This window comes from Vibrio sp. MM46 (assembly GCF_027587135.1).
Taxonomy (GTDB): domain Bacteria; phylum Pseudomonadota; class Gammaproteobacteria; order Enterobacterales; family Vibrionaceae; genus Vibrio; species Vibrio harveyi.
The window spans coordinates 230,686-288,356 of the sequence record NZ_JAPPTO010000001.1 but is presented as its reverse complement, the minus strand read 5'-3'; the positions used below and the strand labels follow the sequence as shown (position 1 = coordinate 288,356).

Below are 57,671 nucleotides of genomic sequence, written 5' to 3'. Positions count from 1 at the left end.
TTGTCACTACAAATCACCACGCTGTTGCCTGCAATCAGAGCACAGGTGATCATTGCAAATGTGCTGTTCAGAGCGTTCTCGGTATTTGCTAGATTGTTTTCACAAACAACCAAAGCCACACCGCGACCCGCTGCGTACAGCTCGTTAGTTTCACCCGTAGGCCCCACTAACTGATGAGTTTCTGCTAACAGAGTAGACGCTTGCTGCAAGTGGTAAGACACCACTTTGCCAACCACGCTATGCTGCTCTTCAATCGCAGATTTAAATGCCAGCAAATGCTCACATTTGTAATCAAAATCGGTCAGATTCCACTGCTCCCACGCAGAGAATGCATCTTTAAAAAACGTGATCTGATGAACCATAATGCGACTCCTTACGCCTTCTCAGCTTGAACAAGATGTTGTTTAGTAAAGCGGTATAGGTAGTGAGGACCACCAGCCTTCGGACCTGTACCCGACAAACCTTGACCACCGAATGGCTGAACGCCAACCACCGCGCCAACCTGATCACGGTTGATGTAGCAGTTACCCACACGAGCGTGTTTTTCAATCCAACGGTAAGTGGTTTCGTTACGGCTGTGGATGCCCATTGTGAGACCAAAACCAGTTTGGTTAATTTGCTCAACCACGTTTGGCAACTCAGACGCTTTAAAGCGAACAATGTGTAAGATGGGACCGAATTGCTCTTCTTTCAGAACATCAATGCCCGAGATTTCGAATGCACTTGGCGACACAAAATCACCATGCTGACACGCTTCGTCCAATTGCAATTGAGCAACTTTGGTTTGCGTGCTTGTCATGTGCTCTAGGTGAGCAAGGAGTTTATTTTTCGCATTGCTGTCGATAACCGGACCCACATCCGTTTTGTGCAGGTAAGGAATACCAACATGCAGTTCATTCATCGCACCTTGTATAAGGTTGATGATGCGATCTGCAACGTCTTCTTGAACGAACAGAACGCGCAGAGCAGAACAACGTTGACCAGCAGAAGCGAAAGCGGAACGAATCACGTCACGCACAACTTGCTCTGGCAGTGCCGTACTATCCACAATCATGGCGTTTTGACCGCCAGTTTCAGCGATAAACGGGACTGGCTTCGCGCTACGCTCGGCAAGCGTAACGTTGATGCGCTGCGCTGTTGCTGTCGAACCAGTAAATGCCACACCTGCAATCGCATCGTGAGACGTTAGTGCATGACCAATTTCACCACCACGCCCTGGCAATAGCTGAATCACGCCCGCTGGGAAGCCGGCTTCTAACATCAATTCGATCGCACGCGCCGCAATTAAGCTAGTTTGCTCAGCTGGCTTAGCCACAACTGTGTTACCTGCAACCAATGCAGCAGTTACTTGACCAAGGAAAATCGCGAGTGGGAAGTTCCATGGGCTGATACAAACGAATACACCCAAACCTTCACGGCTTGAAATGCGCTTCACACCATCAAAACCTTCTAGTTCAAACGGCTGAAGATTTTGCGCTTGTTTCGCGTAGTAACGACAGAAGTCGACCGCTTCACGCACTTCATCAATACTGTCATGAATCGTCTTACCTGCTTCTTGGTGACAAATCGCCACCAGCTCAGCCAAGTTTTCTTCCATCAGATCCGCAAGCTTATCTAGGCACACTGCTTTTTGTTCAATCGCGGTGCCTTTCCACTCTGGGAATGCAGCATCAGCCGCTTCGATTGCAGCGGAAACATGATCAAGGCTTGCGAAAGCCACCTGACCCACTTCGATACGGCGATCGTAAGGGGTAGTAATGATCTCTGCGGAGTTTTCCTTGATCATGCTTTCGGCATGTTTTTCGCCGTTGATGATCGGACCCGCAGTCCACTTCTGATTCAGGAAGCTTTCAACCTGTGCTTCAAACGGCTTCGCTTCGCTGTCGATATCAACGTTGACACCATATGAGTTTTTACGCTCTGGGAAGATACCGGTTGGCATTGGGATTTGACCGTTGTGTAGCGTCTCAAAAGAGGTCAGCACATCAACAGGGTGATGCGTCAGCTCTGAAATTGGACAACGTGCGTCCACCAAACGGTGCACAAACGAACTGTTTGCGCCGTTTTCTAGTAAGCGACGAACCAAGTAAGGCAATAGATCCGCATGGCTACCGACTGGCGCGTAAATACGTACTGGCTGACCATAAGTGTCCATCACATGGTTATAAAGCGAATCGCCCATACCATGCAGACGTTGGAATTCGTAATCTTTGTGCTCTGCCATTACAGCAATCGCCGTAACAGTGTGCGCGTTGTGACTAGCAAACTGCGGGAAGATATTGCCACGAACGCCTTCACTTAGTAGGAAGCGAGCACACGCTAGGTAAGCAACATCCGTCGCTTCTTTGCGCGTGTAAACAGGGTAGTTCTCGTAACCTGCTTGTTGTGACCACTTGATTTCGCTGTCCCAGTACGCGCCTTTTACTAGACGCAGTGGGATCAGATCACCCTGCTCTTTCGCTAGACCGTTTAGCCATACGAGTACAGGTAGTGCACGTTTCGAGTAGGCTTGAACTACCAGACCAAACTTGCCCCAGCCTTTCACTAGGTCGCTGCGGTACAGCTTTTCAAACAGTTTGAGTGACAGCTCAAGACGGTCCGCTTCTTCTGCGTCAATCGTGATGGCAACATCCACCTCAATAGCGCGCTTAAGCAGTTGCGTTAAGGTGTCGTAAAGCTCTGTCATCACGCGTTCTTCATTCGCCACTTCGTAACGTGGGTGAAGTGCAGAAAGCTTGATAGAAACAGAAGGTGCAGGGCTTGTGTCACTGCCGTACGTTTCACGACCAACGGCTTCGATCGCCATTAGGTAGTCTTTGAAGTACTTGCTTGCGTCTGCTGTGGTCAGCGCCGCTTCACCCAACATATCAAATGAGTAAGTGAAACCTTTGTCGCGCATTGGGCGACCGTTCTTCTGCGCTTCTTCAATCGTACGACCACGTACAAACTGATGACCCATGATCTTCATTGCCTGATACATGGCTTTACGAATCACAGGTTCTGAGAATTTATTTACCAGACGGTTTACAGCCTGACCTGGGCTCTGGGTTTCCTGCTCACCAAGACCAATCACTTTACCTGTTAACATTAAGCCCCAAGTTGAAGCGTTAACGAAGACAGAATCAGAACTCTTAAGGTGAGATTTCCAGTCAGCAACGCTTAACTTATCTTTAATCAGTGCATCCGCCGTCGCTGAATCAGGAATACGCATCAATGCTTCTGCAAGACACATCAGTAAGATACCTTCATGAGTATCTAAGCTGTATTCCAGCAATAGCGCATCAATCATCTGAATTGACTTCTTATCCGCACGGATGGCTTCGATAAGCTGGGTTGTTTGGGTCGTGATTGCCGATTTTTCTTCCGCTGTCGGCGTTGCTAGTGGCAATAATTGCTCTAGCCATTGAGACTCGTCCACCATGTACAATGGCGAGATCAGTGACCACAACTTATCAAGCGGCTGCTCGATAAATTCCGGTGTTAACACGTTCGTTGCTGTAAACATGTGTTTTCCTCAATCTCTCTCCTCGAAAACCGCTTCGAGGATCATCAATGGCTGGCAGTGTATTTTGAGCCCGAGAAGAATACTTGTCAAAAACTCCGAGCTTTTTGCTAAAAACTCGCTTTTATAACAAAACATCTACATAGTCACACGCAAATACATAATATATTGTGTTGTAAAAATTCATCTTTGCATGTCATTTACAACAAAAGCAGGCGGGTTTTGAGCAATTTCTGTTTGAATAAGAAGGATTTAGATTGCGCTTTTGTGAGGAATGGACAAAAACATTGAAATTTTCCGGAGAATTACGCAAAAAAGTTCGACTTTCCTGTGCAAAACACAAGCACAAAAAAGCCGCGACTCATACGCGGCTTCGCTCAAATAAGCAACTTGATGAACAGTGTTAGCCAACCTGTTTCTTATACTGAGAAGGTGATAATCCTTGTAAACGAGTAAAGGTATGAGTGAAAGTACTTTGGCTTGAGAAACCGGTGAATTCGGCAATTTGCCCCAACGTTAGGTGACCTTGTTCAATCAAATCGCGCGCCATATCGATGCGTTTGCCGAGCACGTACTGATGCGGCGTAATGCCCATCTGATCTTTGAATAAGCTATGGAATTGGCTTTCACCCAAAAATACGCTGCCAGCCAATTGCGCCACGCTGATTTTGTGGCTCAAGTGCTGTTCGATGTAACGGTCAATCGCTTCCAGATCAAAGCGTGACTCTTTCCTTGAGGTTTCAAATGCTGATATATGACGCTGCATAAGAGCGATCACGGTGTCATTACACGCACGGCTAAGCAGTAAATCGTCTGGATGATTACGCATCTCTTGCACCAGCATTTGAATCAGCTTTTGAATCTGACCATCCAATTGGAAGTAAAGATGAGAGCGTTCTAGGTTATTGATTTTTTGCAACATCTCAGGATCATCGTTGGCAGGCTTTGGCATATTAAGCACCAAGATGTCTGATTGATGAATCACGCCACCGAAAGCATGATCAGAAGATGCCGTTACGATGCAACCTTGCCCCGGACCAACCAAATTGCCCTGACCACGAACTTCGAATTCTGCTTGTCCCTTTAAACCGATCACGATCTGTGTGTAAGCATGATCATGGCAATCCATATAAGACGGAAGCGTGATCAACTCTGCTGGTTTAGGCAGCATGATCTCTTTATATAGCGGGGCTTTCGGGTTATCTGAATCACTCATTTCAAACAGTCGTCTTTACACAGTCGGCTTATATCTTGGCATCATATACCTTCTCTGTTGGGTTGCAAATCTTCCCCAATCCAATCGCACAAGATCAAATCAACACGATCATTGCGCTCTACATGATCATAGTTCCGGAACGATGATCATGTAAGAGAAACTTACGGTCAATGTGCAACCAATTTTTTTAACAAAAACGGACAGATAGCCAAAATTACCAAAGATGAGACAAGCCAATAGCAAAGATCTTTGGGGTTGAAATGCACACCAATGTAAGCAACAAGGTAAAAACTACGATCGAAAGCGCACGAAATGCCTGAAAAACAGGGGGATAGAGGGATTTCCCCCCTTACTAATATGCTCACAATTCAATACATTAGACCTCGAGCTCTAGGATGCATACGACCCTGAGCTCATCGGTATCTACTTGATACCTCTAACTTACTTAGCAGACCCTCGCTATGTAATTTAGAACCTCTTCTACACGTCGACAAGATTATATCTTGTGTTGCCAGCCCGTCTTCAGGCTGGCTTTTTTTTGTCTCACGCCAATGAAAACAATGGCATAAGCTGATAATATATCGACCATCTCACCGTATCCTGACGTTAATCATCACGCTGAGTTATCCTGATCGACCTTCTCTCTTCCAGTTCCATCTGGCGCGATTCTCGAAAGCATGATCAAGGCAGTGTTGTAATAAAAACGCGGGATAAGCGAAGTGAGAATACTGACCTGCAATCAAGCAGGCGATATGTAGCAGTAGTGAGTCCCTTGTGAATATTCCAGTCAATACCATAGAACAGTCGCTCCTTCGACAGCTACCGGGTTGTTGGGGATGCAAAGATAAAGATTCGGTATTCCGCTATGTGAATCAGGAATACGCAGAATTGATAGGCTACGATTCACCTGAAGTCTGTATAGGCAAAACAGACTTTGAGGTCGCAAGCCCTACCATTGAATGTGCAAAAGAGTTTCAAGAACAAGATAGGCACGTAATTGAAACAGGCGAGTCGCTAAAGATCCTTGATATCCACCCTTATCCAGATGGTCATTGGCGAGCGCACATTTTTACTAAGACGCCTTGGCGAGACGACGACGGCAACATCATTGGCACCATATTTTATGGTCGCGAGCTTACTGATACCGCCGTCATCGAAGTGGGATATTGGGTATGCAGAGCCATCGGAGGCACGCCCAATCAGCAGTCCATCTTTCGTTTTTCTAACCTGAAGCCCGAGCCAGAAAAGCTGACCTGCCGTGAGCAAGAGACTCTGTTCTTGTTGCTGTATGGCAAAAAGCCGCAATTCATCTCACAGGTCATGGGGATTTCAACCAAGACCGTAGAAGGGCATGTTGCTCGTCTGCGCACTAAGTTTGAAGCCAACAGTAAGAACGAGCTTATCGACAAAGCCATGGAGGCAGGCTACGGATCGATTGTGCCGAAAACCCTGCTTAAACATCAGCTTTCTGTCGTGCTCAACGGTGAGCGTTGATTCGCCATTGGGTAAAAACAAAAACACCGCCTATTGAGGCGGTGTTTTTTATCTCTTTGTCAAAGCCATTACGGCGCAAGGCGATCGATGTCCCACTCGCCTTCTTGATTTGAGAACAAGAAACGGTCATGCAGACGATGTTCACCACCTTGCCAGAATTCAATGCTTTGCGGCTTGACGCGGAAACCACCCCAGAAGGACGGCATCGGGATTTCACCCTTGGCAAACTTCTGCTTCAACTCTAGGAATTTACCTTCCAATACACCACGTGCAGAAATACGGCTACTTTGTTTGCTCGCAATCGCAGCCAATTGGCTGTCTTTCGGACGAGAAGTGAAGTACTTCATGTTCTCCATCGGCGTTAGCTTTTCTGCCACACCTGTGATGTGAACTTGACGCTCAAGTGGATGCCATGGGAAATGCAGGCTGATGTTTCTGTTGTGCTCAAGCTGCTGCGCTTTACGGCTGCCCAAGTTGGTGTAGAACACAAAGCCATCTTTATCGACGTTTTTCAGCAGCACAATGCGTTGAAACGGCATGCCATTTTCGTCCACTGTCGCGACCGTCATTGCGGTTGGATCAGTCAACCCTGCTTGTACCGCTTGCTCTAACCATAGGTTAAATTGATCAATCGGATCTGCTTTTAAATCTTTACGACGCAGGCCACCTTTTGTGTACTCACGACGAATATCAGCAAGTTCCATCTTCACTCCTTCACTCGTTTTTGTCGATTGTGCGCCCGATGATAGGGAAATTCAAGGAAAGCAAGCGAGAACCCTGATTGCGGTTTTGTGTTATGTCACGTTGTCGCAGCAGCTCACAGCATCACTAAATGCCTTTTGATAACATGGCGTTAAAAACTAGTGAGCCAATCGTGAACCTACTTAACCCCAAAGCTCTGCGCCATTTTTTATTGGTCTTGCTCGCCATCGGTCTGGTCGGGCTGATGTTGACTCATAAATACGCAACCCAGCATCAACATGATCAGTGGCAAAATAAGCTGCAAACTCAAGCTTCGCAGGTTGCACAGGAAATCGATTATGAACTGGCAAAGTTTGAACAAATCCCGAACTTGCTCAGCCATGACCCAAGATTACTCGCAGCGGTCAAAGAGGGTAAACCGTCAGAATCCTTCAATTTATTGCTCGCTGATTGGTTAGCACAAAGCCTCGCTGACACTATTTACGTGCACAATAAAACCGGTTTGGTGATCGCATCGAGCAACTATCAACAAGACGACAGTTTCGTCGGTTCTAATTTTGCCTTTCGTCCTTACTTTCAACACGCATTAAATGGGGAGAAGGCTCAATACGTTGCCCTCGGGGTTCGCTCCAATAAGCGCGGATATTTCTTCTCATCGCCACTTTGGGTCGATGGCGAAGTCGCAGGCGTAATAACAGTTAAAGTCAATTTAGAGCAACTAGAACAGCGCTTGGCACAAGACGATGGCGATTTACTGGTTGCGGGTGTGCACGACGTGGTGTTCATGAGTAACTTGCCCGATTGGCGCTATCGTGCTCTGTTCCCATTATCTGAACAAGCAAAACAAGAGCTCAATCAAACTCAACAATACGGTGATACCCTTCCTCAATATCGTGGCGAGCTCACTGGGCAAAGCGGAGTCAATCAGTTTGAAAACAACCAACTCTTGGTGTCACCCAACTACCTTGCTTACGCGACCAATCTGTTTGACAAAGGTTTTCGCGTCATTGCACTGATTAGCCAACAAGAAGTCTTCACCGCTGTATTGCAAGCCGACATAGTTTATCTGCTGCTGTATGCGCTCGTGGGGTTAATTGCGTTGGCATGGTTCCAAATGCTGGTCAACAAAGCACGTCTTGCCAATGTCAATGCCAGCTTGGAAGAAAAGGTAACAGAGAGAACTTTCATCCTCAGCCAAGCCAACCACAAGTTACAACAAACCGTGCATCAATATGAGCAGAGCCAACAAGAACTGAAGCAAACGCAACAAGAGCTAACTCAAGCGGCAAAGTTAGCGCTACTTGGTGAACTGTCTGCAAGCATTAATCACGAAATCAATCAGCCATTGGCTGCGCTGCGGACTTACACCGAAAACTCGCAGCGTTTAATGACAATGGAGCGTTACCCAATGGTGGCGGACAATCTGGATAAGATGCTGTCGCTCAACGATACCATGGCCGAAGTCATTGCACGCTTAAAGGTCTTCACGCGTAAGACGGATGACAACCTACACAGTGAGGTATCGGTTCTACACGATGCGGTGCACAACGCGACACGTATTCTGAGCAGTAAGCTGATCAAACAGGGAGTGACGCTTAAAGTGCCAGCCATTGAATACGACGTAAAACTCGCGATTCACAGCGTCGAGCTTGAGCAAGTGCTGATCAATCTATTCCACAACGCAGCTCAAGCTATGGAAGGGTATTGCATCGACCCACAGATTTCGATTGCCGTGCAGTGTGACCAGAGTAACTGCGATATTTTGGTTTCTGACAACGGCCCCGGCATGTCAGAACACGCCTTAGCTAAGATTTTCGACCCGTTTTACACCACCAAGCCAGAGGGGCTCGGACTGGGTTTAACCATCTCAAAACGCATTTTGGAGAGCTATCAAGGCTCACTCAGCGCTTATAATCATGATGCTAATAGCCATGGTGCTGATAGCGATGCCGATTATACCCGTCACGCTCACAACCAAATGGATACACAATCTCAGCTATCAGGTGGGATGACTTTTGTCGTCAGCGTACCTCTCGTTTCACTTCATCCAGCAGAGGAAGACTCTCATGCATAACCCTGTTTTCTTTGTCGATGATGAGCCACATATTCGTGATGCGGTTACTCAAGCGTTATTGATTGAAGGAATTGACGTCACTTGCTTCCCAAATGCAGTTGAAGCGCTGCGCGTGATTGATCCCAATACGCCAGCACTGATCATCACCGATATCCACATGCCAGTGATGAATGGGTTAGAGTTCATGCGCACCCTGTTAGGCAAAAATAATCACTTTCAATTTATCGTATTAACTGGGCATGGTGATGTAAAAACCGCGGTCGAAGCGATGAAGAGCGGTGCGTATGACTTTCTTGAAAAGCCATTCTCTACCGAGCAACTATTAAAATCGCTCAACAATGCCGGCGATAAACTGGTCTTATTGCAAGAAAACGTCTGGCTAAAGAAAGAGCTCGACATGCAAACCCATGTCGGTCCAAAAATGATTGGTCACAGTCAAGCTATGGTCGACATTCGCCGTGCGCTGATAAGCGCCCCACTCCACCAGCCGCTCATTTTTGTCGGTGAAGATGGCACAGGGCGAAGACTCGCTGCTCAGTTTGCTCACGATATCCATGCGACCGCAGAAAGTGAGTTGATTGCCGCATCCGGTGAAGACTTATACGAGCTTTCACATGAAGCATTAGACAAAACCATACATCATCTTACAGACGGTAAAAGCCATTGCAGTTTGTACTTACACAGCGCCGAGCATATATCGGAAAAACAGTGGCAATGCTTGTTTAACCACCCGAAACTGCAACGCGTATTTGGTGCTGCAAACACCGTCGACAAAGGCATTGAAAGCTCAGTAAAGATGATTCGGATGCCGAATTTGAATGAACGCAAAGAAGACATCGGTCCCTTATACAAACACTTCGTGCGTCATGCAGCGAGTCGCTATCAGCTCCAACCCCCTCAGATTAGTCTGAATGAAGTGAAGCGGATTACGGAACTCGATTGGCCAGAAAACATCAAACAATTGAGGCAGTTTGCCGAATTAAGGGCATTGAAACCGGACGCGTTTCGTATGGAGGATTGGAACAGCGAAAAAAGCATTGAAATCCAAAGTATGACCCAACGCACAGAACACTTTGAATATTGCTTGTTGTTTGATGCCTTGCAACGACATAGAGGCAGACTCAAAGAGGTTCAACTAGAATTACAAGTGTCGCGCAAAACCTTGTACGACAAACTAAAAAAACATCAGTTGGACAAAACAAAGTTCAAGGCACAGTAAATGAGGGGGGACTTACCCCTTTCACACATTTTTATTAGCTGAGTATGCTGACATGCTCCGTTAATAATAATAAGATCAAAAAGATAAACCGTCTTTATAAAACAAGGAATGTGATGAGCCGAGACAACTACAACAAACTAAGCAGCGAAGAGCTGGATTTTGTTGACGACAAAACCGCTGCATTGCTTCTAAATACGCCAAATAGTGCCCGCTTAATGCTGTGGGTGATGGTGTTATTCTTTGTTGCGGCTATCGCTTGGGCGTCGTGGGCGCAAATCGATAAAGTAACCGTAGGGCAAGGTAAGGTTATCCCTTCCTCTCAAATCCAAGTCGTACAAAACCTCGAAGGTGGTTTGGTCAAAGAGATCTTGGTGAAGGAAGGTCAACGAGTCGAAAAAGGTCAGCAGTTGTTATTGATTGACGACACGCGTTTCCGCTCAGACTTCCGTGAACGTGAACAACAAGTTGCCAACTTGACGGCTTCCGTACTGCAACTTTCTGCGTCGATCAGTAGTGTCGAAGTCAATCGCGATTTCGATGACAGCAACTGGGAACAAAATGTCGTTCTTGACTACGGTAAACTGACATTCCCACCAACGCTTGAAGAAAATCAACCTCGCCTAACGCAACGCCAAAAAGCGGAATACCGAGAAGACCTAGATAATCTGCGTAACCAAATTTCAGTTATCGACCAACAAGTAAAGCAAAAGCAGCAAGACCTGGTTGAGATCCAAGCACGTGTGAGTAACTTGCGCCAGAGCTATCGTTTTGCCAAGAAAGAGTTAGACATTACCAAGCCGCTCGCAGATGAAGGCGTTGTGCCTAAAATCGAACTGTTGAAACTACAGCGTCAGGTGAACGACACACGCCGCGAAATGACATCCAGTGAACTGAAGATTCCCGTAATCAAATCTGGTATCCGCGAATCCATGCTTAATCGTATTGATGTTGCTCTGAAATTCCGTTCTGAACAACAAGAGAAGCTCAATAGCACCCAAGACCAACTTTCTGCGCTCGTGGAATCGGCTGTGGGCTTGGAAGACCGCGTAAATCGTACCGTTGTGGTTTCTCCAGTGACAGGCACTATCAAAACATTGAACGTCAACACCGTTGGCGGCGTTATTCAACCGGGTATGGACATCGTCGAAATCGTCCCAACTGAAGATACCCTTTTGGTTGAAGCCAAAATTGCACCGAAGGACATCGCATTCTTGCGCCCTGACCTTCATGCCATCGTGAAATTCACCGCGTACGATTTTACCAAGTACGGCGGTCTTGAAGGGGAACTGGAGCACATCAGTGCCGACACCACACAAGATGAGGAAGGCAACAGCTTCTATATCGTGCGTGTACGAACTGAGAAAACCAGTTTTGGACAGGATGCAGACTTGCCAATCATTCCAGGTATGACGGCTTCAGTCGATATCATCACAGGTAAGCGAACCGTTTTGGAATACTTGCTTAAACCAATTTTGAGCGCCAAAACCAACGCACTTAAGGAGTAAGTGTCAGCAAGGACTCTCCAATGTATATTTAAGTGTTGATAAGTGGTTAAATAAAAAGCACTTATTTCTCACTGTCGAGCCCATTGGAAGAGTACACTTGTGATGTGAGTCGAATATGCCACCCAGATTGAAGCGTAAAGTTACATTATTAATCAGCATTAGTTGTTTTTCGTTCCAAATTGGTGCCTTGAACAACAAAGAACAAAGATGGGTCGATACGGTCACTTCAGTCTATGGTGAACGCGCTGGAATGCGCGTGAAAACCTGGCGAGATAATATCGACTTTTTTAAAACATTGGAGACTCATGAAAAGCTGGCAGGCGTTAACGACTTTTTCAATCAACTTTACTTCGTTGACGACATAGACCTATGGGGCAAAAAAGACTACTGGGCAACACCACTCGAGTTTTTAGGCAGCAATGCCGGTGACTGTGAAGATTTCACTATTGCCAAATACTTCTCTTTACTCGAGCTTGGCGTACCGGATTCAAAGATGCGTTTGATCTACGTAAAAGCCATCGAATTGAATCAGTTTCACATGGTACTCGCCTATTACCCAACCCCAAGTTCAGAGCCGCTCATTCTCGACAACATCAATCCAGAAATTGTCCGAGCCTCCAAGCGTAGCGATTTGCTACCGATTTACAGTTTTAATGGTTCAAACCTATGGCTAATGAAGTCTTCTGCTAGCGTTGGAGAGCTAGCAGGAAAAGCCTCACGTTTGAGCCTTTGGAATGACTTACGCTCGCGCGAACGTAAGTTGCAGTTAAAAAAACCTAAAATTAACTATGACGAGTGAAAAACATGACCCTATATAAGAAGCTTGTAGTGGGAATGGTTACGGTCTTTATACTCTTGATGGCATCAGTATTCGTAATCCAGTTCAACACTACTCGAGACAGCTTAGAGCAGCAGCAACGTTCAGAGGTCAACAACACCATTAACACCGTTGGTTTGGCACTGGCACCTTATTTAAAAGACAAGGATAAGGTGGCGGTAGAATCCGTGATTAATGCGTTGTTCGATGGCAGTACTTATTCTGTCGTACGTCTCACCGCGTTAGATTCGGATTACCAAATCGTACGCTCGTACCCAGTCAAACCAAGCCATGTTCCACAATGGTTCATCGACTTGAACTTGTTCAAAGCGATTCATGATAAACGCGTGGTAACCAGTGGTTGGATGCAACTTGCAGAAGTTGAAATCATCAGCCACCCAGGAGCTGCTTACGAGCAACTTTGGCAAGGCTTTATTCGCTTACTTACGGCATTTGGCATTATCTTCCTAGTGGGTCTGATTGCGATTTCTTACATTCTACGTCGCTCATTAAAACCGCTGGCTGCGATCGTGAAGAAAATGCACGAGATCGCCAACAACCAGTTTGGTGACCCACTGGCGCGTCCAAAAACCAAGGACCTAATTGCAGTGGTTGATGGCGTCAACTCAATGTCGGCACAAATCGAACTGTCATTTAAAGAACAAGCCAAAGAAGCACAGCGTCTGCGTGCTCAAGCTTACCTAGACCCAATCTCCAAACTAGGTAACCGCTCGTTCTACATTAACCAAGTTGACCAATGGCTTGCAGAACAAACGCAAGGGGGTATCGCGCTACTCCATGCTGAATACATTGGCGATATTTACGAGACGAAAGACTATCAACGCGCTGATGCCCACGTGAAAGAGTTGTCTCAACGTCTGAAAAACACTATCGATGTACCAGGAGCGACCATTGCTCGTCTATCTAGCGACGAGTTCGGTCTATTATTCCCACACATGGATGAGAGCGAACTGCGCATTCTAGCTGACAGTATCGTTAACTGTGTAAATGGTCTGAATACCGATCCTACCGGTCTTGCGAAACCAAAAGCATCACTGGGTGTTGCACACAGTAAAGATCAGAAAACGCGCACTGAAGTGCTATCGATGGTGGATAACGCCTTGTCGAAAGCGAAAGCGCAACCAGACAAAGCGTACGGCTTCGTTGGTGGTGAAAATACTTCTAACCTTATGGGTAAACAGCAATGGAAAGCGTTGGTTGAAGAAGCGATTCACAGCGATTGGATTAAATTCCGCTTCCAGTCTGCGAAAAATACTTGGGGTAAAGTGTTCCACAACGAGGTGTTCTCAAGCATCGAAAAAGATGGCGAGACTTACCGTGCAAACCAATACCTGTTTGCTCTTGAGCAGCTAGACGCAACCAACATCTTCGACCAATACGTCATTGAGTCGATGATTAAGATGTTAGAAAGCGGCGAGCTAAAAGAGCCAGTGGCAATCAACATCGCACAAAGCAGCTTGTCTCAACCATCGTTCATTCGTTGGACCACCAGCATGCTAGAGAAGCACCCGAAAGTTGCACCTATGCTCCACTTTGAGCTTCCAGAAGCGTGTTTCATTGACCATCCGCACCATACAGCCCTGCTATGTAACGCGATTCGTCAAACTGGAGCAGAGTTCGGTGTTGATAACTATGGTCGTAACTTCCAGTCACTTGAGTACATTCAGGAATTCCGCCCGAATTACGTAAAACTGGATTACCTATTCACGCACAACTTGCACGACGAGAAGCAGAAGTTCACGCTGACTTCGATCTCACGTACTGCTCATAACTTGGGTATTACCACGATCGCATCTCGTGTTGAAACACAGATTCAGTTGGATTTCCTAACCGAACACTTTGTGGAAGTCTTCCAAGGCTTCATCGTCGACAAGGAATAAGAAAGGTATACCAAGGATGAAAGACCCTTTACTGAACTCGCTCATTTACGTTAGCCGATACTACGGACTAGCCAACTCACCGGAAGCCCTGATTAACGGTCTTCCGCTCTCTGATGGCAAGCTTACCCCGTTTCTGCTACCAAGAGCGGCGGAAAGGGCCGGATTGGTTGCCAAGGAAAACCGCGCAGATTTAGACAAGATCTCTAGCCTAATTCTGCCGGCTATCTTACTTCTTAAAGGTGGTGATTCTTGCGTTCTCAATAGCATTAACGTTGAGAAGCAAGAAGCTGAAATCACCACCCTAGAAAGCGGAATGGTGCCTATCTCCATTCCTCTAGAAGACCTACTTGAGCAGTACACTGGTCGCTATTTTTTAGTTAAAAAGCAATTCCGTTATGACGAGCGCTCTCCCGAAGTGCTCAAAACCAAAGAAGGTCACTGGTTCTGGTCAACCTTGTGGCAATCTAAACGCATCTACCGCGATGTGCTTATCGCTTCTCTCCTTATCAACATCTTTGCTATCGCAGCACCAATGTTCACTCGCTTGGTGTATGACAAAGTAGTACCAAACCTCGCGTTTGAGACGCTATGGGTGTTGGCAAGTGGTATCTTCGTGGTGTTCTTGTTTGATTTCTTGCTCAAATCACTGCGTAACTACTTCATCGACGTGGCAGGTAAGAAATCCGACATCCTGATTTCCTCTAAGCTGTTTAGCAAAGTGATGGGCATCCGTATGGAATCCAAGCCGCCTTCTGTGGGTGCGTTTGCTCGCCACTTGCAAGAGTTTGAATCCATTCGTGAATTCTTTACCTCTGCCACGGTAAGTGCGTTGATTGACTTACCTTTCGCAATTCTCTTCCTGATTATCATCTGGTTAATGGCTGGCGACTTAGTATTCGTTCCTATGGTGGGCGTGGTGATTCTGATGATTCACTCCGCGTTGATCCAAGGTCCATTGCGCCGCTCGATTGAAGAAGGTTCACGTCTTGCTTCACAGAAATACGCTAACTTGATTGAGAGCTTATCTGGCTTAGAAACGGTGAAAATGCTGAGTGCACAAAGCCAATTCCAATACCGCTGGGAAGAAGCCGTTGCACACATGGCAAACTGGAACATCAAGAGCCGTCGTATCACCGACAGTATTCAAAATGCAGCAGGTTTTGTGCAGCAAAGTAGTAACGTCGGCATGATCATTTTAGGCGTGTACTTAATTGCGAATGGGGATCTCACTATGGGTGGTTTGATTGCTGCAACCATGCTAAGTGGTCGAGCGATTGGTCCTATGGTTCAGCTTTCTTTGCTTTCAACCCGATACAACCAAGCGAAGTCTTCGATGACCATCATTAATCAAGTGATGGAAATGCCAGACGAGCAAGAAGAAGGTAAACGCTACATTCACCGTCCTATCGTGCAAGGTAAGATTGAAATTGACCGAGTAACCTTCCATTACCCAGATGCACCAGTAGCATCGATTCGTGATTTGAGCCTAACCATCAATCCAGGTGAGAAAGTGGCGATCATCGGTCGTATTGGTTCGGGTAAAACCACGCTAGAACGCTTGATAATGGGTCTGTACAAGCCAACAGAAGGTCATGTGCGTATTGATGACACCGATATTGAACAGCTTCATCACGTGGACGTACGACGCAATATCGGCTGCGTACCGCAAGATTCGAATCTATTCTTCGGCTCGATTCGCGACAACATTACACTCGGTCGTCCACTAACCGATGATCGCGATGTATTAGATGCAGCAAACCGAGCGGGCGTCACAGCCTTTACTCAATCTGACCCAGCAGGTCTTGAGCGTCAGGTCGGTGAAGGTGGTGCGATGCTTTCAGGTGGTCAGCGTCAAGCGGTAACCATTGCGCGAGCGTTTTTAGGTCGCCCACCTGTGCTATTGATGGATGAGCCAACCAGTGCAATGGATAACCGTTCGGAAATGCACATCAAACATCAGTTAGCGCAGTTAAAACCAAGTGAGACGCTGATTTTGATTACACACAAAACCTCAATGCTCGACATTGTTGATCGCGTGATAGTCATGGAAAAAGGCAGTGTGATTGCAGATGGTCCGAAGGCGCAAGTGCTTAACGACTTGAAGCAAGGTAAGGTTCGCGCCGTCAGCTAGCACTAAACCGCACAAAAAAATCAAAGCCCCGTTGAACTGAGTGTTTCGCGGGGCTTATTTATTGAAGGTGAGTAAACCAAAATAGCCAAACTCTTCGAGAAGTATCCAAACCAACACAAAGCCAACAATGGCGACAAGTCCCATGATAGCCCTTTCATCTTCTTCCACACATCCCTCCACTTTCCATAGCGCAATCAACTTGTCTAGATTAGCAGCAGCGAACACAACAAAGAGCAAGGTTCATTACGTCTCAATCCGGAACTGGGATAAAGGTCAAAATTTGTTCAACATAAATCTCATTCCGCAGTGAAAATAGTTAATTACTTACGAGTCAAAATCGGCTATAACACGCGCCTTCTTAATATTCTCGAGTTGAAGAAATGAATCATTGGATGCATTTAGAGCAAATCAGTCAGTATTTCACGGCGGGCTCTATCGGTTATAAAGTGTTGATGGGCGTCATCATTGTGATCGCTTATCGCTTGCTAAAGAAGATCGCCAACCGCGCGATTCTGAATTTGGCAGAAGCTAAAGGCGTAAACAAAGCACGCTTGAGCTTTATTCAACGTTGCTTCAACGTCGCATTTTTGTTCCTGTTTGCTTCGCTATTCGCCATCGTGACCGGTATTGGTTATGGCGATGTGTCGCTATTCCTATCGTCTATCTTCGCGGTATTGGGGGTGGCTTTCATCGCTCAATGGTCGATTCTTAGTAACATAACGGCAAGCTTTCTGATCTTCTTTGTCTTCCCATATCGTGTCGGTGACCGAATTAAAGTCGTGGACAAAGACGAAGACATTAGCGGTGAGATTCAGGAAATCCGTATGTTCCATGTGTTGATCAAGCACGACAACGGCAACCTAATCACTTACCCGAACAACTTGATGCTCCAAAAAGCGGTACTCAAACTGGCGAAAGAGAAAGCCAAGGTTGAGGAGCCAAAAACCACCTCACGCATTTATACCCGCAGAAAGAAATAGCCCACTAAAAAGCCGATGTTTCAACATCGGCTTTTTGTTTCCTCGGTTTTTAAACACCTTCTTGACCTCAACCATGCTTGAGGTTTTAGCCTTATTCGCACGATTCAAGATCAACAATGAAAAAGGAACCATTGTGGCTAAAATTGCGATTATTTATTTCTCTAAAACCGACGTAACAGGTCAGCTTGCTCGCGCAATTGCCGCTGGCGCTGAACAACAGGGCATTGAACAGCAAGGTGGATTTGAAATTCTCTCTCATCGTATTCAAGGCAGTGAGATTATTGAGGGGCGTTTTGTGCACCCTAACCTAATGGATGAACTTGCTGAGTGTGATGCGATTATCTTTGGCTCTCCAACCTACATGGGCAGTGTGGCTGCGCAGTTTAAAGCATTTGCCGATGCAAGCAGTGAATCTTGGTGTTACCAAAAATGGGCAGGGAAAATCGCAGCCGGCTTTACCAGTGGTGGGGCTATGAATGGTGACCAATCTTGCACATTGCAATACCTACAAACGCTCGCTAACCAACACGGCATGATGTGGGTCGGCTTGGACAAGATCAGCAATTCTGGTGAGCAAAACCTTAATCGCTACGGTGTGCAAGGTGGCATTGTTGCTCAAGGTGGTGAAGATGGTCAGTTACCTCTTTCTGATCTCGCGACAGCCGAATATCTTGGCAAACGAGTCGCAATGCTAGTCAACAAGCTCTCCACCCGTTAAGAGAAAAGAAGCCCCGCAAGACACCTCTTCGGGGCTAGATTTTAGCACTGGTTGGTTAGGTGCTATTTCTTGATATAGAGGTCTTTCGAGTAAATACGACCTTCTACGTTGTTTTTGGCAAAACCACCCACCGTAGGGCGAACCAAACGCGCTTGCATGTAGTAGTAAATCGGCGCGATTGGCATATCCATAGCTAATAGTTGCTCTGCTTGGTCATAGAAACCTTGGCGCGCTTTTTCATCGGTGGCAGCCAATGCACTGTTCATCGCGCTGTCATAGGCTTCACTGCTGTAGCGAGCAAAGTTACCTGACGAGCCTGAGCGCAACAGACTCAAGAAAGTGGACGCTTCGTTGTAGTCTCCGCACCACGAGGCACGCATGACATCAAAATCCCCTTGCTTACGTGCGACCAGGTAAGATTTCCACTCTTGGTTTTCTAGCTCAACCTTGGCTCCCAAATTGTTCTTCAACATAGAAGCAATTGCCACTGCAATGGCTTTGTTGGACTCGCTGGTGTTGTACAGCAATTTGAAATCCAAAGGCTTACCGCTTCCGTACCCTGCTTCTTTCAACAGTTCACGCGCCTTTGCATCACGCTGTTTCTGCGTCCATGCGCTATATTCTGGCTGAGTTGCGTCAAAGCCCGCTGTGTATTGATGAGCAAATGTGTATGCAGGCAAGTTACCCACTTGAGTCACACCATCGGTGATCACATCACGCATGATGGAGTAAGAAACAGCTTTACGAACTCGCTCATCATCAAACGGAGGACGAGTGGTATTAAACGCATAATAGTAAGTACAAAGCAGAGGCACCGCGGTGTAAGCTTGTGCGTATTCTTTCTTCAGCTTTTGCGCCATGTGTGTAGGTACATCTGAAGTAATATCAACCTCACCCACGGCATAGCGATTGATCGAGGCATTTTGGTTTTCAAACGGAATATAGGTCACCTGAGTGAGGTGAGCGTCTGCGCTATCCCAGTAGTTTGGGTTCTTCTTCAGTTCAATACGCTCATTCACCACCCACTTGTCTAGCACGAATGCACCATTGCCAACAAACTGCTTAGGATCACTCCACGGTTTATTGCTGCTCTCAACCGTCGCTTTGTGCACTGGCATCATGGAGGTATGCCCGGTCATTGCGACAAAATAAGGCACCTTGCTATCCAGCTCGAAACGTAGCGTATGTTTATCGACAGCAGTCATACCGAGATTATCCAGCGGCTTCTTACCTTCCGCAACATCAGCAATGTTTTTGATCTTGGTGAGTTTGAGATACCAAACATTCGGTGATGCCGTTTTAGGATCCACAGCTCGGCGCAGCGAATAAACAAAGTCATCCGCTGTCACAGGATCGCCATTCGACCATTTCGCATCTTTACGCAGATGGAACACAAAAGTTTGGTTATCTTCCGTTTGCCAAGATTCTGCAACGCCGGGAACGATGTTGCCATCACGATCTTGGATGACTAAGCCTTCGAACAAATCGCGAATGATGTGCATCTCGGGTAAGCCTTCAGCCTTTGCCGGATCTAGTGTCGCTGCTTCGGCATCGTTTGCACGCACTAAATGTTGTTCAGATGCCAATTGCACGCCATCAGGTAGAGAGTCTGCAAACGCAGCTGCGGACAAAAATGGGGTCAATAAAGAGGAAATCACTAACGCTGTAGAATGCTTTTTAAAATCCATATCGTTCTTCGTTCTCCTAACACGTCTTTTGAAGCAAGTACCACAATTGATAATACAAGCATTGACGAACTTTAAGTGTTCGGTTTATACCCAAGTAATCTCAAAGTGCTAGTTTTAGCAACCATAACTTGAGTGATATCCAAATACTAATCGAACAATCAGGAGATTACGGTGAGTCTAATTCCAAGAACGGAAAGAGCGGCTTTTTTAATTTCGCCGATATCATATGGAAAATCGGTGTTGGGCGCGCCATTGCTGTACTTCCCTGCGCAAGTAGAAAGTAACTCCCGAGGTTTGATTTTAGCAGGCACACACGGTGATGAGACAGCGTCTATCGCAGGGCTATCTTGCGCGCTGAGAAGTTTGCCCGCTGAAGATTTAAAGCATGACGTTATTTTATCGATGAACCCAGACGCCAACCAGTTGGGTACACGAGCAAACGCCAATCAAGTCGACTTAAACCGTGCTTTCCCCACACAAAATTGGACAGAACACGGCACCGTCTATCGTTGGAGTTCACACACACCCGTGAGGGATGTCAAAGTCAAAACAGGCAGCAAAAAAACGCTTGAACCCGAAGTCGACGCATTAATTAACCTGATTGAGCAACGTAATCCAAAGTTCGTGGTCTCTTTTCATGAGCCCCTTGCGTTTGTTGATGATCCAGCCCATTCAGTGCTGGCGAAGTGGCTTGGAGAGCAGTTCAAGCTACCGCTCGTCGATGACGTAGATTACGAAACTCCGGGATCATTCGGAACTTGGTGTAACGAGCGCGCATTGCCATGCATTACGGTTGAACTACCCGCGATCTCTGCTGATCTGACAATTGAACAGCACCTAGACGCATTTATCGCTCTACTGCAGCACCAACCAGACTTTTAATTTCTCATCAAGACGTCAGTTTGCTGTTGCATACGAATAATAGAGGGGGAACAGGGGACACAAAATGCATGTCCCCTCTAAGAATTAGAACTTGTAGCCAACTAGAAGGTTAGAAGTTGTTGCATCGATACCAGCAAAATCTACAACTGAGATTTGAGCATCCAACGTAATTCCATTTTGGAATACGTAACCGCCTTGCACAGCGAAACCAGTCGAAGAGTCTGAGTCACTAACTGATGTGTATGCGTTGTACACTGTCGCTTCCGTATCAGTAGCAGCTAGACCACCCAAAATACGCCAACCGCTCATGCTCTCATAACCAACCATAAGGTTTGCTTGCGAAGCCTCTACATGCGCACCTAGATAGCCGATTGATGCACTGTCTTCAACGATGGTTGGAACATAAGAACCAGCGATCACAAGACCATTGTTAAAAGTGTACGAAACACCGAAAGATACACCGCTTTCCGTCGCCGCTGTAACATTATCAAGGGAAGTCATTGCGTAGCCAATATTTACACCAAAACCAGAACGGTCGTATGAGGAGCCTTCAATTGTTTCTGCAGAAACAAAAGTTGAAGTGAAAATAGTAGCTAACGAAAGAGCAACAATTGAACGTGTCATATAATAAAAACCCAAATATGCGTGCGATGCACTGAAACGATATTCACAAAACGTGATATTTAAGGGGTGCGAATTATAGGCAACAAGTTGCTCCCTTCAACTAAACTCACTTATTGTTACCACAACATGTTGTTATTGAACAAAAAACCACCGAATCATCTATTGTTTTTAAAAAAATCAATAAATGCTCGTGTTCGTTTCGGTAGATGTTCACGTTTAGGGTAAAGCAGATAGAGTGGAAGTATTGCTTTAGTACGCCAATCGGGGAGTAAAGTGACAAGTTGCGCTCGCTCTTGGGGACTCAGTTTTTCTAGTGCAAACTCATCCAACATCGCGACACCGCAACCAGCTACTGTCGCATCAAGCATCGATTGGACAAGATTAAAGCACAACACGCTGGATAACGTGACCTTAATGTCTTGTTGAGTTTGCTGATGATGAAAGTGCCATGTATCCAGATTCAATTCAGCATTGCGATAGGTAATGTGCTCTAAAAGATGCAAATCTTCTGGTGTGTTTGGTGATGGTTTTGTCGCTAGATACGCTTTGCTCGCGAATGGTTTACAGTGTAAAGAACGCAGATGGTGTCCGACATACCCTTCAGGGGGTGAGTCGGTAAAAAAGAACGCAAGATCAAACCCAGACTCAATCAAATCGAGCGGTGTCTCAGTGAAAATCACCTCAAACGTAACGTCGGGGAACTGCTGACGAAATGCAATTAATGAAGGGTTGAGTAACTCCGCACCAAATGAGGCAGAAGCAGCAATACGTAAATGCCCAGCAACCTTATCGGTCTCCATCACTTGTTCATTAATCTGTTCCACATTTTCCATTAAGCCTTTCACTTGGTGGTAGAAACGCTGTCCATCATAAGTAAGGTTAAATTGTCGCGTGGTGCGTTGGATAAGCTGAACAGAAAGTATCGCCTCCAACTGCCTAAGTTGACGACTCACATGGGCATTGGAGCAGCGCAGCTTTTTAGCCGCACCAGCAATACTTTTCTCTTCGCACAGTGAAATGTAAATCGGTACGTAACTGAGCCAGTTTATTTCCATATAGTAATTATGAATCTCTAAAATCAACCTACTGGAAATAATAGAAAGGCTCTACACTGCGCACAACTTAAATTTTTGCATGGAGAATACAGATGAACGCTTTCGATACTTGGCTGAAAGGGCAAATCATTAAAGATCATGTCACCAACCCAAACATTGAAGTGGGTGAATACAGCTACTACTCCGGCTTTTACCATGGCAAAACTTTCGAAGATCAGGCTGTTCGTTATTTGATGGGCGACAGTGTGACACAACACGAATGGCAAAACGGCGCATATGGCGAAGTCGATAAACTGATCATTGGGAAATTTTGTTCGATTGCCTCTGGTGCGACTTTTATGATGGCGGGTAATCAGGGACATCGTATTGATTGGATTTCCACGTTTCCCTTTTCCCCAGAAGAGTTTGGCAATGGGGTACAAAGCGGCTTTGAGCGTGCCGGCGATACCATTATTGGCAACGATGTCTGGATTGGTAGTGAAGCCATGATAATGCCGGGCGTGACAATCGGTGATGGTGCAGTGATTGGTGCGCGTTCAGTGATCACTAAAAATGTCGAACCGTATTCCATTGTGGTTGGTAATAATCATGTGGTTCGCCTGCGCTTTGATGAAGAGGCGGTATCGATGCTACTAGAAATTCAGTGGTGGGATTGGTCAATTGAGCACATCAAACAAGCGATGAAAATCATGTGCAGTGGTGACGTCTTCGCATTAGGTGACTACTACCGTGAACACATCGCTTAACGACTTAGCATTGGGTCTGATTTGTTAAGGCAAAATGAAGCGAAAGCCCAGATAAATGGGCTTTCGTTCCTAAGGTTAAACAGCAGCCAGGTCTTCTTCTTCCAAGGTTGCTGAGACTTTAATCTCGTATTGATTAAAGCTAAATACACAGCCGCCATGGGTACGTTTGGTGGTGACTTGCTCATCACCAAATTGAACCGTCACCCGCGTAAAGACTCGGTCAGTTGCTTCAACAATATTCTCTGCTAATGCGACTTCGAAATCTTGTTCAGTTTGCTCAAGCTTCTGCCTTACGTCTTCCAAACGAGTGTTATTTTGCGCCTTCAATACTTCTATCTGCGCTTGCTCTTCATCCGTGCGCTCTGCTTTAGGGCGTTTCTTAAACTCAAGTTCCTTTCGGATAACGTCCATGGTGCCTTCTTGCGCGGATTTATACTCGTCTTTTAGATTTGCAATACGTTCCTTAAAGACAGAATAATCTGCAAAGGCTTCAACCTTGGTCGCCGTATCTCCCTCTACACCCAATTGCGAACAGGAAACCTTACTGCCCACTTTTGCATCACCGCCACTTAAAGTGCCGTTCTTGCCACTGGCATCAAGCACGATTAAATTGCGCCCACAAACAATGTCATTGTTCATGCTATGGACAGCAAGTTCTATGTCTTCACCAGATTGCAATTCACAATATTGGGCATAACTGGCACGAATCGATGTTTTGGTGCGCACATGGCAGCTTTTTGGCTGACCATCGCTCACTGTATGACCAATGATGCCCTTAGCAACTTGAATATCCCCTTCAGCTTGTACATCGGCAGATTCAATAAAACCACCCACTGTAATTGAGCCCGTCGCTTTCACTATCATGCCCGATTCGATGTTCCCGCCAATGATGACGTTACCTTTAAATTTCACGTGACCGGTGTTTACTCCGACACTATTGAGGCAAAGTGCATTGTCGACTTCGATGGTTTTTTCTTTGATCAGTGGTGTACCTGAAACAGATGCAAGCAGAAGGTTTGGATCAGACTTGCTGATTTCAGTGCCTTTACCGGGTTTAATTGGACTGTCTTTGCCCGCTTGTGGCGGAATAACGCGCCCTTGAACGGTGAAGCCCGGGATGCCTCTGGTCGCCGGAGTACGGCGCATCACTTCATCCCCAATATCGACAGCGATGGTTTCACCTAAATTGCGTAGATCGATTTTGTCACTAGAGGATTGACCTTCTTTCGGCTTAAGGATGCGCTTGGTGATGTCTTTAACAAGTGGCGTGAAGATAGCGTCTTTGCCTTTAACAGGTTGCTTGCCAACCGCAACAGCTTGGGTGAAGGTTTCTCCGGGTTTTAGCTGTGTACTGACAACCAACACTTTTTTCAACGCAAGTTTATTGATGCCTTTGGAAACACGAGCATGCGCGAGTGCTTGAACAATTTCAGGACCTCTTAGTCCTCGTCCTCCATAAGCGCCCGTCACATTCATGCTGGCAAGCATGTCATTGTTGGAGAGTTCAACTTCCACCTGAGCGTTTTTGATCTGTGCAATCACGATCCCTTCATAGGCTTCTGATTTACGTTCACGCGCGCAATTAATGAATCGCACCACCTCAGTTTCATCGACAAACGCTTTGTCAGCTTCCATCATCTGAAGCTGCTCAGGCAATTCCTTTTGATTTAGCTCACCTCCGAGATCCACATCTCCCGGTAAGCGGGCAAAAACCTTTGTTTTATCTTCTGACCACTCCAGGCATATCTTCCACATAACCAATCCATCTGCTACCCATCACCACCTTCAGTCTAACCAAAATCATTTTCTGAACAAACCTCTCAATTCTAAGAATCAGGCTCACATCACTAAAGCATTAACAGGCTCAAAACTCAGGTATATAAAGCATTGAGCATAAAACTCATTTCAACAAAGCCATCTTAGACAAAATGCAATTTGGTTTAGAAAAGGTCATAAAATTGATTTACCTCCAGCCGTTTTCAAGCAAAGAAAATAACGAAAAGAGTTTTCTCAATACCGAATCAACTTCGACAATAGAATATTTCTTATATAGCTCAGAAAATCTTGTATACGGTCGTTTTCTTCTACCTGTCGCGCTGGCAACACCCTGGTTTATTCACATCTTTTTTTACTTTTAAAGTCATTGATTTAGTGACGATAGTCTTATCATTAATAATTTTTATAAATTTTTCCTCTGGAACCTATTTATTTTTCTGTTATATTCCGCCAACTGTCGTAATGATAATTATTATCATTACTGTTAGTTAGGGAAGGAGTATCAAATCATGGCGGCTATCAGTTCAGCAAGCGCAGCTCGTATCGGTAACATGTACCAAGAGCACCACAGTTGGTTATCTGTGTTTATTAAACGTCGTTTGGGGTGTCCTGAAGCAACTGCCGATTTAGTTCAAGACACTTATTTAAGACTCCTTACCCGAGGCAAATTACCTGAAGCGAAAGATTCGAGAAGATACCTTACTCATATCGCAAAAGGTTTGGTCATTGATCTTTACCGACGTCGTCGAATCGAAGCCGCTTACTTAGAACTCATCGAACAAGAACCTGTAGAAGTCGCTGGCTCTCCTGAAGACCAAGCTGTCGTTGTGCAAGCTCTGGTCGAAATTGATGCCCTTCTGCATCGTTTACCTCTTAAAGCTCGCCAAGCACTTTTGATGCGCCAATTGGAAGGCAAGAGCTATAAAGAAATCGCACTCGCACTCGACGTGTCAGTGTCTTCTGTCGAGAAATACGTAGCGAAAGCACTGCAGGGCTGCATGATGACCATGCTGAGTGAGAACGAGTAACATGGAGCAAGTTTCTCGTGAATCCATCGAGCAAGCCTCTCTGTGGATGGCGCGCTTGTGGGCCGATGACGTAACACAACAAGACAGAGATGCCTTTGATAGCTGGAGAAGCGCCCACCCTGATAACGCTTATGCTTGGCAGCAGTTAGAAGAGCTACAAAGAAAGTTTACTGGTATTCCAAACTCCCCGATTAGCCGCAAAGTGCTTGCTCCAAAACAGCGTGGTTTGAACCGCCGACAAGTCTTGATGCTTGGTGGCCTTTCTCTTGGCACGTTAAGTTTGATGATGTCTACTCATAGCTCTCTTCCCAATGGTGCGGAGTACACTACAGCGACGGGTGAGGTGAAAGACATATTGCTTTCTGATGGCACTCAAATGGCAATGAACACCGCCACCCGCGTATTTGTCGACTTTAACCAGCAAGAACGACGTTTACACCTGCTTGAAGGTGAGATTATGGTCACCAGTTCTCACCATCTCACCCCTTTCCATGTCACTACTCCGCAAGGTCGAGTCGTACCAATAGGCACCCGTTTCACCGTACAAAAACGAGACGACGATACGCTAGTTTCCGTTTATGAGGGCGAAGTAGCACTCTACCCTTTACTTGGTATGGGAGCACAGCACTTGCTTGCTGGTGAAAACGCCCACTTTACGCAACGTGAAACCTCGAACATACAAAAGAATCTCAGTGACGACGCCCTATGGTTAGAACAAAAAATCATGGCACAAGGGATGCCACTCACAGAGTTTATTACGGAGCTAAGTCGATACCGTCGCGGTATTCTCTCAGTCGATCCACAGTTGTCCTCTTTGAAGCTCACCGGGGTATTCTCGACAAAAAACGTCGACAAAACGCTTTTTAACATCAGCCAAATATTACCAATCGAAATCCGCTATCGGACACCAATGTGGGTCAGTGTGAAAGCAAAACCATAAAAAAAATTACGGATTTAGACATCTCATTCGGTGTAAAGAGCAGTTAGTAGACCGATTAAGGAAAGCAAGGTGCCGCTCCCTCAACGACGCCAAATATTGGCGATAATGATTCAAGCCAATCTAGGATTAGCCTCTCTCATCACACCTTTTGCCGCATGGGCAGAACAGTCAGTACAGTACGATATTCCACCAGGTAATCTTGACCATGTATTAAACCAGTTTGCGGTAGAGTCTGGTGTTGAGTTTTATCTCAATGCTTCACTTTCAGAAAACCTGCAAAGTCCTGGATTAACAGGTAATTATGACCCCGAACAAGCATTGACATTGCTGCTGGAAAACACAGGATTGAATGCCGAGAAGCAGGCTGATGGTGTTTATCAACTTTCTCCTTCCTCTGAAATGACACTCGACGCAATTCAGGTAAGAACGAGTTTTGAAGATGCTTATTATCGCGATAGTGATGGTGAGATGGCGATCTATGACGCCGATGTTGCCAGTGCCTACATGGGCAAAGAAGAAATAGAACGCTTCAAAGGCGCAAGCGCTGCCGATCTGTTTACCGGAATGGCAAATACCTTTAGTGGTGAGGCTCGTAATGGCGGTGGAAGCATTGATCCTAATGTTCGTGGTGTACAAGGTTTTGGACGAGTCCCTGTCGTCATAGATGGCACAGAACAAGGCATTTCCGTTTATAACGGTTACCGAGGCGCTTCAAACCGAAACTACATTGATCCAAACTTGATTGGTGGTCTGAAAGTTTACAAAGGCGCACAGATCAGTTCGGACGTGAACACCTCTGTAGGGGGCGCAGTACAAGTCACAACATTGGAGCCACAAGATATTGTGCCTGAGGGTGATAATTTCGGTATGGAGTTCGTGGCGGAAAGCAGCAGCAACTCAGTAAAGCCCAATAAAGCTCGCTTGCATACAGGTAAACGATGGCAAGATGTCCCAGTATACAATGAGTTAGGCGGCGTACCATTATATGACGACCCAGAAGTACGCTTTCAAACTAGAGATGATAAAGATGACAATCCGCTAAACGGTGAGGATACAGCTTATCGATTAGCTATTGCGGGCGTAAAACCAAAAATTGAATGGCTTGGCGCGTATGCATATCGTAATCGTGGTAACTACTACTCAGGCACAAATAAAACGGGTTTCTACTCCAAATCAAGAGATGGTAGCGGTAGCGAGATCGTTGCGGGCAGAAACCCATATTTGAACCCGGAACACATTGCATTGAGCCATATCCCTGGGCACGAAGTACCAAATACATCCTCTGAGATGGAGTCGTTCCTATTAAAAACAACCATTAATTTTAGCGATTACTATAAGTTACAGCTGAACGCGCGCTATACAGAGAGTACTCACGGGGAAATCCTCGCGAGTCGTTCAGATTATCGAAACAGTGACGGTCTGCCTCAATGGCCGCTAGCGAATGCCAAGATGCAAGCTTACAGCATCAAGTTTCGAGCAAACCCAGAAAGCCGCTACATTGACCTCAGTACTAACCTATGGACAACGTTAACGGATTCCAGAAGCAATACTGGCTATGGCTTTCCCAATTTTGTGAACTTTCGTAGCGAGACACCAGATATCATCATCAACACCTCGACCGTCAATCGTGATGAAAACCGTTTTGGCTTTGATTTTAAGAACAAAATGCTATTGCTCGATAACTTGGATGTCACGGTTTCCGGCAGCTACATGAAGCATGAATTGACCCCAAAAGAAGGTTTGGAATACCTCATTGATTTCTACGGTGGTCCTGTGCGCTCGGGAGAAAGAGAAGAATATAACGGAGCCGCGGTCATCGAATGGCGTCCACTAGATGCCTTTATTATCAATGCAGGCGTGCGCTATATCAGTTATGAAGCCACCGACTTTTACATCGAGAATCGCATCAAAACGGGCAATAGCGACGATGTTGGTCTTAAAGAATACAAGAAAGATGGTTATCGTCTCGCATTTCAAACCATTGAAACTTACGCCCCTGAAGAAATCGCACAAAACGTCGCGAATGCTGAGCATGAAGTTCGTGCAACGTTCACAAAAAAGAACATAAACCGAGAAATCAATCGCCTGCAACATTTGATCACCACCGATCCCACCCAAGCTGATACTTACCGTGAAGAGTTAAAACTGCGTCAAAATGAGCTCAATAACTTTGATTCACTGTTAACTGCAAAGGTAGAAGAGAAAACAACGGAAGCCAAAAACAAAACCAGTTTCGTTGAGGATCACCTAGTTGAATGGCGAACCAACAGTAAAAACGAACTGGATCTTGCTAACAACCCTTGTTTGATTGCCCAAAAGAAAGACAACTTTGTTGAAGGCAGCTGTAAAACCAAAGGACAAATTGATGGCAAGGACAACCGTAACCTCAGCTACAAGAACAGCGGCAGTGGTTGGATGCCATCTCTTACCACAACATGGCTAATCAACGAAAACAGCCGTGCGTATGCTCGATATGCAGAGACACTGCGATTCCCAAGCTTATTTGAGAGTACCAGTGGATTTTCTGGTAACCCATCAGCATCAGTACCCCTTGAACCAGAGCGAGCGAAACTCTTCGAGGTCGCGTACATTCACTACTTTGAGAACGCAAGTGCAAAGCTCACTTACTTTGATCAAACGATTGATGATGTAATGGATCGCGATCGATCCAGTTTTTCATTTGCCAATCTGGATAGCCAACGCACCAGTGGTATTGAAATTAACGGTATGTTCGATAACCAACTGTACTTTGCCGATGCGTCATTGGCTTATAACTTCCGCAATGAGGTGTGTGACAAAAACTCTGCAGCCCAAGGCTTCGTCCCAGCTCTTGTCGATAAAACCACACCATCAACAGAAACGTGTGTTCGCGGTGGCTTCACAGCAGCAAGCTATCTGGCAGCACAAGCGGCACCAGAGTATTCGGGTAGCTTATTAGTCGGAGCAAGGTTCTTTAATCAAGCATTAGAAAGCGGGTTACGCACCAACTATGTTTCTGGCAGTCATGAAGATGAACAAATTAAACGAACCGATGTAACAACATTTGATGCTTACATTAAATATGCATTTAACGAACACCTATCTGCAGAGCTTATCGGAAGCAACATCACCGATGTTTATTATCTTGAAGCTGGATCGGTATCTGGGATGCCTGCACCAGGAAGAACGATAGGACTCAAGTTAAACGGACGCTTCTAAACCTTATGAACGCCCCTTAAAAAGAAAACGTCTCACCCGAGGCGTTTTCTTTTTTCATTTTATTTTTACGGATTCCCAATTGCTATTCGGTGTAGTGGATGAAACTTCATAAAGCCCAATATAGGCTTGGTGTCCCAAACACCACCAAGCCTATAGAACCGTATATTTAGGATGATTTAATGAAACCCAACATGAAATGGACGCTTCTTGCTATCACCATTCCTTCGCTTATCGCTTGTGGTGGTGGTTCAGACTCAAACACTGCAGATTCACATAAAGCGCCTGTATCCGTTGTCTCTGGCTACGAAACAGCAAAAGTCGGAAACAGAATTCGTGTAGATGGACTGGGTAGCTACGGTGTAGATGCCAGTATCGCAACGTACACTTGGTCTATCAGCAAAAAACCACAAGGCAGTAACGTCAAGTTAAATAACGTAAATGCGGTCTCTCCATACTTCACACCAGACGTGGCAGGAGACTACACCGTTCAGTTAGTAACAAACGATGGCAAAAAAGACAGTAGCGCACAATCGCTGACTATCACCACAACAGAAGTAAATACCAACGTGGCGCCCGTTATTTATGCATCGGAAACCTACACGGCAGCGCTTGATCAAACCCTGAAATTAGACGCGAAAGCTTACGACGCTGATAATGATATGCTCAGCTACCATTGGGCTCTCAACTCAGCACCAAAAAACACCACGATGTCGTTGAGCAACGCAAGCACAAAACAAGCAACGCTAAAAGCAAACGTTGCAGGTGAATACAAACTAACTCTAACCGTCTCAGACGGTAAAGAAGAGACAACTAAAGAGATCACCATCAACTACTCTGCCGATAACGTAGCACCGGTTGCCATGGCAGGACGAGATACCACATTCGAATTGGGTGGAACCGCAACCTTAGACGCTAGCGCAAGCATTGATGGCAATGATTCAGGTATCACGTACCAGTGGGAATTTGTGTCCAAGCCTTCGGCAAGTACTGCAGAATTGTCGGATGCTACGTCAGCAAAACCAACATTCACCCCCGATGTCGAGGGTGATTATGCGCTTGCTCTAACCGTAAGTGATGGTGCTCTAAGCAGTGAAAAAGATTTCGTTCGAGTAACGGCATCGAAAGCAGGAACAAGCGACCTCGTATTGCACTTCAACGGTGAGAAAAAACAATGGCCGTTCGCAGAGGAGGTTACTCTGAATGAAGAAATTAAAGGTGAAGCGCCCAAATACGTACTCCTAGGGTCATTAACTCTTGAAGCCGTTGGACACGATTATGAGGTTCAGCAGATCTTTGCAATGGACGCAGTCAGCCTCACTCACGACGTTAAATTAAGCGGCATTGAAGATGGTAGCGTGCTACCTGTCGGCGATGAAATAGTTGTTAAGCTTTGGTCGGCGCCAACGCAAGGAAATACTGTTACATTGTCTTACGGTTTTATGATCAAAGATCAAACAAACTTTTATGCAGGTCTTGGCTACCACTTCCAAACAAACTGATCGTCCTGCACAACAATGACACATAAAAAAGCGCGGTCTCTCCGCGCTTTTTTACGGATATTCAAATCTCATTCGGTGTATCAGATAAAGCCTTTCTTTTACCGCGCCGCGTTATGGACCGCGCTTCTAATCAATTAGGATGAACTAAGATGAGTCTAAGCTCGAAATATACTCTCACACCATTGCTGTTATTACTTCTTAATGGTTGTAATGGTGGCGGTGGGAATGATGCCTCTGAACCCCAAACACCTAACAATCACCCCCCTATTGCGATAGCTGGGATCAATCAACATGTAAAGCTGAGTGAAAAAGTGGTGCATCTCGATGGCACGGGTAGCGTCGACTACGATCAAGACTCAATAGCCTTCTCTTGGAAAATGGTATCGAAACCCTTCAAGAGTAAGGCGGAGCTCATTAATCCAGAATCCAGAACTCCGCGCTTTGAACCAGACTTATTGGGCACTTACCTTGTAGAATTGGTGGTGAACGATGGCAAAACAGACAGCCGCCCTAACCAAGTAAAGATAGAAGTCATCAGGGAAGACGAAAATACACCACCAACGATTAAATTTACCAAAGATAAGTACACCGGTAACCTAACTCAGCAAATTAACCTAAACACAAGACCTCAAGATATTGATGGCGATAAATTGTCGTTTACATGGGAAGTGTTGTCCCACCCACAAGGCAGCAATTACTCTATAGCGAAATCGACTGTATATGATTTCAACTCAATCAAGGCTGATACGGAGGGCAATTATGTGGTTAAAGTGACTGCATTCGATGGCTTTTCTGAAGCTTCCGCTACGACCACCGCTTCCTTTTTTTATAAAAATGTCCCTCCACATGCGGAGGTAGATGGTTCAATGTTTTGGGTTCTTGATAACATGAGTGTCCCATTGAATGGCACACCCAGTGGTGATGCCAACGGCGATGTACTCACTTATGAATGGCACTTCACTAAAAAACCAAACGGCTCATCCGCCGTCATCGATGATCCTTATGCTGTGCTAACTTCATTTTCGCCAGATATCTCCGGGGATTACGTCGTCAGTTTAACCGTAAATGATGGCGAGTTTTCAGATAGCCATTCTGTGGGAGTTAGAGTAAGAGCGATTTCTGAATCCCAACCGCACACCAAACTCACACGCGGCTCAGATCCCACTCCTTTGCGACTGCCTCACAAGCAAAATGACGTCATCGATAAAACATCCGATACGGGTCCTATTCCTAACTATTACACTCTCGATAGCTATACTTTTGAAGCAGTAGGAAAGCCAATCACCATTACTCTCGGAAAGTATACGCTTAGTAGTAGCAACGACGATGTAACACCAAGGATATTAGTTGGTTCTCAAAGCTACTTTAATAAAGACCTTCAAGATAACGATGTCATTATTGTTATCCCCGCTGGTGACAGCTTAACCTTCCAACTACAAAGTCCACCGACCAACGGCAAAGTGGCAAAAGCCTCAATGGGCTTCAGCTGGAGTCTTAACGGTCCTAATGACTTTAGTATGGTTGAAAGAATTTCCACAACGATTGAATTTACCAGCCGTTAAAACACAAGCAGCTATCAAAAACGCCCACAGTTGTGGGCGTTTTGTTTTTTATTCGCTAACAATTTAAAAAATCACAAACTTATTTACGGGTTTTGTCTCCTATTTCGGTGTACTAAATGAGACCGCGTTAGTCATCTGTCGCGCGCACCGGATGCACTGGCATGGTCTCTTTCTTTAACTATTTCAATCAACAAAAGGAAGAGACAATGAAACCACTTCAACTTTCATGGATTGCAGCAGCAATGATTGGTCTAAGCCCACTTGTTCATGCAGGATTTGATGGCGCGATCAGTGATGATTCGCTTCGCCAAGTAGGAGAATCAGAAGTTTGGGTCCCATTTATTCACTCTAAAGGCAATGCAGGCATCGGTAAAACAGGTGGCAAACGAGTGGACTTTGAAGGTCTAGCTGGTGGTATTTTTGATGACGAGCGAAATGGTGTTCACACATCAGGCAGCAAACATTTTCAAGACAATTTTTACAGTTTTGTCCAAGTAGCGAATCAAGATGTGTGGTTTGGAGAATGGTACGAAGGTAAGAAAGATTCTGAGTTTAACAACCGTACCGTTTACTACGTCGGTAATGATGCAGGAACGACTGTACCAACCAGCGGCAAGGCGACCTACAACATTACTGGTATTAACAAGTTCTCTGGCGCAAACAAACTTTCAGGTACGTTTAACGCTGATTTCGGAGCCAAAACGCTAGACGGTTCAATCAACAATAGCAACCTAACGGTAAGTGTAGACGCAACGATTAATGCAGCAACCGCAGCATTTAATGGCACTGCTCAAGCTGTACAGAATGGCACAACCACGAATGGCGCTTCTCAAGGTCACTTCTTTGGTGCGAATGCTGCTGGCTTGGCTGGTATCGCCACCTTTACCAACAATAGCGATCTAGACACTGCTTTTGGCGGCGAGAAAAAATAACTCTCGATTCAATGAGTGATAACCAAGAAGCAGCCCGTGCTGCTTCTTTTTATATGGAATATTTATGGCGGTTAGAACCTCTTACACCATCGCTCTGACATCCCTGTTAGTGCCGTTGTTTTCTTTTCCCGTTGTAGCCAATGACCAAGATACGAATCTTCGCATTCAGCAAAGAGATGCGCTATCAGCACAAGAAAAAGAAAAGCGTCTCCTGCAAGAAGAAAAAGAACTCGAATTACAGAGGTCGAAGCAAGCTCAGGAACAAAGCTCGTCAGATCAAAGCAACGACAACTTAGGGCAAGCGCTTTACCTAGCAGTTAAAGGAAAGCAATGGTCACAAGTAGAAGTACTATTGAACCAGTATCAATCTTCACCCTATGCAGATCCTTTACTTATCCATTATGCCCAAGGCGGTCTATCACGCTATTTAGGTCGTTTAAGTGAAGCAGAGGCAGAGTACCGATCGCTTTTATCCTTATATCCGAATTTTCTTCCCGCTCAGTTAGAGCTTGCTCGCGTTTTGTTTGAGCGTAAGAAAAACCAAGACGCACACACCCTTTTCTCACAAATAAAATCTACTCTCCCTACTGATAACCCAAGGGCTGATGGTGTCAGACGTACTCTCAATGCCTTTACATCAGCACTAGAGCACAGAGATGCATGGCAAGGTGCGATCAGCTTTGGTCCAACTTTCAATGACAATCTCAATAGCAGCTCAGAAACCTATACTTGCTTAGTCCGTCATGAGACAGGAAAGTGTTTATTTGATCGAGTAACACCGGAAAAACAGAGAGCAGTAGGGTTAACTTTTAATGCAAGTGCGAATAAGCGCATTAGCTTCAAAGGTCATCATGGTATGAGTTTGCAAGCGCTGACGTATGGTTCTCGTTACAACAATCACAGTGAATACAACGAGCAAACAGCGAATGTTAGCTTTGGTTACAGCTTTCAAGACCAGCGTCATAGTATCTTGGTTGCGCCGTTGATCGAGTACAGCACATACGCGGATAAGAGTTTGTATTGGTCAACAGGTCTAAAGTTGAATGGATTCCATAGCTTAGACTCGAAAAGCGCATTGAGATGGGAACTAAAAGGCGAATACCAAGATTACCGTCCAACAAAGCTCGACTATCAATCAGATTGGCAATGGAATGCAAGCATCAACTATTGGCACCAGTTACCACAACAATGGCTCGCATTCGGTGGCATAGACTGGACGCATAAACAAAATGATCAAGATGTACATGCTTACCAGCTCTATGGTGGTCGAATCGGAGTCGTGAAAAGCGTCGAAGGTTGGCTTGACGCTAACCTGTTTGCATCACTGCGAGAAAGGCAATACAAGGGATATAACGCCCTACTCGATGCAAAGAGAAGAGACACAGAGCAAAACTATACTGTCACATTTTCCTCTCCAAAGTTGGTTTTTTGGACGTTGACACCCATTCTAGAGTGGACTCATAAACGGGTAAACAGCAACGTTGATTGGCTGTACACCTATCAGCAAAATGAGGTGAGCGTAAAATTTGAAAAGCTTTTTTGACTCTAAAATCACGGCAAACATGCTTTACAGTGTAAATTGACCCAAATATTTAAATTTATTTTACGGATTTCGTTACTTCATTCGGTGTAGTGGATAGAGCAGGCGCGAAAAGGTTATTTGCGCCATCAGTCATTTTCACAACGAGCAATGGATAATGAATAAGCGTTTTTTTCTCCTAGTGTCGGCATCTTTTAGTCTGGCACTTCTTCCCCTTTCTTCTTCTGCAACTGAGTCAACTGGTACTTCTATAAATAACTCAGTCACCGAAACACAAATAGCACCACCTTCTAACCCGCTCATCACCCACGATTTATCCCCAATGGGTATGTACCACGCTGCTGATTGGGTGGTAAAGGGAGTGATGCTCTCACTGCTTGCCGCATCCATTTTGACTTGGGCAGTTTTTCTTTTTAAACAAGTACAACTGATGAAAGCAACACGACGCACACAAAAACTACTTACTGAGCTTGTTGATGCAGAGTCATTGGAAAATGCCAAACAGACCACTCAGCCTTTTAAAGGCGTAGAATCCTCACTAATTTCAGCAACGCAGCATGAATTGCAACTCTCTTCTCTAGGCTCTGCTTCAGAAAATGGCATTAAAGAACGGGTACAACTGCGCTTAGAAAGAGTGCAAGCTGAATTAGGGAGAAGCATGACTTCACTGACCGGCATCCTCGCAACCATCGGCTCCGTCGGTCCTTTCGTTGGATTGTTCGGCACAGTTTGGGGCATCATGAATGCTTTCATCGGAATCGCAAAATCTCAGAACACGACGCTAGTGGTGGTCGCTCCGGGGATCGCAGAAGCCCTCCTTGCCACGGCAATTGGTTTAGTGGCAGCAATTCCAGCAGTGGTCATCTATAACTACTTCACACGTAAAATTTCTGGCTACAAAGCGCAACTCGCCGATGTCTCCGTAGCATTGATGATCTTGGTTAGCCGAGATTTGGATCAAAAGCGAATGCAATCTCACCAAGAACACAACGACACAGTGCTAAAGAAGGTGGGTTAAGCCATGGGATTTAAGCCAGCCTCAGACAGCGATGATATGGTTGAGAATCATGAGATCAACGTGACACCTCTGGTTGACGTCATGTTGGTGCTCTTAATCATAGTGATGGTTGCCGCCCCATTAGCGACAGTCAACGTTGCAGTCGATTTGCCGACGTCATCTGCAGAGCCTCAGCCTCAACCTGATAAACCAGTTTATCTCACGATTCAAAAAGACCTAACCTTAGTTGTGGGAGAAAAGCACGAGACTTCGCTTGCCGATTTGAAGCAAGCCCTAATACAAGCCGACGTTGAACCAGACACTCGGATATTTCTTCGAGCTGACAAATCTCTGAGTTATCAAGATTTAATGAAAGTGATGAATGAAATGGTCGCTAGCGGCTACAACCAAATTGCATTAGTTGGTGTAGAGCAAGCGTCGGGAGCGCCACAATGAATGCTCTAGCGGGACCATCTTTTCGTTATAGCTATAGGAAAAAACGTTTTGTTTTGACGGCTATACTACTGAGCGCCTCTCTTCACGCCTTAATAGCCATCGCTTACATGTGGACACCTGAGTATGACTTTTCCTCTCCGCCACAAGCGATACCGATTACAGTGAGTATCGTAGCACCAATGGCTGCCCCCAAAAACACGGTGAAAGCGGTTGAAAGTACAGTGCAACAAGAAGAGTTAATTCAACAAGCCCGTCAAGAGCAATCCGTAAAACATAAGCCCGAACAAGAGCAATCTCCAGCTTTAGTCAAATCCAAACAACCGAGCACGATTGCTGCAAACACTGAAAAGCCAATAAAAACAGAGAAACCAAAACCGAACAGATCAAAACCAGAACCAGAAAAGCAGTCAAAGGAAAAACAACCTGAAATCAATCAAACCGCCAGTTCAAAACCTAGCTTGGAGACGAAACGTGAATCCAAACAAATCAGCGCACTAAGGCAGGGTCAGCAATCCGAAGCAGCACGAGCGGCAAAGGTAAGTTGGCAACAAGCTCTGCATGCACACCTAGAACGAGAAAAACGCTATCCAAGGCAAGCGCGTCGACTTAAGAAGAAAGGGATGCCAGTGATTCGCTTTACTATGGACAGGGAGGGAAATGTTCTCGATGTAGAACTCGTAAAAAGCTCAGGAACAGCATCATTAGATAAAGAAGCGATTGAGCTTGTAGGACGAGCGCAACCGTTAGTAAAACCACCTTCAAGTGTCAAAGGCGCTCGCTTGACACTAACTCTTCCTATCAATTTTTCGTTCTAGCCAGCCTGAAAAACAAAGGAGAGAATTTACAGTGTAAACTCTCTCCTCTATCTAAATTCCTATCTATTCCACTTTACAGTGTAAATTACAAAACCGCGTATCGTTTTACACTGTAAATTTAGCGATTAAAGCTTGAAGCTCTTTGCGTATCTCAGCTTCGATTTGCTTACGTCCCGCCAATCCAAATTGTTTTGCGCACTCATTCCAATCTTTGTTTAAGAGTGACTTACTGATCAGCAGATCAGAAACATCAACCAAACCAAATTGAAGTAACCATTGTTGAAGCCATGTCGACACAGATTCAAAGCTATTACCACCTTGAGCATAGCACTCCACCAAAGTGAGCTTCGCCTTATTCAACGAGACAGCTTGAATTGGTTGGGATAACAACGTACGCATTAAACTCGGCTCAAGTCGTGGATAAATCGCAGAAGCACTCAACGACAATAATTCTTCAAATAGATGCTTAGACTCTTCAATCCAAGACTGCTGTTGGGCGTTACAATTGCGAATCATCAAAAGTGAATAGCAGCCACTCGCAGCGTCACGCATCGTTCCAAGTCGAATCGACTCATAGCCCGAGCGTTGCCAGAACTTTATGAGTTCTTCCGTTGCACCAAAGCTGGTGGACAAATAGGAAATGTGAGATGGCGTTGATTGCTCCAGCAATGACAACATATGTTGACCAATTCCTCGCCCTTGCAACTCTGGATGAACAGCGATACGCATCACACGTAATGTAGAAAGCGCGCCGACTTCTGAGTAGCCAAGCTGGTTAATAATGGTAATGGGAGCTAAATGCCCTTTTGGACGACGCTTGCCAAGCTGGATATCTTTAATTAGATTTTCGGCAAAGTTGCCTTCTTCCACGGTTAAAATCACACCGGCGATTTGACCTTGGTACTGAGCAACATAAACCTGACTGTTTTCATCTTGCAGCAAGTGAAGTAAATCATTAGGCGCCGTTTGATAATGCGCGTTGACCAATAGCGCAAAGCACGTTTTCAATACGGAAGGATTAGAAATCAGCTCGGACTTACGGAGATTGACCAATGCAATTTCACCAAGCTCTATTCGCTCAAACGGTTCAAGCTCTGCATTCAACAAAAACGCCTCATACAGCCACGACTCTAGATTGTCATTTGTACTCCAACGGATAGGCTGTTGAAGGTGGTGGCTTTTCATTCCTGGTCTTTGTTCTTTCAACCACTCAATAAACTTAAGCGTAAACCCTCGACCACACCCTTCATAACCATGTATCGTGCTCGAAAAAACCAAACGATGATAATGTTCCGTAATTTGCTTGAGCATTGGTACAGGGATCGCCGCAGCTTCATCCACTAACAACAAGTCACATTCCGGCATAGACGAAAGCAGCTCGTCTGGGGCAATAAATTGGATGTACCCCTGCCCTACTTCCAATCGATCTTTCTTAACTCGTTGCGCTGTTGAAAGTAATCGCAATGCATGCTGATAGATGGGTTCAACAGCTTTAATGCTTGGTGCGGTAACTAAGATATGCAGCGTCTTTTGCTTAAGAAGCTGTGCACAAGCGATACCTAAAGCGCTGGTTTTTCCACGACCACGGTCAGCAGTCAACACCAATGGACGCTTGCGGTGTCCCGTTACTACTTTCTCAACTAATGCTACCGCTTCAGTTTGTTGCTCAAACTGGTTTTCCTTCGCGCCAAATTGTACGCTCGATAGTGTCGGCAACGGAAGACTCTGGTCTATCACAGTCAGTTTTTGCCAATGCATTTGCATCCACAAATCAGCTTCGCTTGGTTGCTCTTGTTTATTGGCGATAACAAGCAGCAATCCACCGCCAACTAAAGCCCCAAGAGCAGCGGTAAAACTGTTGGCATCGACGCCTTTTCTCGCATCAAACAATAAAACATCGCACTCACGACCAAGCAACATATTGCCTTGTTTGCCAGACACACAAAAAGCCCCTTCAAGGGACCAATCACCAACACAGAACCAAGTCTGATCCGATTGATGTTTGTAAAAGTCAGCAATTAGCGCATCTTGCCATTCGGGCTCACCATAGATAGCCACGCCACGACGTTGAAACGCATCATGAGATTGAGTTTGAAGTTGAGAAAGGAATTCAGATTGAGCGAGCATTACGTATATCCGAGCATTAAACTGACGCCATGTTATCACATCTCGATTCACGGAGACTTTGCCAAATTGCAGACATAAAAAAACCGCCCGAAGGCGGTTTCAAAGAAGAATGTATTTACTTCATTTTACTCTCAACGAAAGCAAGAATTTCTTCCATCAAGCTGTCGTCAACTTTCTTCAAGTTAAGAGCAAGGTTATTGCCTTTGCGGCTGTAGCTTGCACGCCCTTTAACAAGATCAACTTTTTCAGCTTTCTTAGCTGGCTTCGCAGGTGCTAACTCTGCAATCCAGCTTTCAATGCTTTCTGTCACTTCTTTTGTCAGACGAGCAACACCTTGAGCTGTGCTACGTTGCCACAGGTAGCCTTCAGACGTACGGCATTTATCCAGCAGATTTTGTTGCTGTTCACCGGTTAGTGATGAGAATTGCTTGTGCAGCTTCACTATCGTTGGACGACCTAAGTCGCCAACATTCGGGTACGCTTGAAGAAGCTCTAACGGTAATGCCGCCGCTTTTAACGCACCACTCACCAATGCTTCGCTGCACTGGAACATTTTTGCCAGTGCTTTTTGGTCTTCTGCTTCGCCGCTTTCTAACTTCGCCTGCATCTCTTTACCTTTCTCGTAGAGAGACAGTGGCTTGTGCGCGTTTGCAACATCAGAAAGGAATTTCGCGTGGTCTGTGTTGATGCCGTCACCAACGTAAACCAAGAAATCTTGACCCGCTAAGATACAAGACATACGACGGCGGCTACCATCTAATACTTCAATCTTGCCATCTTGCGTGCGACGACCAACTGCTGGATATTGTTGACCACGTTCTTTCAACGTCACCAACACATCCGATAAAGCGTGTTCGTTTAGGAAAGATTGCTCACGAGCGTTTTCTGCAAATACGCTCGTGTCTGTCGCCACTTTATCCGCTGGGATTCGTACCAATTCAAATTGCACAGTATTCTCACCAGCGACTGCTAGTTCGATAGTTTGTGCTTTGTCTTTTGCCGCCGTTTGCGCTTCTTGAGGTGTCGCAACACGACGCTTATTGGTTTTACCAAATAATTTCGCGTTTAATTCAGACGTTTTCAATGCCATTTATTCATTACCCCTGATTCAATGACGGCCAGTTAGAGTGCAGTACGCGCTCTAGTTCTAATGCACTCTTGTGTACCGCATCTTGTGCAGTTGCGAGTGTTTTCTTACCACCTTCGAAGTCGCCTATGGTTAAGTCAAACACAGTGCTGTAGGTATCAGCACAGGTTTCGAATGCACGACTGCGAGGAATGGTAGCCATCATAACTTGGTCACCTAGAAGATAGTTCATTTCAGTTAGAACAGAAACTTGCTTCTTGTTGTCGTCTTCAAACATAGTAGGCATCAGACGAACAAACTCAAGACCGTTCCAATCTTCAGGGAACATCTCATAAACCGTTGGTAGGTGTTGGAAGAAGTTTACTGTCGAAGCCCAGTCAAGACGCTTCGCCGCACAAGGAATCAATAGCGCGTTCGATGCGTACATTGCGTTCCATACTAGCGGGTCAACGTGTGGACCGGTATCAATCATAATTACGTCGAAGTCATTCGCGATCTTGTCAATCAACTGCTCTTTCAGCAGACGAACGATATCTAGCGATGGGTCTTCAGAGAGTGTTTGCCACGCTTCTGCGTTGAACATTGCGTCTTCTGGGAAAGCAGAAATCGACTTCAAGTTCGGATATTGCGTCGGCAACAGTACGTTCTTGTGAAGGAATTCACGATCGATTTCAACACCATCAGGCACGTTACCCAACATGATATCGACAGCAGAATAGATGTTGTCGTGTTCTGCCACGCTAATTTGTGGGTTCAAAAACAGACGCAGAGAGCCTTGAGGGTCAAGGTCAATCAAACAAATACGGTAGCGTTTATCTAGGTTTAGAGCCAGACACGCCGCCAAATGAACCGCGGTCATCGATTTACCCGTACCACCCTTTTGGTTTTGTACGTTGATGATCCATGGTTTATTTTCAGAATTCTTTTTGCGTTCATGGAATTTTGGCACTTCCGCCGCATCCATTAGCATGTGCGCTTCTTCAAGCGTGATTGAATAATGGTTAGCATTATTCTTTGTAAATTGATGACCTTCCGCTTCCATCTTGCCGATAGCATCGTCTAGTTTACGACGAGTTAAACCAGAGCGGGTTTCCATCATTGCCTTAGACATTGGTGGGAAGTAGTTGTCACTACGCTCTTCCAAAACAATCTCAATACGGTCAGCTTGAACTTGTTGCGTCAGCTCTGCTAATTCCTGGAGATTTTCAATCGTTGTTTCTCTTTTCATGCCAAATTCCGTTGGAAGGATATCTGCATTTCATTGTACAGCACTACAACACAAAAACAACAAAAAGGTGCACAAGCATTTTGAATAACCATCACATAAAAAACACTCACAAACGCCTGTTTTATGATTTCACCATCAAAACATCACAAAATTTAATCAAAACCCTGCGAATAAAGTGCTTCAAACTCAACTAGATTTAAAATGTCACACTGTCACTTATTTACAATGTAAATAGCATTAATCTCGGAACGATTATAAAACAACGCTAAATTACGGATAGTGTGAGATGAATCTTATGTTGGATGATTTTCAGTGTCTCTTTAAAGAAATGGAAAAAAACCACACCTTGATCATGCATCCAGTACGTTAGAACGTATATTTAAGTGAAATGAAGCGGAAGTATGATCAAGGGGAGTTCTTGATCATACTTCCGGTACTCACACCAAAATCGAAAGCATGATCAAGGAAATCAACGCATCATTTACATTGCAGCTCGTTTTTTCAAACGGATCAATTTACCGGAAAAATGATCAAGTGAATTAACCACTCGGAAGCATGTAATTCTCAAGCTAATTTACGGAAGAATGCAGACAGACTGGGGGATAGAGGCAAAAACGAATATAAAATCACGGAACGATGAAAACAAAGCGAATGCAAAATGTAGAAACTCATCTGATGATCATGCTTCCGTTTAATTAACGCTAATCATTAATAAGAGGCACAACCAGCAAAGTAGAGTAAGTTTTCATCACATGCGCAAATAATATCCAACTCAATGAACAGAACGATAAAAAACCTCTCTCTTGATCATCGATCCGAGTGTAAAATGACAATGTTTCAATATGCAGAAACCGAAAGTTTTCCATTTGAACCGCTAGGATCTGTGGATAAGTTGTACAAATATCATGATCATCGTTTCAAGGCTGTTTTGATCATCTTTTCAGAAACTTAATGATCATGCTTACGACGTTTTGTGATCATGCTTTCCGGCTCATGTTGATCATCGTTTCGATATAATCATGATCATAGTTCCGTTAATGAACTTTTAAATATCATTATAAAACAAAAACTTACAGAGCCAAAAATCTCCAGATCATTAGATCATATAATCAATTAAGATCAGAATAATCAGAAAGATCAGTTATTTAAAAACCCAAGATTTTTTCTTTATTTATGATCTGTTTTTCTTTATCCTTCGGAACCATAGCAAAACTACGGCTAGTGTGATCTGGATCTAAAATGACGGCTGATGAAAAAATTCTGATTAAAGCGCCAAGAAGCCATAAGGATGGGCACCTTTTTGAGGTACACGAATCTTCTGCAGATTGGGTAGAGCAATACCAACACTTCAAAGGGGTAACCAAAAGCATCTTGGAGTTACTTAATCTGATCTCTTTAAGAGGGTTCAGCAGCAAAGATGGTTTGGTATCTACAACTGAAATTGTTGAAGCGACAGACGGTCAATTGACCAGAGCTGCATTACAACAGCGCCTGCGTGCTGCCGTTAACATTGGTTTGTTTACTCAAACACCAGTGCGTTTTGAAGAAGGTCTCGCAGGTAAAACCATGCTGCATAAGTTCGTTAACCCGAATCAACTTATTTCAGCCTTAGGTGCCACCAGCTTAGTAACTGAAAAAGTTCGTCAAAACGAAAAGCAAAAACGTTCTAAAGCGCTAGCACAAACTCAAGTGAATAAACGTTTACTGAACGAACATGGTTTAAATACTCCGCCGATGATGAAAGATGAAGCGGATCAATTTGTTGTTTCACCAACCAATTGGGCAGGGATCATCGACCAAGCTCTCGCGCCACCGCGTACTCGAAAAAGTTATCAAAAATCCATGGTGTCGATCTCTGGCACAAAAGCGGTGATTGAAACTCGATCGTCTAAAAATATCATGACGGTAGATGATCTGATGACTTTGTTTGCTCTGTTTACTCTAACGGTGCAGTACCATGATCATCACAAAGATCAGTACCACATGGATGCGGCGCATGTTCCAAACAAAACTCCTCTGTACATTACTGATATTCTGTCGTTACGTGGCAAAAAAGACAGCGGTCCGGCACGAGATTCCATTCGTGACAGCATCGATCGTATCGAGTTTACCGATTTTCAATTGCATGAGCTGACAGGGCGTTGGCTTAGCGAGAACATGCCTGAAGGCTTCAAGAGTGACCGTTTCCGTTTCTTAGCGCGTACTATCACGGCATCGGAGGAGGCTCCAACAGAAGGCGCTGATGGCGAAATTCGTATTAAACCAAATCTGTATATCTTGGTTTGGGAGCCATCCTTCTACGAAGAACTGCTTACGCGAGATTATTTCTTCCTGTTCCCACCAGAAATTCTGAAGCAGCACACTTTGGTGTTCCAACTGTATTCATTCTTCCGTAGCCGCATGGTACGTAGACATACGGACTGCATGTTGCTGAGCGAATTGAACCAGAAATTAGCGCGCAATATTGAGTGGCGTCGTTTCTCCATGGATCTGATCCGTGAATTAAAACGACTATCGGAAGGGGCTGGGAGCGATGATCATTTTGTTGTGAATCTTTGGGGATATCACTTGACGATCGAAGCGATGATCGAAAACGACAAGGTGATGGATTACCAAATCGACATCAAATGCGATGTGGAAGAGGTGCTGCGTTATTCTCGTGCTCGTACAACCAACGCAGGAAAGCGCAATATGGCGCCTACACTGCCAAACCCACTTCGCAATGAGATGGTGACCAGGCAGCAGCTAGATGAGCTCTCAGGTATCATAGACGGCGAATTTGAGCCTATTCAGCGTAAAGCCCCGTCTCCACGTGGCAATTTAGGTCGCCGAGTGAAACAGAAAAAGCACTTGGTAGAGATCAATGCTGACGAGATAACCATAACTCTATCTAAATATACCTCTCCAGAGGCTCTAGAACGCAGTATAACGGCTTTATCGGCGATGACAGGGCATTCGTATGCCTCGATCAAAGAAGAGTGTTCTGACTTCATTGAGAAGCTTGATTTCTTGAGAGTAGGGGATGCACCGCTTCCATACGAGACATTAAGTAAGACAGTCGAACTGTTTAATAGCCAAAATGATGTCAAACATCTCACCATTGAACGTTTAATTGCGGGCTTAGCTGTCCGTCGTAAGGTATGCCGTCAGATCTTTGAAGGTCATATGGATGAAATGGTATTCAGAGCACTTGATGAGATGGCGATCTGATATCAACCAAGCGGATACTTATCGAGTGATAAGCATGAGTAATTGATTCAGAATGTAACAATGAATTGCACTGATGGAAATCAGACTTAACTCTTACAAACCACTGACATTGCAACGCTGAGCGCAGACTAAGATTTATCCCGAATAGACAACCTTTTGTCCTTTCTGATGATTAATAGATTGGCTCATATTGTTACATTCATTCTGAATAGACTTCGCGAGTTTCTCCTCAAGAAACTCGCTTTTTTTTATCTAAAATTCCTGTCTTTTGTATCCACAAAATCCATTCGGAACAAACAAGCAACCTTGATCATCTTTCCGGATTAATGACGTAATCCTTGATCATGCTTCCTAGTTTCATTCCAATTTAACGATCGCATCAACGCAACGTGTGACTCGATCAAGCTGCTTGCTTGTTGCTGCCACTCATTTTGATCGTGCTGTTGATTGCAAAACTCCAACGCCAGAACGGTCAAATGTTGCAATCGTTTGAGGCACCAATCCTTGATTAGAAGATCGGTCATCGGTTGGCAAGCCGCGTGTTCTAGCTTTGCACTGGTGTACTGTAGGATTTGAAACGCTTTTTTATGGTCTTGATGCCTAGCGTATTGAAAGACTCTTAGGCAGCCATCTAGCCAACAAGCGATGGCTTTACTCTGTTCGTCCGTTAATTCTGGACCAAATACAGAAACAGGTGCTTGATATAAGATCGCTTCTAATCTTTCTACTTGATCATGCTTCCGATTATCGTACCAATCTGAAATATGATCTTGCCAGGTCATCAAATTCATTAAGCTGCCTCAGTCCATTGTTTTACAAAGTGGTTTGGTCCGATTTGATCGAATTCTTCAACGATAACACTGCTGCGATTACGGATCTCATCGGCATCTACTGAATAGTTTGGTTCACTTTCCACTAGGTTGCCAAACGGCAGATCAGGATCTGGCACCGCAGAGATCAACAACTTAGTGTACGGATGCTGTGGGTTCTTTAAGATCGCTTGAGTGTCTCCCCACTCTACGATCTGTCCTTTGTACATTACTGCGGTTTCTTCGGCGATGTAATGTGCGGTTGCAAGGTCGTGAGTGATATACAGAAATCCGATTCCAAGCTCTTTCTTCATGCGCTGCATTAGGTTGAGCACACCCAAACGAATCGACACATCCAGCATCGATGTTGGCTCATCGGCAAGGATAAGTTGTGAGCCTACCGCCAGAGCTCGCGCGAGATTGACGCGTTGACGTTGACCGCCACTAAGTTCATGAGGGAACTTGTTCAGAGTTTCCTCTGGCAGCTCGACCAAATCCAGCAGTTCTAACAGCTTGGCTGGGATTTCTTTGTCACTCTTCACTTGCTTATGAATCTTCAGTGGGCGAGTTAAGTGATGACGAATAGTATGGGTTGGGTTTAAAGAGCCAAACGGGTCTTGAAACACCATTTGGACCTTGCTGCGATAATCCTGAATCTCAGCGCGAGCGGTAATATCGTTGACGTTTTTCCCGTTAAATAGGATTTCACCATCACTGGCTGGATACACTTTGGTAATTAATCGAGCGCAGGTACTTTTCCCACAACCAGACTCGCCTACCAGAGCAAGGGTCTTTCCTGCATAAAGATCAAAACTCACGCCCTGAAGCGCGCGGAAGGTTTCTTCTTTGGCAAAACCACCACCGACTTTGAATTCCTTGATCACGTTTTTCATTTGGATGATCGGTTCACTCATGCTGGTGCTCCTTCCGTTTGCGGTTGTTTGTGTACATCGTGGATATTTGGGAATGAAGCCCATAGCTTTTGGGTGTATTCATGTTGAGGATGATTGCGGATTTCGTATGAACTATTCACTTCGACAATCTTGCCGTGGCGCATGATGGCAATGCGGTCGCACAATTGGCTCATGAGCGCTAAATCGTGGGTAATAAAGAGCACAGAGAAACCAAATTCGTCACGCAACTGATAGATTTGCTGCAAGATTTCGCGTTGAACCACTACATCAAGTGCTGTGGTTGGCTCGTCCATGATGATCAATTTGGGATTGAGGGATAGGGCAATCGCAATCACTAAACGCTGACGCATGCCTCCGGAGAACTGGTGTGGGTATTCTCCCAGACGATTTCTCGGAATGTTGACCAAGTCGAGAAGCTTCTCTGCGCGGTCTTTGGCTTGCTCGTTAGTTAACCCTTTGTGGTGGCGTAATACGTCGGCAAATTGTTCCTGAACCGTGAGTACCGGATTCAGCGAGTTCATGGCACTTTGGAACACCATCGCAATCTCGCTCCAGCGTAGCGTATTTAGATCATTATCAGGTAGGCGAAGGATGTCTCTGCCTTCAAATAGAATTTGTCCACCAGAGATAAACGCGGGCGGCTTGTGTAGACGGTTGATAGAGAAAGCAATGGTACTTTTGCCGCAGCCAGATTCTCCAGCCAGACCAAATATTTCGCCCTTGCCAATATCAAAGCTCACTGATTTAACAGCATTGAAGTCACCGTTATCAGTGATGTAGTCCACGCATAAGTCTCTGATCTGAATAACAGGATCAGAGTGGAATGCCTGGTTCAGGTTAAGTTCACTCATAATTACACCTTACCAATACAAAAGATAATTATTATCATTATCAGGTGTGTAAGGTTTGCGAAAGATAAAACCGTCTAATCAGTGAAGTGACTCGAAAGTTGAGTGTAATAAAAAGATTTTTTTCCGTTATGGAAGTGTGAATTTATGAGGGAAAAATGAGAGCTGGATCAGCTCACTTTTCGTAGGGGGAATTCTTCAAATCTAAACGCTAAAAACGTGGTTTGCAAAAACTAAATGATGAATCTATTAAAGAGTTAATGAAAGGTCGAAAGGGGTCACATTTCCCCACTGTTTTTCTTACCTCTGCATTGGGGGTTTGCTATAGATTACCCATCGAAAACATGGTGTGTTCGGAGGAAATATGTCCATTAATTCTATCGACCATGAAGAGATGAGCAACATCGCTCACAAATGGGAACTCCCAGAAGAAGAAGCCGTTGTGAGACCCGAGAAAACCGTGAAGTCTGCCGAAGCAAGACGTCGTATTGAAGCACTTCGAGAAATCCGTGAAAGCGGCTTGAGCATCGAAGAAGCAAGGGAACTTGGCTTAATTCACTAATTCTCACACTGCGGTATAAAAACCATGGGGTAGTCATAGGGCTGCCCTTTTCATTTTTCTGATTTACAACCAATTATTTGACTTTCTTACCCTGCGTTACTAAAGCTTATATCAATAGCAATATGCTTTTTGTTGACTATTAAACAGCAACGTCAGGAGTACGATTATGGTTGATCAGATCCTTTTCTATGAGCCCGATGAATCCCACGGTTTTCTCTCCAACTTTTGCCAAGCTCCAATCAAAGTTTCCACCCAATCTTGGCCCACCAGCGAACATTATTATCAAGCTCAAAAATTCAGTGACCTCAAACTGCAAAACAAAATCCTCTTAGCGAAAAGCCCCGACGAAGCCTTTGCTTTAAGCCGTAAGTATCAGCACCTAGTCCGAGAAGATTGGGATAACGACAAACTTTCTGTGATGGCGTTTATCGTCCGTGAGAAGTTTTTGCAAAACCCTCAGCTTGCCAAACAGTTGATGCAGACAGGAAACGCCTGTCTTACCGAACATTCGCATAAAGATGCCTTCTGGGGCGATGGCGGTGATGGCTCTGGTGAAAACCATTTAGGGGAGATTCTGATGAACGTACGTGCTGAACTAAAACATGTAGAGCCATATAGTCTGGTTCGCTTTGTCGATAAAGCCAAACTGCCAACTCAATGGGGCACGTTTATCATGCATGGTTTTATCGAGAACGCGACAGGAAAAGAACATCTCGCCTTGGTGTATGGCGACCCTGCAAACACTAAAGCGCCGCTGATTCGCCTGCATTCAGAGTGCTTAACTGGTGATGCGCTGTTCAGTACGCGTTGTGATTGCGGCTTCCAGCTTAACCGTGCATTGCAAAACATTGTCGAAGAAGGCTGCGGTGTGTTGCTTTATCTGCGCCAAGAGGGCAGGGGGATTGGCTTAATCAACAAGATTCGTGCGTATCACTTGCAAGACGAAGGCGCAGACACGGTCGAAGCCAATGAACGTCTTGGCTTTGCCGCAGATATGCGTGACTACGCGTTTTGCAAAGGGATGCTGGAGCATCTTGGAATCGATGAAGTACGTTTGATGACCAACAATCCACGTAAGCTTGCAGCGCTGAAGAAGGTGAACATCAACGTGATAGAAAGAGTGCCACTGCAAGAGGGCAATAACCCGCATAACCAACATTATCTGCAAACCAAAGCCAATAAGCTCGGTCACATGTTCGATCCCAAATTTGTTGAACAAGATTAAGCGCTCGAACAAGATTAGTTGCAGAGATGAAATAAAAATAAAACCGCCAGCTTATCCAAGCTGGCGGTTTTTTATGATTGCTAAGGCGTGGGTGACTAGATGTATTTTTTGATGATGTCGTCGATTTTTCCTGAATTTTTAAGCTCCGCTAAGCGTTTATTGATGAAGCTCTGTACTTTTGGATTCATCTCTGGAGAGAAAGCCAAATAGATGGAGTAGTCAGGGATGATTGAACTGAAAGATTGGATCTGGAAGTCTCCCATTGGCAACTCTAGGCGTTTGATGTTGTATACCACGCGCGATTCCATTTCGACGAAGGCGGTATCACCAGGAGTACGTTGTAGAACGCGATAAGCAGCGTCGTAGTCTTTGACGCGCATTTCATTGACGGTGCCGTTTTCAAAGAATGGGCTAAGGTTAGGATAATCGAAGCCTAGCAGCAGCACGATAGAACGACCTTGCATATGCTGCATATCGCTAAATTTGAATGGCGCTTTGCTGCTGGACACGAGTACGTGTTTTACAGTGTAAATAGGCTGTTCAGAGAGGTTTTCCGATTGCACTTTCCCCCAATTCGGGCTGCCATAAGTGACCCAGTTTTCCTCGCCGCCCGCTTCGAGTACCGAAATCATGCGCTTGAATGGGTAGGTGTGGTATTTCACTTCGTAATCGGATTCCGCAAAGATGGCACTGACGATATCAGTCACAATTCCAGAGTGTTGCTCTCCTTGCTGCTCTATTTGAAATGGGCGGGCTTGCTCAGCAATTACGTAATAATTCACTTCGCTTGCCATAGAGTATGAGCTTAAGGCCATAAAACTAAAGCCTAATGTACGTAAGAGTCCTTTCATCCTAACCTCGATTATTGTCGTGACGTGACTATATTTATAGTAGCGCAAGTTTAAGGGAGCGATTTCATATGGAGATAAAAGAGCGAGCTCAACGCCGATTTAGTATCGGAAATCAATTGATGCTGGCGATTTTTGCGTTGAGTTTAATCTTTACCGTGATCATCTCTTCGATCAGCCTTTATCGTGATTTCAACGATGATCTCGCTCGCCTAGATGTAGAACTTGAACAGGTAAAAACCAGCTACCTGTCCAGTTTCTCTGCCAGTTTGTGGGTTGAAGATAGAGAACTGTTACGCACTCAGGCTGAAGGCGCAATGCGCCTACCCTCTGTGGACTATCTAAGAATTGCCACCCCAGATGAAGTGATCTTCGAACTAGGTAGCGCATTAACGGAAGATCGGATCGAGCGTCAATGGCCGTTGAAATACGAAATGGGGACGAAAATTTATGATCTTGCCGAAGTGACGGTGCAATCAGATCTTAGCCCGATCTATCAAGGGTTATGGCAAACCTTCTTTTTTCTCGTGATCGCGGAAGCGATCAAGATCTTCTTACTCATCATTGGTGTTTTATGGGTGGCATTTCGTTTGATGGTGAAACCACTAGAGTTGCTCTCCGGTGCGGTGAGCGATTTTAGTGGCGGTCATGTACCTAGTAAAGTGACATTGCCAAAACGTTGGTTCTTTGATGAAGTGAGTTTGTTGGAACGCAAATACAACCGAAGTGTTGAGCGTGTGAAAGAACACCAAGCTGAAATCGAAGAGGCGCGTGACAAAGCTGAAGTGGCAAACCGTAAGAAAAGCGAGTTTCTTGCCACCATGAGCCATGAAATTCGTACGCCAATGAACGGGATTATCGGTATCGCTTCGTTGCTCGGAGATACCAAACTCGATGATCAACAAAAAGATTTCGTTTCTATCATTAACAGCTCTTCCAACTCTTTGATGGTCATCATCGACGACATCCTCGACTTTTCCAAAATTGAAGCGGGTAAGATTGAGTTAGAAACCACGACCTACAATCTACTCGATTTACTTCACGAGGTCGGGCGTCTTCATACTGTCAAAGCTCAACAAAAAGGTCTTCAACTGGTTTGTGATATCGACCCTCAGTTACCTTTAGAAGTCGAAGGGGATGTTGGCAGACTCAAACAAGTGCTAAGCAATCTGCTCAGTAACGCGGTGAAGTTCACAGAGCGCGGGCATGTTAAGTTAATGGTGTCGCAGGTTAGCCGAGAAAAGGGTGTTGCCAGCGTGCATTTTCGTGTTGTGGACTCGGGTATTGGGATTGCCAAAGAGAACCAACAAGCGGTGTTTGAGAAGTTTCAGCAAGCTGATGGCAGTACCACTCGTAAGTACGGCGGTACTGGTTTGGGTTTAGCGATTTGCAGTAGTTTGGTCGAAGTGATGGGCGGAGAAATCCGTCTGACCAGTGAACCCGGTCTAGGCAGTTGTTTTGAATTTACTATTCCACTCAATATCGTCAGTGAAAAGGCTATTTCTCCTCAGATACCAAATGTGTTCGATTTTCCGAATGGTGAGAGTAATGCCATCACTTCTGAGTGTATTAACTCAGCCGAAGACGAGGGGAAACCTTGGATTCTGGTGGTGGAAGACACGGCAGTGAACCAGAAAGTGGTACGCATGATGCTAGAAAAACTCGGAATGCAGGTGAATGTTGCCGAACATGGTGAAGAAGCGCTCCAGCAATGCCAAGCGCATAAATTCGATTTGATATTGATGGACTGTCAAATGCCAGTGATGGATGGATTTATTGCCACTGAAAACATTCGCAAGATGGACGAGTGGGGACAGCAAGTGCCGATCATTGCTTTGAGTGCGAATGTCATCAAGGAAGATCAAAAGCGCTGTTTTGATGTTGGCATGAATGAGTTTGTTGCTAAGCCGGTGACGAAAGAACGGTTACAGCAAATCTTTGAGCGATATCTACCAGACTCCTTGCAAACGCGATCGAATCCAAAACAAGCAACTTGAAATTGATCAAGTAAAGTGCGTTTCACTTCTTAAAAGTCAAATCTGTGTGCTATAGTGCGCGGCTAGTATTTATTAAAGTACCTTGAGGCTGTGAATGTCGTTCAATCTATCCCTGTTGCCGCCTGACGAGAAAAACAAAGTCGAGCTTGATAAACAAGCGTCGTTTTTGGTTTGGAAGCTTAAAGAAGCGAAATCTGGTCCTGAGGTAATAGACGAACAGCTGTCTAAGATTAACGACGCTGACGAGAAAGTGTTTTTTCAACAGGCGGTCGATAAGTACAAACGAGTAATGGGTGTCGCATAAAGCGAACCGTGGCTCTGGTGTAAACCACAGCGGCGAATGAGGTTTCCTCCCCATTCCTTTGCAAGGTGAAAGGTAAAACTGTTCACTCTTTGCTAAAATCCTTCGCATTAAATTTGAATTTAGAGAGACATCCCGATGGGAAGAAGTTTTGAAGTGCGCAAAGCCTCTATGGCGAAAACTGCAGGCGCAAAAATTAAAGTTTATTCCAAATACGGTAAAGAAATTTACATGTGCGCGAAAAACGGTGGTGGTGATCCAGACATGAACTTGTCTCTGAAGCACCTGATCGCAAAAGCGAAAAAAGACCAAGTTCCTGCACACGTTATCGATAAAGCGATCGACAAAGCGAACGGCGGCGGTGGTGAAGACTACACTCCAGCACGTTACGAAGGCTTTGGTCCTGGCGGCACAAGCGTGATCGTAGACTGTCTAACAGACAACGGTAACCGTACATTCCAAGACGTTCGCCAATGCTTTGTTAAAGTGGGTGCGAAAATTGGTGTTGAAGGTTCTGTTTCTCACATGTTCGATCACCAAGCTGTATTCCAGTTCAAAGGCGAAGATGATGAAATCATCCTAGAAACGCTGATGATGGAAGATGTGGACGTTACTGACGTTGAGCTAGAAGATGGTGTTATCACTGTATTCGCACCTCACACAGAGTTCTTCAAAACAAAAACTGCGCTTAACGGTGCATTCCCAGATCTAACAATCGACGTTGAAGAAATCACATTCGTACCGCAAACGAACACGCCAGTAACAGGCGAAGACGCAGAGAAATTCCAGAAGTTCCTAGACCTTCTAGATGACTGTGACGACGTTCAACAGGTATACCACAACGGCGAACTGTAATTCGGTTCTCTAGTTGTAAAAAAGGCTTCCCTCGGGAAGCCTTTTTTGATCGTGTTGTTTGTCTTTTCTATCGTGACTAGCGTTTAAGTGTTTCGGTACTTGGAATAACACAGCGACATGATCACGCCAAAACAGATGCCTTGAGTCAGCATCGCCGTACCACCGTAGCTAAAGAATGGCAGTGGACTGCCCATTACTGGTAACAAGCCACTTACCATGCCGGTGTTGATGAAGGCATAGAGGAAGAAGCTCATTGCTAATGCGCCGCTTACTAAGCGACTGAAGAAATGCTCAGATTGGCACGCTAGCAACATCACACGCGCCGTAATGAATAAATACAACGCTAACAACACCACACAACCAATAAATCCCCATTCTTCTGCGTAGGTCGAAAAGATGAAGTCGGTATGGCTCTCTGGAATAAACCCTAACGTACCTTGAGTAGCATTCATCCAGCCTTTACCTTTCATGCCGCCAGAACCAATCGCAATCAATGATTGGATGATTTGGTAGCCTGAACCCAGTGGATCCGACTCTGGATGCAAGAACTGCGTTACACGGCTCTTTTGATACGCTTCCATCACAAAGAACCAAAGTATTGGTGCCAGCGTTAGAATGCTCACCAAAAAGCCGCCAATGATCTTCCAGCTCATGCCTGCAAAGAACAGTACAAACAACGCGTAAATCACGGTGAAGATAGCGCCGTCCAAGTCTGGTTGTAAGGCAATCAAGCCCGCAGGCACAAAGGTGATCAGCAAACAGAAAGCAATTTTGCGAATGTCTGGTCGCCCACCTTCTAGATGCAGCATCCACGCGATCATAATGGGAATGGAGAGCTTGATCAGCTCAGAGGGTTGAAAGCGGAAGAGGCCAATATCAAGCCAGCGCTGTGAGCCATTGGTGCTATCACCAAACAGTGCAACGGCAGCCAAGAGCGAAACCGCAACCAGATACAAATAAGGCGCTGAACGCTGATAACTGGACGCAGGAATCGACGACATGACCAAAATACACACCAGCGTCAAACCGCATCGAGCGAGGTGCTTAAATAGCATAGCTTCATTAAATCCACTGGCACTCCAGAGAGTGAGTGAACTCAGTAGCATGATCGGAATGATCGCCATCAGCAATGGCAAATCAATCCTAGGGAAGAAACGCTTGTTCATCTTCTACAACCTAAAAACGCCCCAACGCGGGGCGAAAACAACCAGAACTCTGCGAGCTCAAACTATTCCGATGCTAAGAATCCAATTTGGAAATAACAGACACCACGCAAAGGTGTGCAAGAGAGGAGTGTGCGACGCCGCCTGTTATGGGTAAGCTGACTTGGAAAGTCGTGGGAAGGATAAATACACCAGGCTGAGGTTTTGCGCCACACTTTTTATAAGGTTGAAATGGAAATTGGTACAGACAGCGCAATGAAATGAGCAGATTCGCCTTAAGTATTGAGCACTTAAGGCGATGGCACGCTTAGGCTTGAGCTTTTTCTGTTTTGTGCGTGAAATGGTATAACGCCCAAAGCACAAACAAAGTCACGGTAAGCTCCCAGGCTCGAAGGAAGGTGCTCTCCAAGCCTAACTCGTTACTGGTCATGTAGAGTTGAATCGGCAACATGGTCGCCAATAACGCATCGGCATGGACATCTTTGGCTGGACCTTTTGCTTTTGCCATTGATGCGGTAATCATAAAGGCAAGCAGACCCAATACGATGGTGTAGTAACCGAACGTGGACTGATGCCCAGCCATCAGTAAGGTGAACACTACAGCTAATGCACAGCCGCCCACCTGAGTTTGAAAACGACGGTCAACCACGTCGATAAAGCTTTTGTGTGTGGTTTGTGTTGCGGCGGCAATCACAGGCACCAAACAAAACGTTGCTGAGATGATGTCGACAATCATCAAGAACGCCACACCAAGACCAATCAACGAGAGTGAAATCGCTCGGTTCTCAAACGTAACAGGCTCTTCTTCAAATACTGGAGGCTTGCCGCCACGTTCAACAGGAAACAGAGTCACCATGGTTTTCGCGACGACCATGGTAATCAGCATCGACAGCAAGATTTCATGAATGCGCATTGGCATGTCCATGGTGGTATGCTGAGCAAACACCACAATCAGAATCCAGTTGAAGGTTGGCATTAGCATCTGACCTTTCTTCGGCGGTGTGGTCGCTCTGCGGCGCATAAAGTCGAAGAAGAACAAGCTAATGGTCCACACCACAAACGGATGCTGCGAAAACACTTCAGTTACCACTAATGCTGCACTTGCTGCTAATAACGTAGGTAGCAAGGTGCGAAGCAGACCAAGCCAAGAATAGTCTTTGTTCTTGGTCATGATGATGGTTGGGTACAGCGCCAGATAAACTGGAGAATCAAGGTTCAGCAGTTTGCCTAGCACCATACAAATTGTCACAGTAAGGGCGACACGCAGTGCTTCATTGCGCTCAGAGCGATTTTGAAACAGGCTTTCGAAGGTCCACATGGTTCACCTCTTAGTAGATGTAGCGGAACATCGCCACCAAGTGAATCCAAGCCGAGCCAATGACATCCATAATAGGATTGCCGCTTTCAACGATCACACTTGCTCGTGAACCAGAAATCATCGACGGATCCAGCTCGTTCACCGTAATGCGGGTACGTACTTTCTGTTGCTCACGGATCCAACGAGTATCATTGGTCACGCTAGAAAGCTGCCCATTAGCATTGTTGGTATCGTAAATCGCACGCTCTTGGCTGCTGACTTCACCAGTAAATACTTTGCCCGGTAGCGCATCGAAGGACACCAACACTTCGCGACCATTAGTTAGCTTATCAATGCCTTTTTCGTTGAAGTCCGCACTGATCCACGCATGAGCTTCGTCCACCAGCAGCAACGAAGCTGTGCCTTGTGTGATGTAGCTGCCTGATTGCAGTTGCAAGTTCGTTACCACGCCTTCAGTTTGCGCCACGATTTGGGTGTGGCTTAAATCCAGCTCCGCACTGGCAAGTTTTGCTTCTGCCAATTCAATAGCCGCTGTGCGGTCTTGAGTAGAAAGCTCTGCCTCAATGCGTTTCACTTCTGCGTTCGCTGCTTCAACCGCGCTGCTGGCGACTTGTGTATTGGTGATCGCGTCATCAAGTTCTTGCTCTGTTGCCAGCCCTTTGTTGCGCAGTTTTTGGTTACGCGTCAGTTTTTGCTTCGCGTTGTGGTATTCGAACTCGCGTTGGCTTTGGGTTTGTTTCGCTGCTGCCAATTGTTGCCATTTCGCGGAATCTGATTCACGTGCTTGGCGCAGTTCGGCTTTGGCTTGTGCCACTTTCAATTGGTAGCTGCTGGCATCGATAGCAAACAGTGGCTGACCTTTTTCAACCAATTCACCGTTATTCACCATCACATCCGTAATCACACCAGATACCTCCGGCGCAATGGTTGCGACATTACGATGCAGTGTCGCTTGGGTGGTGAAAGGGGAAACATTGTCTGAGGTGACTAAAAAAGCGGAGAACAAAGCTGCCGCTGAAAAAACAGTGTATATCGCGTATTTATAAAAATTTTCTTTCACGTCTGTACCTAGTATTCATTCGTTATTACGCGCCGCGTTCACGGCATATTCGGGTCTCTTTTCTACGGAGGCTAGGTTATACTCATCTAAAATTGGAAAAAATAACCAATGGAAGAAGTATG

The 57,671-nt window shown here is 45.4% G+C and carries 46 protein-coding genes (2 of these 46 only partly in view); 28 read left to right on the top strand and 18 right to left on the bottom strand.

Going from position 1 to position 57,671, the window contains the following annotated elements; genetic code table 11:
* From OH459_RS01275 to OH459_RS01265, 3 genes are all read right to left on the bottom strand, one after another.
* A protein-coding gene (locus OH459_RS01275; RefSeq protein WP_005449886.1) for a 1-pyrroline-5-carboxylate dehydrogenase crosses the window boundary here: on the bottom strand, positions 1-362 show its 5' portion. 346 nt of this gene lie to the left of the window's left edge; only the first 362 of its 708 coding nucleotides appear in the window; the start codon lies at positions 360-362; its stop codon lies off the left edge, out of view.
* 11 nt (positions 363-373) lie between these two features.
* On the bottom strand, positions 374-3,505 hold the full coding sequence (putA, locus tag OH459_RS01270; RefSeq protein WP_269984734.1) for a bifunctional proline dehydrogenase/L-glutamate gamma-semialdehyde dehydrogenase PutA: 3,132 nt from the start codon (positions 3,503-3,505) through the stop codon (positions 374-376).
* 400 nt (positions 3,506-3,905) lie between these two features.
* Positions 3,906-4,718 (bottom strand): AraC family transcriptional regulator, encoded by an 813-nt coding sequence (locus OH459_RS01265; protein WP_005449884.1) that lies wholly within the window; start codon positions 4,716-4,718, stop codon positions 3,906-3,908.
* Between the two features lie 774 nt (positions 4,719-5,492).
* Here OH459_RS01265 and OH459_RS01260 point away from each other — a divergent pair.
* A complete protein-coding gene (locus tag OH459_RS01260) occupies positions 5,493-6,212 on the top strand; it encodes a helix-turn-helix transcriptional regulator (RefSeq protein ID WP_009702374.1) in 720 nt (239 codons plus the stop codon).
* A 68-nt stretch (positions 6,213-6,280) separates the two neighbouring features.
* Here the strand turns inward: OH459_RS01260 and pdxH are convergent, their stop codons facing one another.
* The gene (gene pdxH / locus OH459_RS01255; RefSeq protein ID WP_269984729.1) at positions 6,281-6,916 is read right to left on the bottom strand and encodes a pyridoxamine 5'-phosphate oxidase; all 636 of its coding nucleotides are present in this window, start codon (positions 6,914-6,916) and stop codon (positions 6,281-6,283) included.
* A gap of 128 nt (positions 6,917-7,044) precedes the next feature.
* On the opposite strand from pdxH, the gene OH459_RS01250 reads away from it, so the two are divergent.
* From OH459_RS01250 to OH459_RS01215, 8 genes are all read left to right on the top strand, one after another.
* Positions 7,045-8,988, top strand: coding sequence for a sensor histidine kinase (locus OH459_RS01250; RefSeq protein ID WP_074051893.1), 1,944 nt, complete (start codon positions 7,045-7,047; stop codon positions 8,986-8,988).
* On the top strand, positions 8,981-10,207 hold the full coding sequence (locus OH459_RS01245; RefSeq protein ID WP_009696510.1) for a sigma-54-dependent transcriptional regulator: 1,227 nt from the start codon (positions 8,981-8,983) through the stop codon (positions 10,205-10,207). Before OH459_RS01250 ends, OH459_RS01245 begins: the two co-directional genes overlap by 8 nt.
* Positions 10,208-10,320: 113 nt before the next feature.
* A complete protein-coding gene (locus OH459_RS01240; RefSeq protein WP_005449876.1) occupies positions 10,321-11,712 on the top strand; it encodes an HlyD family type I secretion periplasmic adaptor subunit in 1,392 nt (463 codons plus the stop codon).
* A 115-nt stretch (positions 11,713-11,827) separates the two neighbouring features.
* Positions 11,828-12,511, top strand: coding sequence for a transglutaminase-like cysteine peptidase (locus OH459_RS01235; protein WP_017189818.1), 684 nt, complete (start codon positions 11,828-11,830; stop codon positions 12,509-12,511).
* 5 nt (positions 12,512-12,516) lie between these two features.
* Positions 12,517-14,430 carry a bifunctional diguanylate cyclase/phosphodiesterase gene (locus tag OH459_RS01230; protein ID WP_269984720.1) on the top strand — a complete coding sequence of 638 codons (1,914 nt, stop codon included), beginning with the start codon at positions 12,517-12,519 and terminating at the stop codon, positions 14,428-14,430.
* 16 nt (positions 14,431-14,446) lie between these two features.
* Positions 14,447-16,561, top strand: a complete 2,115-nt coding sequence (locus tag OH459_RS01225; protein ID WP_005450056.1) for a type I secretion system permease/ATPase — start codon at positions 14,447-14,449, stop codon at positions 16,559-16,561.
* Positions 16,562-16,953: 392 nt separating this feature from the next.
* Positions 16,954-17,541: a mechanosensitive ion channel family protein gene (locus OH459_RS01220; protein WP_005450053.1), complete on the top strand. Its 588-nt coding sequence runs from the start codon at positions 16,954-16,956 to the stop codon at positions 17,539-17,541.
* A 133-nt stretch (positions 17,542-17,674) separates the two neighbouring features.
* Positions 17,675-18,259 carry a flavodoxin family protein gene (locus OH459_RS01215; RefSeq protein WP_026000293.1) on the top strand — a complete coding sequence of 195 codons (585 nt, stop codon included), beginning with the start codon at positions 17,675-17,677 and terminating at the stop codon, positions 18,257-18,259.
* A 62-nt stretch (positions 18,260-18,321) separates the two neighbouring features.
* Here OH459_RS01215 and OH459_RS01210 read toward each other — a convergent pair whose 3' ends face one another.
* Positions 18,322-19,947, bottom strand: a complete 1,626-nt coding sequence (locus OH459_RS01210) for an ABC transporter substrate-binding protein (RefSeq protein WP_269984716.1) — start codon at positions 19,945-19,947, stop codon at positions 18,322-18,324.
* Between the two features lie 171 nt (positions 19,948-20,118).
* On the opposite strand from OH459_RS01210, the gene mpaA reads away from it, so the two are divergent.
* Positions 20,119-20,829: a murein tripeptide amidase MpaA gene (gene mpaA, locus OH459_RS01205; protein ID WP_269984714.1), complete on the top strand. Its 711-nt coding sequence runs from the start codon at positions 20,119-20,121 to the stop codon at positions 20,827-20,829.
* Between the two features lie 84 nt (positions 20,830-20,913).
* On the opposite strand, the gene OH459_RS01200 is transcribed toward mpaA, so the two are convergent.
* Together OH459_RS01200 and OH459_RS01195 are read right to left on the bottom strand one after the other, a co-directional pair.
* A complete protein-coding gene (locus tag OH459_RS01200; RefSeq protein ID WP_005450047.1) occupies positions 20,914-21,453 on the bottom strand; it encodes an outer membrane beta-barrel protein in 540 nt (179 codons plus the stop codon).
* Positions 21,454-21,608: 155 nt separating this feature from the next.
* A complete protein-coding gene (locus tag OH459_RS01195) occupies positions 21,609-22,508 on the bottom strand; it encodes a LysR family transcriptional regulator (protein ID WP_269984711.1) in 900 nt (299 codons plus the stop codon).
* A gap of 92 nt (positions 22,509-22,600) precedes the next feature.
* Here OH459_RS01195 and OH459_RS01190 point away from each other — a divergent pair, with 92 nt between their 5' ends.
* The gene (locus OH459_RS01190; RefSeq protein WP_005450045.1) at positions 22,601-23,254 is read left to right on the top strand and encodes a CatB-related O-acetyltransferase; all 654 of its coding nucleotides are present in this window, start codon (positions 22,601-22,603) and stop codon (positions 23,252-23,254) included.
* Positions 23,255-23,329: 75 nt separating this feature from the next.
* Here the strand turns inward: OH459_RS01190 and OH459_RS01185 are convergent, their stop codons facing one another.
* The gene (locus tag OH459_RS01185) at positions 23,330-25,009 is read right to left on the bottom strand and encodes a DUF342 domain-containing protein (protein WP_085319663.1); all 1,680 of its coding nucleotides are present in this window, start codon (positions 25,007-25,009) and stop codon (positions 23,330-23,332) included.
* A gap of 530 nt (positions 25,010-25,539) precedes the next feature.
* Between OH459_RS01185 and OH459_RS01180 the strand changes: the two genes are divergently transcribed.
* The 10 genes from OH459_RS01180 (at position 25,540) to OH459_RS01135 (ending at position 37,997) form a co-directional block, all read left to right on the top strand.
* On the top strand, positions 25,540-26,058 hold the full coding sequence (locus OH459_RS01180; protein ID WP_005450041.1) for a sigma-70 family RNA polymerase sigma factor: 519 nt from the start codon (positions 25,540-25,542) through the stop codon (positions 26,056-26,058).
* Position 26,059: 1 nt separating this feature from the next.
* Positions 26,060-26,998: a FecR domain-containing protein gene (locus OH459_RS01175; RefSeq protein WP_269984705.1), complete on the top strand. Its 939-nt coding sequence runs from the start codon at positions 26,060-26,062 to the stop codon at positions 26,996-26,998.
* A 69-nt stretch (positions 26,999-27,067) separates the two neighbouring features.
* Positions 27,068-30,196 (top strand): TonB-dependent receptor, encoded by a 3,129-nt coding sequence (locus tag OH459_RS01170; RefSeq protein ID WP_269984703.1) that lies wholly within the window; start codon positions 27,068-27,070, stop codon positions 30,194-30,196.
* 179 nt (positions 30,197-30,375) lie between these two features.
* The gene (locus tag OH459_RS01165; protein WP_269984701.1) at positions 30,376-31,695 is read left to right on the top strand and encodes a PKD domain-containing protein; all 1,320 of its coding nucleotides are present in this window, start codon (positions 30,376-30,378) and stop codon (positions 31,693-31,695) included.
* Positions 31,696-31,844: 149 nt separating this feature from the next.
* Complete coding sequence (locus OH459_RS01160; RefSeq protein WP_269984699.1) at positions 31,845-33,257, top strand: PKD domain-containing protein; 1,413 nt, start codon at positions 31,845-31,847, stop codon at positions 33,255-33,257.
* 206 nt (positions 33,258-33,463) lie between these two features.
* On the top strand, positions 33,464-34,189 hold the full coding sequence (locus OH459_RS01155; RefSeq protein WP_005450033.1) for a Slam-dependent surface lipoprotein: 726 nt from the start codon (positions 33,464-33,466) through the stop codon (positions 34,187-34,189).
* A gap of 64 nt (positions 34,190-34,253) precedes the next feature.
* Complete coding sequence (locus tag OH459_RS01150; protein ID WP_269984695.1) at positions 34,254-35,732, top strand: surface lipoprotein assembly modifier; 1,479 nt, start codon at positions 34,254-34,256, stop codon at positions 35,730-35,732.
* Between the two features lie 154 nt (positions 35,733-35,886).
* Positions 35,887-36,747, top strand: coding sequence for a tonB-system energizer ExbB (gene exbB, locus OH459_RS01145; protein ID WP_017818307.1), 861 nt, complete (start codon positions 35,887-35,889; stop codon positions 36,745-36,747).
* Between the two features lie 3 nt (positions 36,748-36,750).
* Positions 36,751-37,182 carry a TonB system transport protein ExbD gene (gene exbD / locus OH459_RS01140; protein WP_269984692.1) on the top strand — a complete coding sequence of 144 codons (432 nt, stop codon included), beginning with the start codon at positions 36,751-36,753 and terminating at the stop codon, positions 37,180-37,182.
* A 53-nt stretch (positions 37,183-37,235) separates the two neighbouring features.
* A complete protein-coding gene (locus OH459_RS01135) occupies positions 37,236-37,997 on the top strand; it encodes an energy transducer TonB (protein WP_269984690.1) in 762 nt (253 codons plus the stop codon).
* 105 nt (positions 37,998-38,102) lie between these two features.
* Here OH459_RS01135 and OH459_RS01130 read toward each other — a convergent pair whose 3' ends face one another.
* The 3 genes from OH459_RS01130 to OH459_RS01120 all read right to left on the bottom strand — a co-directional run bounded on the left by OH459_RS01130 (position 38,103) and on the right by OH459_RS01120 (position 42,439).
* Complete coding sequence (locus OH459_RS01130; protein WP_269984688.1) at positions 38,103-40,124, bottom strand: GNAT family N-acetyltransferase; 2,022 nt, start codon at positions 40,122-40,124, stop codon at positions 38,103-38,105.
* Between the two features lie 115 nt (positions 40,125-40,239).
* Positions 40,240-41,214: a ParB/RepB/Spo0J family partition protein gene (locus tag OH459_RS01125; RefSeq protein WP_017189806.1), complete on the bottom strand. Its 975-nt coding sequence runs from the start codon at positions 41,212-41,214 to the stop codon at positions 40,240-40,242.
* A 7-nt stretch (positions 41,215-41,221) separates the two neighbouring features.
* On the bottom strand, positions 41,222-42,439 hold the full coding sequence (locus OH459_RS01120) for an AAA family ATPase (protein ID WP_005448834.1): 1,218 nt from the start codon (positions 42,437-42,439) through the stop codon (positions 41,222-41,224).
* Between the two features lie 1,239 nt (positions 42,440-43,678).
* Here OH459_RS01120 and OH459_RS01115 point away from each other — a divergent pair.
* Positions 43,679-45,649, top strand: coding sequence for a replication initiator protein RctB domain-containing protein (locus tag OH459_RS01115; protein WP_005448836.1), 1,971 nt, complete (start codon positions 43,679-43,681; stop codon positions 45,647-45,649).
* Between the two features lie 323 nt (positions 45,650-45,972).
* Here OH459_RS01115 and OH459_RS01110 read toward each other — a convergent pair whose 3' ends face one another.
* Genes OH459_RS01110 through OH459_RS01100 form a run of 3 tightly spaced genes read right to left on the bottom strand, consistent with a single transcriptional unit; the run spans position 45,973 to position 48,223 of the window.
* Positions 45,973-46,440 carry a hypothetical protein gene (locus OH459_RS01110; RefSeq protein WP_005448840.1) on the bottom strand — a complete coding sequence of 156 codons (468 nt, stop codon included), beginning with the start codon at positions 46,438-46,440 and terminating at the stop codon, positions 45,973-45,975.
* Positions 46,440-47,372, bottom strand: a complete 933-nt coding sequence (locus OH459_RS01105; RefSeq protein ID WP_029790507.1) for an ATP-binding cassette domain-containing protein — start codon at positions 47,370-47,372, stop codon at positions 46,440-46,442. Before OH459_RS01105 ends, OH459_RS01110 begins: the two co-directional genes overlap by 1 nt.
* A complete protein-coding gene (locus tag OH459_RS01100) occupies positions 47,369-48,223 on the bottom strand; it encodes an ABC transporter ATP-binding protein (RefSeq protein ID WP_053052511.1) in 855 nt (284 codons plus the stop codon). The genes OH459_RS01105 and OH459_RS01100 overlap by 4 nt, the downstream gene beginning before the upstream one ends.
* A gap of 361 nt (positions 48,224-48,584) precedes the next feature.
* Here OH459_RS01100 and OH459_RS01095 point away from each other — a divergent pair, with 361 nt between their 5' ends.
* Together OH459_RS01095 and ribA are read left to right on the top strand one after the other, a co-directional pair.
* Positions 48,585-48,782: a PA3496 family putative envelope integrity protein gene (locus OH459_RS01095; protein WP_005448843.1), complete on the top strand. Its 198-nt coding sequence runs from the start codon at positions 48,585-48,587 to the stop codon at positions 48,780-48,782.
* Between the two features lie 166 nt (positions 48,783-48,948).
* Positions 48,949-50,007 carry a GTP cyclohydrolase II gene (ribA, locus tag OH459_RS01090; RefSeq protein ID WP_080992757.1) on the top strand — a complete coding sequence of 353 codons (1,059 nt, stop codon included), beginning with the start codon at positions 48,949-48,951 and terminating at the stop codon, positions 50,005-50,007.
* A 95-nt stretch (positions 50,008-50,102) separates the two neighbouring features.
* Here ribA and OH459_RS01085 read toward each other — a convergent pair whose 3' ends face one another.
* Positions 50,103-50,858 (bottom strand): substrate-binding periplasmic protein, encoded by a 756-nt coding sequence (locus tag OH459_RS01085; protein ID WP_017189801.1) that lies wholly within the window; start codon positions 50,856-50,858, stop codon positions 50,103-50,105.
* Between the two features lie 68 nt (positions 50,859-50,926).
* Here OH459_RS01085 and OH459_RS01080 point away from each other — a divergent pair, with 68 nt between their 5' ends.
* The 3 genes from OH459_RS01080 (at position 50,927) to OH459_RS01070 (ending at position 54,008) form a co-directional block, all read left to right on the top strand.
* Complete coding sequence (locus tag OH459_RS01080; protein ID WP_269984676.1) at positions 50,927-52,852, top strand: ATP-binding protein; 1,926 nt, start codon at positions 50,927-50,929, stop codon at positions 52,850-52,852.
* A 94-nt stretch (positions 52,853-52,946) separates the two neighbouring features.
* A complete protein-coding gene (locus tag OH459_RS01075) occupies positions 52,947-53,156 on the top strand; it encodes a DUF3283 family protein (protein WP_005448858.1) in 210 nt (69 codons plus the stop codon).
* Between the two features lie 135 nt (positions 53,157-53,291).
* A complete protein-coding gene (locus OH459_RS01070) occupies positions 53,292-54,008 on the top strand; it encodes a YebC/PmpR family DNA-binding transcriptional regulator (RefSeq protein WP_017189799.1) in 717 nt (238 codons plus the stop codon).
* An 83-nt stretch (positions 54,009-54,091) separates the two neighbouring features.
* Here OH459_RS01070 and rodA read toward each other — a convergent pair whose 3' ends face one another.
* The 3 genes from rodA to OH459_RS01055 all read right to left on the bottom strand — a co-directional run bounded on the left by rodA (position 54,092) and on the right by OH459_RS01055 (position 57,549).
* Positions 54,092-55,174: a rod shape-determining protein RodA gene (gene rodA / locus OH459_RS01065; RefSeq protein ID WP_269984673.1), complete on the bottom strand. Its 1,083-nt coding sequence runs from the start codon at positions 55,172-55,174 to the stop codon at positions 54,092-54,094.
* Between the two features lie 304 nt (positions 55,175-55,478).
* The gene (locus OH459_RS01060; protein ID WP_269984672.1) at positions 55,479-56,489 is read right to left on the bottom strand and encodes a DUF2955 domain-containing protein; all 1,011 of its coding nucleotides are present in this window, start codon (positions 56,487-56,489) and stop codon (positions 55,479-55,481) included.
* A 10-nt stretch (positions 56,490-56,499) separates the two neighbouring features.
* Positions 56,500-57,549, bottom strand: a complete 1,050-nt coding sequence (locus OH459_RS01055) for an HlyD family secretion protein (protein WP_017818313.1) — start codon at positions 57,547-57,549, stop codon at positions 56,500-56,502.
* A 119-nt stretch (positions 57,550-57,668) separates the two neighbouring features.
* On the opposite strand from OH459_RS01055, the gene OH459_RS01050 reads away from it, so the two are divergent.
* On the top strand, positions 57,669-57,671 hold the 5' portion of the coding sequence (locus OH459_RS01050) for a LysR family transcriptional regulator (protein WP_009699803.1). Its footprint extends 918 nt past the window's final position; only the first 3 of its 921 coding nucleotides appear in the window; it begins with the start codon at positions 57,669-57,671; the stop codon falls past the right edge of the window.

Bases quoted from the DNA above. Each gene is read 5' to 3' on its own strand.
- OH459_RS01175 (WP_269984705.1), top strand. From the start codon at position 26,060: ATGGAGCAAGTTTCTCGTGAATCCATCGAGCAAGCCTCTCTGTGGATG.
- OH459_RS01250 (WP_074051893.1), top strand. From the start codon at position 7,045: ATGCCTTTTGATAACATGGCGTTAAAAACTAGTGAGCCAATCGTGAAC.
- OH459_RS01095 (WP_005448843.1), top strand. From the start codon at position 48,585: ATGTCCATTAATTCTATCGACCATGAAGAGATGAGCAACATCGCTCAC.
- OH459_RS01060 (WP_269984672.1), bottom strand. From the start codon at position 56,489: ATGTGGACCTTCGAAAGCCTGTTTCAAAATCGCTCTGAGCGCAATGAA.
- OH459_RS01245 (WP_009696510.1), top strand. From the start codon at position 8,981: ATGCATAACCCTGTTTTCTTTGTCGATGATGAGCCACATATTCGTGAT.
- OH459_RS01110 (WP_005448840.1), bottom strand. From the start codon at position 46,440: ATGAATTTGATGACCTGGCAAGATCATATTTCAGATTGGTACGATAAT.
- OH459_RS01160 (WP_269984699.1), top strand. From the start codon at position 31,845: ATGAGTCTAAGCTCGAAATATACTCTCACACCATTGCTGTTATTACTT.
- OH459_RS01190 (WP_005450045.1), top strand. From the start codon at position 22,601: ATGAACGCTTTCGATACTTGGCTGAAAGGGCAAATCATTAAAGATCAT.
- OH459_RS01195 (WP_269984711.1), bottom strand. From the start codon at position 22,508: ATGGAAATAAACTGGCTCAGTTACGTACCGATTTACATTTCACTGTGC.
- OH459_RS01185 (WP_085319663.1), bottom strand. From the start codon at position 25,009: ATGTGGAAGATATGCCTGGAGTGGTCAGAAGATAAAACAAAGGTTTTT.
- OH459_RS01070 (WP_017189799.1), top strand. From the start codon at position 53,292: ATGGGAAGAAGTTTTGAAGTGCGCAAAGCCTCTATGGCGAAAACTGCA.
- OH459_RS01235 (WP_017189818.1), top strand. From the start codon at position 11,828: ATGCCACCCAGATTGAAGCGTAAAGTTACATTATTAATCAGCATTAGT.
- OH459_RS01100 (WP_053052511.1), bottom strand. From the start codon at position 48,223: ATGAGTGAACTTAACCTGAACCAGGCATTCCACTCTGATCCTGTTATT.
- OH459_RS01240 (WP_005449876.1), top strand. From the start codon at position 10,321: ATGAGCCGAGACAACTACAACAAACTAAGCAGCGAAGAGCTGGATTTT.
- OH459_RS01265 (WP_005449884.1), bottom strand. From the start codon at position 4,718: ATGAGTGATTCAGATAACCCGAAAGCCCCGCTATATAAAGAGATCATG.
- OH459_RS01115 (WP_005448836.1), top strand. From the start codon at position 43,679: ATGACGGCTGATGAAAAAATTCTGATTAAAGCGCCAAGAAGCCATAAG.
- OH459_RS01150 (WP_269984695.1), top strand. From the start codon at position 34,254: ATGGCGGTTAGAACCTCTTACACCATCGCTCTGACATCCCTGTTAGTG.
- OH459_RS01165 (WP_269984701.1), top strand. From the start codon at position 30,376: ATGAAACCCAACATGAAATGGACGCTTCTTGCTATCACCATTCCTTCG.
- OH459_RS01125 (WP_017189806.1), bottom strand. From the start codon at position 41,214: ATGGCATTGAAAACGTCTGAATTAAACGCGAAATTATTTGGTAAAACC.
- rodA (WP_269984673.1), bottom strand. From the start codon at position 55,174: ATGAACAAGCGTTTCTTCCCTAGGATTGATTTGCCATTGCTGATGGCG.
- OH459_RS01180 (WP_005450041.1), top strand. From the start codon at position 25,540: ATGGCGGCTATCAGTTCAGCAAGCGCAGCTCGTATCGGTAACATGTAC.
- OH459_RS01220 (WP_005450053.1), top strand. From the start codon at position 16,954: ATGCATTTAGAGCAAATCAGTCAGTATTTCACGGCGGGCTCTATCGGT.
- OH459_RS01075 (WP_005448858.1), top strand. From the start codon at position 52,947: ATGTCGTTCAATCTATCCCTGTTGCCGCCTGACGAGAAAAACAAAGTC.
- OH459_RS01120 (WP_005448834.1), bottom strand. From the start codon at position 42,439: ATGAAAAGAGAAACAACGATTGAAAATCTCCAGGAATTAGCAGAGCTG.
- OH459_RS01230 (WP_269984720.1), top strand. From the start codon at position 12,517: ATGACCCTATATAAGAAGCTTGTAGTGGGAATGGTTACGGTCTTTATA.
- putA (WP_269984734.1), bottom strand. From the start codon at position 3,505: ATGTTTACAGCAACGAACGTGTTAACACCGGAATTTATCGAGCAGCCG.
- OH459_RS01130 (WP_269984688.1), bottom strand. From the start codon at position 40,124: ATGCTCGCTCAATCTGAATTCCTTTCTCAACTTCAAACTCAATCTCAT.
- exbD (WP_269984692.1), top strand. From the start codon at position 36,751: ATGGGATTTAAGCCAGCCTCAGACAGCGATGATATGGTTGAGAATCAT.
- OH459_RS01080 (WP_269984676.1), top strand. From the start codon at position 50,927: ATGGAGATAAAAGAGCGAGCTCAACGCCGATTTAGTATCGGAAATCAA.
- exbB (WP_017818307.1), top strand. From the start codon at position 35,887: ATGAATAAGCGTTTTTTTCTCCTAGTGTCGGCATCTTTTAGTCTGGCA.
- OH459_RS01200 (WP_005450047.1), bottom strand. From the start codon at position 21,453: ATGACACGTTCAATTGTTGCTCTTTCGTTAGCTACTATTTTCACTTCA.
- OH459_RS01225 (WP_005450056.1), top strand. From the start codon at position 14,447: ATGAAAGACCCTTTACTGAACTCGCTCATTTACGTTAGCCGATACTAC.
- pdxH (WP_269984729.1), bottom strand. From the start codon at position 6,916: ATGGAACTTGCTGATATTCGTCGTGAGTACACAAAAGGTGGCCTGCGT.
- ribA (WP_080992757.1), top strand. From the start codon at position 48,949: ATGGTTGATCAGATCCTTTTCTATGAGCCCGATGAATCCCACGGTTTT.
- OH459_RS01105 (WP_029790507.1), bottom strand. From the start codon at position 47,372: ATGAGTGAACCGATCATCCAAATGAAAAACGTGATCAAGGAATTCAAA.
- OH459_RS01155 (WP_005450033.1), top strand. From the start codon at position 33,464: ATGAAACCACTTCAACTTTCATGGATTGCAGCAGCAATGATTGGTCTA.
- OH459_RS01210 (WP_269984716.1), bottom strand. From the start codon at position 19,947: ATGGATTTTAAAAAGCATTCTACAGCGTTAGTGATTTCCTCTTTATTG.
- OH459_RS01085 (WP_017189801.1), bottom strand. From the start codon at position 50,858: ATGAAAGGACTCTTACGTACATTAGGCTTTAGTTTTATGGCCTTAAGC.